Annotated in this window: 41 protein-coding genes (1 of these 41 running past the window's edge); 22 read left to right on the top strand and 19 right to left on the bottom strand. The window is 42.8% G+C overall.

What is annotated here, in order from left to right; genetic code table 11:
• From G500_RS0104170 to G500_RS0104145, 5 genes are all read left to right on the top strand, one after another.
• Positions 1–1,709, top strand: the 3' portion of a protein-coding gene (locus G500_RS0104170) for an Ig-like domain-containing protein (protein WP_086047804.1). The gene continues 1,582 nt to the left of window position 1, outside the view; the window shows 1,709 of its 3,291 coding nt (coding positions 1,583–3,291); its start codon lies off the left edge, out of view; its stop codon occupies positions 1,707–1,709.
• A gap of 351 nt (positions 1,710–2,060) precedes the next feature.
• Positions 2,061–7,697, top strand: a complete 5,637-nt coding sequence (locus G500_RS0104165) for a T9SS type B sorting domain-containing protein (protein ID WP_154657006.1) — start codon at positions 2,061–2,063, stop codon at positions 7,695–7,697.
• A 327-nt stretch (positions 7,698–8,024) separates the two neighbouring features.
• Entirely contained in the window at positions 8,025–8,405 is a 381-nt protein-coding gene (locus tag G500_RS0104155; protein WP_027001672.1) for a DUF423 domain-containing protein, read from the top strand.
• Between the two features lie 128 nt (positions 8,406–8,533).
• Positions 8,534–11,278 (top strand): class I SAM-dependent DNA methyltransferase, encoded by a 2,745-nt coding sequence (locus tag G500_RS26350; RefSeq protein WP_027001671.1) that lies wholly within the window; start codon positions 8,534–8,536, stop codon positions 11,276–11,278.
• 95 nt (positions 11,279–11,373) lie between these two features.
• The gene (locus G500_RS0104145; protein WP_027001670.1) at positions 11,374–12,093 is read left to right on the top strand and encodes a ComF family protein; all 720 of its coding nucleotides are present in this window, start codon (positions 11,374–11,376) and stop codon (positions 12,091–12,093) included.
• Positions 12,094–12,218: 125 nt separating this feature from the next.
• Here the strand turns inward: G500_RS0104145 and G500_RS0104140 are convergent, their stop codons facing one another.
• From G500_RS0104140 to G500_RS22265, 6 genes are all read right to left on the bottom strand, one after another.
• Positions 12,219–13,307: a Fic family protein gene (locus tag G500_RS0104140; protein WP_027001669.1), complete on the bottom strand. Its 1,089-nt coding sequence runs from the start codon at positions 13,305–13,307 to the stop codon at positions 12,219–12,221.
• Between the two features lie 237 nt (positions 13,308–13,544).
• Positions 13,545–14,360 (bottom strand): CRISPR-associated endoribonuclease Cas6, encoded by an 816-nt coding sequence (locus G500_RS22275; RefSeq protein ID WP_051203272.1) that lies wholly within the window; start codon positions 14,358–14,360, stop codon positions 13,545–13,547.
• Between the two features lie 276 nt (positions 14,361–14,636).
• On the bottom strand, positions 14,637–15,767 hold the full coding sequence (locus G500_RS0104130; RefSeq protein ID WP_027001668.1) for a methylmalonyl-CoA mutase family protein: 1,131 nt from the start codon (positions 15,765–15,767) through the stop codon (positions 14,637–14,639).
• A 486-nt stretch (positions 15,768–16,253) separates the two neighbouring features.
• A complete protein-coding gene (locus G500_RS0104110; RefSeq protein ID WP_027001667.1) occupies positions 16,254–17,411 on the bottom strand; it encodes a tetratricopeptide repeat protein in 1,158 nt (385 codons plus the stop codon).
• 430 nt (positions 17,412–17,841) lie between these two features.
• Positions 17,842–18,354 (bottom strand): TlpA family protein disulfide reductase, encoded by a 513-nt coding sequence (locus G500_RS22270; RefSeq protein ID WP_051203271.1) that lies wholly within the window; start codon positions 18,352–18,354, stop codon positions 17,842–17,844.
• An 830-nt stretch (positions 18,355–19,184) separates the two neighbouring features.
• Positions 19,185–20,015: a lysophospholipid acyltransferase family protein gene (locus G500_RS22265; protein ID WP_051203270.1), complete on the bottom strand. Its 831-nt coding sequence runs from the start codon at positions 20,013–20,015 to the stop codon at positions 19,185–19,187.
• A gap of 336 nt (positions 20,016–20,351) precedes the next feature.
• Between G500_RS22265 and G500_RS24800 the strand changes: the two genes are divergently transcribed.
• Positions 20,352–22,010, top strand: a complete 1,659-nt coding sequence (locus G500_RS24800) for an adenylate/guanylate cyclase domain-containing protein (RefSeq protein ID WP_051203269.1) — start codon at positions 20,352–20,354, stop codon at positions 22,008–22,010.
• Between the two features lie 140 nt (positions 22,011–22,150).
• Here G500_RS24800 and G500_RS0104070 read toward each other — a convergent pair whose 3' ends face one another.
• The 5 genes from G500_RS0104070 to G500_RS22250 all read right to left on the bottom strand — a co-directional run bounded on the left by G500_RS0104070 (position 22,151) and on the right by G500_RS22250 (position 27,205).
• Entirely contained in the window at positions 22,151–23,059 is a 909-nt protein-coding gene (locus G500_RS0104070) for a geranylgeranylglycerol-phosphate geranylgeranyltransferase (RefSeq protein ID WP_027001666.1), read from the bottom strand.
• Positions 23,060–23,410: 351 nt separating this feature from the next.
• Positions 23,411–24,253: a transglutaminase-like domain-containing protein gene (locus G500_RS0104060; RefSeq protein ID WP_086047803.1), complete on the bottom strand. Its 843-nt coding sequence runs from the start codon at positions 24,251–24,253 to the stop codon at positions 23,411–23,413.
• 96 nt (positions 24,254–24,349) lie between these two features.
• Entirely contained in the window at positions 24,350–24,913 is a 564-nt protein-coding gene (locus G500_RS22255; RefSeq protein ID WP_086047802.1) for a hypothetical protein, read from the bottom strand.
• A 131-nt stretch (positions 24,914–25,044) separates the two neighbouring features.
• Positions 25,045–26,121, bottom strand: coding sequence for a peptide chain release factor 1 (gene prfA, locus G500_RS0104045; protein WP_027001664.1), 1,077 nt, complete (start codon positions 26,119–26,121; stop codon positions 25,045–25,047).
• A 265-nt stretch (positions 26,122–26,386) separates the two neighbouring features.
• Positions 26,387–27,205, bottom strand: coding sequence for a CPBP family intramembrane glutamic endopeptidase (locus G500_RS22250; protein WP_051203268.1), 819 nt, complete (start codon positions 27,203–27,205; stop codon positions 26,387–26,389).
• A 146-nt stretch (positions 27,206–27,351) separates the two neighbouring features.
• On the opposite strand from G500_RS22250, the gene G500_RS0104030 reads away from it, so the two are divergent.
• The 6 genes from G500_RS0104030 to G500_RS0104005 all read left to right on the top strand — a co-directional run bounded on the left by G500_RS0104030 (position 27,352) and on the right by G500_RS0104005 (position 34,117).
• Entirely contained in the window at positions 27,352–27,804 is a 453-nt protein-coding gene (locus G500_RS0104030) for a hypothetical protein (protein WP_154657005.1), read from the top strand.
• Between the two features lie 37 nt (positions 27,805–27,841).
• Positions 27,842–28,846, top strand: coding sequence for an HAEPLYID family protein (locus G500_RS22245; protein ID WP_051203267.1), 1,005 nt, complete (start codon positions 27,842–27,844; stop codon positions 28,844–28,846).
• Between the two features lie 265 nt (positions 28,847–29,111).
• A complete protein-coding gene (locus G500_RS0104020) occupies positions 29,112–29,522 on the top strand; it encodes a hypothetical protein (RefSeq protein WP_027001661.1) in 411 nt (136 codons plus the stop codon).
• 291 nt (positions 29,523–29,813) lie between these two features.
• On the top strand, positions 29,814–31,190 hold the full coding sequence (locus tag G500_RS0104015) for a tetratricopeptide repeat protein (protein ID WP_154657004.1): 1,377 nt from the start codon (positions 29,814–29,816) through the stop codon (positions 31,188–31,190).
• A 31-nt stretch (positions 31,191–31,221) separates the two neighbouring features.
• Positions 31,222–32,958, top strand: coding sequence for a phospho-sugar mutase (locus G500_RS0104010; protein WP_027001659.1), 1,737 nt, complete (start codon positions 31,222–31,224; stop codon positions 32,956–32,958).
• A gap of 649 nt (positions 32,959–33,607) precedes the next feature.
• Positions 33,608–34,117 carry a hypothetical protein gene (locus G500_RS0104005; RefSeq protein WP_027001658.1) on the top strand — a complete coding sequence of 170 codons (510 nt, stop codon included), beginning with the start codon at positions 33,608–33,610 and terminating at the stop codon, positions 34,115–34,117.
• 313 nt (positions 34,118–34,430) lie between these two features.
• Here G500_RS0104005 and G500_RS0104000 read toward each other — a convergent pair whose 3' ends face one another.
• Both G500_RS0104000 and G500_RS0103995 read right to left on the bottom strand, forming a co-directional pair.
• Positions 34,431–34,946 (bottom strand): hypothetical protein, encoded by a 516-nt coding sequence (locus tag G500_RS0104000; RefSeq protein ID WP_027001657.1) that lies wholly within the window; start codon positions 34,944–34,946, stop codon positions 34,431–34,433.
• 72 nt (positions 34,947–35,018) lie between these two features.
• Positions 35,019–36,311, bottom strand: a complete 1,293-nt coding sequence (locus tag G500_RS0103995; RefSeq protein WP_027001656.1) for an adenylosuccinate synthase — start codon at positions 36,309–36,311, stop codon at positions 35,019–35,021.
• A 173-nt stretch (positions 36,312–36,484) separates the two neighbouring features.
• Between G500_RS0103995 and G500_RS22240 the strand changes: the two genes are divergently transcribed.
• The 7 genes from G500_RS22240 (at position 36,485) to rsmH (ending at position 45,869) form a co-directional block, all read left to right on the top strand.
• Complete coding sequence (locus tag G500_RS22240) at positions 36,485–37,540, top strand: glycosyltransferase family 2 protein (RefSeq protein WP_051203266.1); 1,056 nt, start codon at positions 36,485–36,487, stop codon at positions 37,538–37,540.
• 136 nt (positions 37,541–37,676) lie between these two features.
• On the top strand, positions 37,677–38,408 hold the full coding sequence (locus tag G500_RS0103980) for a hypothetical protein (RefSeq protein WP_161626074.1): 732 nt from the start codon (positions 37,677–37,679) through the stop codon (positions 38,406–38,408).
• A gap of 250 nt (positions 38,409–38,658) precedes the next feature.
• A complete protein-coding gene (locus G500_RS0103970) occupies positions 38,659–42,213 on the top strand; it encodes a two-component regulator propeller domain-containing protein (protein WP_027001653.1) in 3,555 nt (1,184 codons plus the stop codon).
• A gap of 58 nt (positions 42,214–42,271) precedes the next feature.
• Positions 42,272–43,531, top strand: coding sequence for a 3-phosphoshikimate 1-carboxyvinyltransferase (locus G500_RS0103965; RefSeq protein WP_027001652.1), 1,260 nt, complete (start codon positions 42,272–42,274; stop codon positions 43,529–43,531).
• Between the two features lie 94 nt (positions 43,532–43,625).
• Positions 43,626–44,255: a uridine kinase family protein gene (locus G500_RS0103960; protein ID WP_027001651.1), complete on the top strand. Its 630-nt coding sequence runs from the start codon at positions 43,626–43,628 to the stop codon at positions 44,253–44,255.
• Positions 44,245–44,937, top strand: a complete 693-nt coding sequence (locus G500_RS0103955) for a potassium channel family protein (RefSeq protein WP_027001650.1) — start codon at positions 44,245–44,247, stop codon at positions 44,935–44,937. Before G500_RS0103960 ends, G500_RS0103955 begins: the two co-directional genes overlap by 11 nt.
• Positions 44,938–44,954: 17 nt before the next feature.
• Positions 44,955–45,869, top strand: a complete 915-nt coding sequence (gene rsmH, locus G500_RS0103950; RefSeq protein ID WP_027001649.1) for a 16S rRNA (cytosine(1402)-N(4))-methyltransferase RsmH — start codon at positions 44,955–44,957, stop codon at positions 45,867–45,869.
• 817 nt (positions 45,870–46,686) lie between these two features.
• Here the strand turns inward: rsmH and G500_RS0103930 are convergent.
• A complete protein-coding gene (locus tag G500_RS0103930) occupies positions 46,687–46,932 on the bottom strand; it encodes a DUF350 domain-containing protein (protein ID WP_051203265.1) in 246 nt (81 codons plus the stop codon).
• A gap of 210 nt (positions 46,933–47,142) precedes the next feature.
• Here G500_RS0103930 and G500_RS0103925 point away from each other — a divergent pair, with 210 nt between their 5' ends.
• Together G500_RS0103925 and G500_RS25445 are read left to right on the top strand one after the other, a co-directional pair.
• Positions 47,143–47,649, top strand: coding sequence for a DUF1569 domain-containing protein (locus G500_RS0103925; protein WP_027001646.1), 507 nt, complete (start codon positions 47,143–47,145; stop codon positions 47,647–47,649).
• 84 nt (positions 47,650–47,733) lie between these two features.
• The gene (locus G500_RS25445; protein ID WP_154657003.1) at positions 47,734–49,437 is read left to right on the top strand and encodes a peptide-N-glycosidase F-related protein; all 1,704 of its coding nucleotides are present in this window, start codon (positions 47,734–47,736) and stop codon (positions 49,435–49,437) included.
• A gap of 115 nt (positions 49,438–49,552) precedes the next feature.
• Here G500_RS25445 and G500_RS0103915 read toward each other — a convergent pair whose 3' ends face one another.
• From G500_RS0103915 to G500_RS0103890, 5 genes are all read right to left on the bottom strand, one after another.
• The gene (locus tag G500_RS0103915; RefSeq protein WP_035756253.1) at positions 49,553–50,191 is read right to left on the bottom strand and encodes a hypothetical protein; all 639 of its coding nucleotides are present in this window, start codon (positions 50,189–50,191) and stop codon (positions 49,553–49,555) included.
• Between the two features lie 329 nt (positions 50,192–50,520).
• Positions 50,521–52,047, bottom strand: a complete 1,527-nt coding sequence (gene gltX / locus G500_RS0103910; protein WP_027001644.1) for a glutamate--tRNA ligase — start codon at positions 52,045–52,047, stop codon at positions 50,521–50,523.
• A gap of 133 nt (positions 52,048–52,180) precedes the next feature.
• Positions 52,181–52,657, bottom strand: coding sequence for a hypothetical protein (locus G500_RS0103905; RefSeq protein WP_027001643.1), 477 nt, complete (start codon positions 52,655–52,657; stop codon positions 52,181–52,183).
• A 399-nt stretch (positions 52,658–53,056) separates the two neighbouring features.
• Positions 53,057–54,976, bottom strand: a complete 1,920-nt coding sequence (locus G500_RS0103895; RefSeq protein ID WP_086047800.1) for a DUF3857 domain-containing protein — start codon at positions 54,974–54,976, stop codon at positions 53,057–53,059.
• A 100-nt stretch (positions 54,977–55,076) separates the two neighbouring features.
• Positions 55,077–57,101, bottom strand: a complete 2,025-nt coding sequence (locus G500_RS0103890) for a DUF3857 domain-containing protein (protein WP_027001641.1) — start codon at positions 57,099–57,101, stop codon at positions 55,077–55,079.
• A gap of 308 nt (positions 57,102–57,409) precedes the next feature.
• Between G500_RS0103890 and G500_RS22225 the strand changes: the two genes are divergently transcribed.
• Positions 57,410–57,671 (top strand): transposase family protein (locus G500_RS22225; protein ID WP_211220131.1); only part of this gene is annotated, 262 nt, incomplete at its 3' end.

Below are 57,671 nucleotides of genomic sequence, written 5' to 3'. Positions count from 1 at the left end.
ATCAGCCTTCGGTGCTTTCGCATAACATTTATAGAAACAATACGCTTATCGCAAATGTAGATGCGCCCAATGGTAGCTTTTTAGATTCAGGATTAGTAGCCAGTCAGCAGTATTTATATAGAGTAGAGCCACTTTGTAGTGTCCAGAGCAATGTAACGACGGCTTCGGTACGTGGTCAGACCCTACCTGCGCCAATTTTCATCGAGGGCGTGCGCGAGGTCTGTGGCAGTGGGCGTGTGCTTTTGCGTGTATCGGGCAAAACAAATTGGCAGGGCGTTTATCGTTGGTATGAAACGCAAACCGCTACTACGCCTATTTTTGAAAGTGCAGATGGCACTTTCGAAACGCCTATTCTAACAGAAAGCCGCACTTATTACGTAAGTATTTTCGAATTGGGGCTGGAAGGTATCCGTCAGCCGATTGTGGCTTTGGTTAATCCAAGCTATACGGCTCAAATTTTAAACCCTGTGGATTCTACCAATACCCTCTATGTTTGTGGCAATGCAGTGGTCTTGAATGGCGAACCGCAGGCAGGAGCAAGTTATGCTTGGCGTTTGAATGGCTTTATCTTTGGTGGAGCAAACGCGCCTGATTTCGAGGCAAGAAGCAATGGTCTTTACGAGTTTTTGGTCATAAAAGGAAATTGTGTAGTGGCTTCTACGCCTATTCGCGTGCGTTTGAATTTCGCGCCTGCTGCCTCTATCCTAACCGAAAACAATAGAACCGTTTTTTGTAATTCCACTATCCTAACGGCGGCAGCTCCTGCTGAAAATAGCAATCCGCTCTCTTACGCTTGGTTTTTGGAAGGACAACCCATTGGCACAGGGGCGAGCATTGAAGCGACTCTTTCGGGTACATATTCCTTAGAAATTACCGACCAAGTGTTGGGTTGTGTAGGAAGAACAGAACGCCGCATTACCATTATCAGGCTGCCTGAAAGTTTGACTACCGTTGCTTCTGCGTTGGAATTTTGTGAGGGCGAGCGTGTGCAGCTTGGGGTCAATGAAATAGAGGGAGCGCGTTATGCCTGGTTTTACGAAGGCAGACGCTTGCCTTTCAATACGCCTCAAATTGAGGTAACGGAAGGCGGCACTTATTTGGTGACGGTACAAGTTTCGGGTTCGCCTTGTGTGGTTGCTTCCGACCCCATCGAGCTACTGCGCTACAATGCACCGCGCTTGCGCATCTTACAGCAAGGCAATGAATTGGTAGCAGGCATCACGCCTAACCCTTTAAACGGTCAGGTAGAAAGTTGGTCTTGGGAGGTTTTGGATAGAGAGCTTGCCGAATTTATACCCGTATCAGGTTCGCAAAATGTGGAACGCCTCACGCCTGCTTTCAATGCGACTTACCGTTTGAAAGTTTTGTATGGCGAAGGTTGTGAAGCCTTTTCAAATGGACGCACCTTTGTAGCTATCACCACTTCTACCGACGAGGTGGCACAGTTGGGATTGCGTCTTTTCCCGAATCCTACTCAAGAAAAAATCGCGATTCAGGGCAATTTGAAGGAATGGGCAGCCACTTCTGCCGTAGAGGTGCGCCTCTATGATGCACAAGGTAAGTGCGTTTGGGCGGTTGAAAGGCAGATAGAAGGCGATAATTTGTCGCTCGATTTGCCTGCTTTGCCCGTAGGACTCTACAATTTAATTTTGCAGACCCCACATCAGCAAGCCCATAAAACCCTTAGCTTTAAGTTTGTGAAAGAGTAGTTTTTTCGAATTGCTTTTCAAACGCCCTAAAATAGGGTAACTTTCAGCACAATTTTCAGTACAATTTTCGAGGCATCAAAATAGGCGCAAGATAGACTTGCCCTATTTTGATGCTTTTTATTTGGTTAGAAGTGTAGGTTTCAAAATATTATAGCTTTTTTAGCTTGGTCTATAAAAAATCCTAAAACTGTTGGGGCGAGGGTTCGTCTAAAATTCTTACATTTGTCAAAGTCGTCTTGCCGCAAGATTACACATTTGTTTCATTTTCAGCCCAAAAGCTACCCAAATGCCCCAAAAAGGGCAAATTATACCCTTCCAAATTGCTACACAAATTACCTCTTGATTATCAAAATGAGAACAACAAAACCCCCACTGCCTTTTGCCTTGCCCCTTTCCATCAGAGATTGGGTAGGATTGAGTTTGCTCCTCTGTGTCTTTTTTGTTCATAACACTATCAAGGCTCAAATCAATACCTTTCCACACTATCAAAATTTTGATGCCGCCAACGGAGGCTGGACAAGCTCTCTCCCTGATACTTGGCAATGGGGCAATCCTAATAAAGTTTATTTAGACGACGACGCAACAGGGGGCGGAAATTGTTGGGTTACCTATCTGGATTTCAACTACGAAAACAACGCCTTCTGGACATTAGAAACGCCCATTATTGATTTTTCAGCCTTCCCTACGGCGGCTTCGCTGCCCATTTTGGGTTTTGACCATGCCTTTATTACGGCAGGAACGGGAAATTTGGACGGACTCTTTATAGAATATACCACAGATGGCGTTACTTGGTCGTTATTAGATGAACCTACGGCGTTACAATGGTACAATGATGCCGCCAACGACTGGTGGGACGGCACTTCTACTGCCGTTTTGGGAGCAAAATGGAATACTTCTCTCACTTCGCTGCCTGCGGCTTTGGCAGGACAGGCGACGGTGCGCTTTCGCTTCGTACTGCAAAGCAATGCTTTTACCAACAACGAAGGTTGGGCAATAGATAATTTCTCGCTCACCCAAGAACCTGATGCCGCCATTACACAGATTGTCAGTGTGGCTTCGGGCGTATATGTAGATTTGACCAATAGCGAAACCATTTCTATTACGATTCAAAATCAGGGCGGCGGTGTGCTAACAGACCCTACCGTTTCTTATACCCTTTCAGGCGTAAATCAGACCGTAACCATTACCGAAACGATTGCAGGACTTTCTCTCAATCCTTTGGAAACACATACCTACAATTTTACTGCGCCTGCCAATATGATTTTTTTGGGCGACTACCTCTTGCAAGTTAGTATAGACCCTACTGCGAATGAGCAGAATTTAAATAACAATTCCCTAACGGCAAATATTACGCACTTCAATTATGATGTAAATGCAAATTGCGACCAAACCCTCTCTTTCGCCTATTACGATTGGGACGACGGCACGCTGCAAGGCTGGGTAGCAGACCCCATACCTGCCACTGTAATCATAGGCGACGGCTGGGAAGTTGCTACGCCGCTTTTCCCAGCAACTGTTACGGCAAGTTCGCCACCTTTTGCCTTAGTAACCAACGGAGATGGCGACTTTGCACGCCTCAATAATGGCACTTCGCGCGTAACTTCGCCTACCTATGACCTTTCTACTTATACTTCTGACCCCGATTTTCGCTTTAAATTGCTTGTGGCAAGCAATAATTTTGATGTCATGTGGGTAGAATATTCTTTCGACAATGGCACCACTTGGCAGTATTTAGACCAAATTCCACTTAGCACCAACTGGTACAATCAGGCAGCCTCCACTGTCGGAAACAACCTGACAGGTGGCTTAACTGCCAATACCGACCACCCCGGCGGCGTTGTTCCGCCCCTTTCTTGGGGAGGGGGAGATGGCGGCGGCGGCTTGGGCTACCCCACATGGACGGACGTTTCGCGCCCTCTTATCGGTTTTGCAGGGCAGGCGCAGGTAAAATTGCGCTTTGTTTTCTTCTCTACCTCGACCGTAGAAGGTGCAGGTTGGGCGATTGATGATGCCGTTATCGGTTGTATGAGTGCAGACGTGCCTACTATTAATTTCACCGCTACGCCGCAGTGTGAGGGCGTATTGCTGGATTGGACTGTTACAAATGCAGCCACAGCGACGGCTTTTTCCGTCCAAAGAACGGAAGATTTGACAGGCGCGACAGGTTGGATAGAAATTGCGCACACCCCTACCAACGTGTTTAGTTTTTTAGACCTTTCGGCACAACCAGATATTACCTACCGCTACCGCATTGTTTTTGAATATGCCGATGGCATGTATGATGTTTCTACGCCGCTCAATGTTACAGTAACCAATCCGCCTCTTGATTTGGGGGCAGATGTCGTGGCTTGCGACGAGCATAATTTACAAGCCCCTGCGGGCTTTGCCATTTATGAGTGGCGAAAAGGAGCAGACTTGCTGCCCAATAATACGCGAAACCTGACCGTAACCGAAACAGGAACTTATAGTGTGCGTGTGGAAACGGCACAAGGTTGCGAACAAACCGACGAAATTTACATCGAAATCAATCCTACGCCGACTTTGGATTTGGGTGCAGATATAGAGGCTTGTATCGATGACGCGCCCATTACGCTGACTGCCCCGACGGGTTTTGCTTCTTACCAGTGGCGCAGAAATGGCTCTTTGGTGGCAGGTCAGAATGGCAATACGTTGGAGGTTTCTCAATCGGGCTTGTATCGCCTGACCATTGAATCTGACGCAGGTTGTAGCACCTTCGACGAGGTACAGGTTACAATCAATGACCCTAATGTGGATTTGGGTGCAGATGTTTTCTCCTGTGTAGATGTTACGCTTACCGTTCCTTCTACTTTTGCTACCTATACTTGGACGCTGCCCGACGGCACGACGGTAACAGATGTTAATAGCATAACTGCCACAGAATCAGGCTTGTATAGTCTAACCGTTACCACCAACGGGGGCTGTAGCTCCTCCGACGAGGTCAATATAGATATTTCACAAACCACAACAGAAATTAGTCCGAATACCGAACAAAATATCTGCCCTGGTCAAGAAATTACCTTTACCGCCACAGGAAACGCCGATACGTATAGCTTCCGCAGAAATGGCATCGAGATTGGCACAGGCACAACTCTGACTTTCGCGCCTTGGGACGACGACGAAATTTGGGTAGTCGGAACGGTTACTGCCACAGGTTGTATTGCCGTTAGTGAGAAAGTTAAAATCAATCACTATGCTGTTCCTACGGTTGATATCGGCGTAGATAGGTTTAAATGTGTAGGCGATACGGCAATTATCGTCGCGACGATGCCCGAACCTACTAATTTTATCTATGATTGGCGCAAATATGATTTTGATAATGATATTTGGGCGCAAGTAGGAAATGGCAACGATACCCTTTTTGCCTTAGATACAGGTTGGTATAAAGTTCGTTTGCAGAATGTTACAACAGGTTGCGAAGGCTTTTCTAATGCCATTTTCCTCTACGATTACGACACTTTAAAAGTGGATATTGGTAAGGATAGATATGTTTGCGACCCTTCCGATTTGCCTTTCCGCTTAGTGGCTGCCGACCTTTCGCACCCCAATAGCGTCGTCTATGAATGGTATGAAACGGGCGATAATACCATTTTGGGTACAGATTCTACCTATGATGTGCCACAAGAAGGCTTCTATTCCGTCATTGTCAAAGACCTTTTGCGCGGCTGCGAAGTGCGCGATACCGTCCGAATCCAACTCAAACCCGACCCTGATTTTGAGATTATCGGACATGATGATTTTCTTTGTGGTGAAAAAGATACTTTGTATTTGGAAGTTACCAATATTGAAAACTACCTTATCGCTTGGAACGGCGTGGGCGTAGAAACGGTAGCGGCTAATGGTTTGAGTGCGATTGTCAACCGCAGCGGCACTTATACAGTTACGGTTACGGATACTACTTTTGGTACAATTTGTAGTACAAGTAAAAGTGTAGATGTAAATGTAAAGCCTAAAATTATTTTAGACCTTGAAGATGATGAAATTGTCGCCTGTCAAACCGATACGCTTCGTTTTGATGCCTTCAATTTCACCCATGAGCCTGACTATGAATACCTTTGGCGAAATTTAGCCACAGCAGAAGTGGTATCTGATAATTCAAACGTTGAAATTGTTTTTGAAGATAGCTACACGCCCACACGCTTCGAAATTCAGGTTACCGACGCGGCAGGTTGTCAGGTGCGCGATACAATTACCGTCCGTTTCGAGCGGCAGTCGCAAGTGGAAATTTTGGAAACTTATGCCCAAGCTGCTTGTGCAGGCGAAACCATCAACCTAACAGCACAGGGCGCGGATACCTACACGTGGTCGGCTTCTTATGGCAGCATTTCAGGCACAGGCGCAAATGCAACTTTCTCTTCTGATAGTGCAGGAATATTTCAAATTATTGTCAAAGGTGGCTTCCCAACAGGTTGTCCTGAAAGCAGCGATACCGTTTCGGTCAGAATTTTAAACAATCCTACTTTAAATTTGCCTACTGAAATTGTACTTTGCGAGTCGGATAGTGTTACTTTATCTGCCTTTTTGCCTACCCATCAGCCCCGTTATCAATACGAGTGGCGTGATGCAGCAGGCAGTTTGTTGTCGGATAGCGTTGTTTATACCTTCTCTTTTGATAAATTAGCCGAACCAACTTATGAACCACAGAGCTATCAAGTGCGCGTCTTTGACGAGGTCTTGGGAGCTACTTGTGAGGCAATTTCGGAAATAACAGTGCGCTTTACCCGCCAATCGCAGGTAGAAATTGTCGCCTTAGATACGGTAACTTGTATCGGCGATAGTATCGTTTTGCAGGCACAAGGCGGCGATAGTTTCGCTTGGTATGAGCGAAATGGTTTGGTAGATAGTTTGATTTCTACTCAAAATTCTGTAACGGTAAGTCGTTCAAAAGCAGGGCTTTACCCCTACATTTTGCGCGGCACTTACGAGGGCAGCGTTTGCGATAGTACAGAAAGTATAATATGGTTGGAATTTGTTGCGCCCCCTGTGGTGAGCCTCAATCAGCCCGATACGGTCAGCATTTGCACCACCGATAGCCTGCTGCTTATTGCCAGCGGTGCGGTGCGTTATGAGTGGCTGCACGCGCCCAATCTTGCCAATGACAGCCTGACGGTCAGACCCAACGACACGACGCTTTATGTCGTAAAAGGTTACAATGAAACAGGTTGTTTTAGTTATGATAGTGTGGTAGTTTTGGTACAACCCAAAGTAGAGTTGGGCGAGCCACGCGAATATTGCGAAGGCGAGCGCGATACCTTGCGCGTATTGCGTCCGCAGGGAGCAGAATTTTTGTGGAGTACAGGTGAAAGGGGCGATAGCTTGGTTATTTTCCGAAGCGGCACTTATATCCTAACCGTAAGCATTGGCGAGTGTAGCTATCGCGATACCTTAGAAGTTCGTTATAGAAATTTACCCAGATTATCGTTAAAAGACACAACTTTGTGCTTTGAAGATAGCCTCTATGGGCAGCGCGTAAGCTATCAATATGGCGTTTCGGTGCTAAATTACGATAGCACAGCCACTTATGCCTATGTGTGGCAAGATGCAGAAGGGAATATCATCAGCACCGATTCGCTGGTCGAAATTGGGCAGGGCGGCGCGTATCAAGTCAGTGTAACCGCCACTTACGACAAGGGTTGTGCCGCACAAACGGCAATGCTTATCGAGGAAGTGTGTCCGCCGACGCTTTACATTCCCGATGCCTTCTCACCCAACGCCGATGGTTTGAATGATGAATGGAAAATCTTTGGCTCTTATTGGTCTAATATGCGAATTAGAGTCTATAACGCTTGGGGGCAATTAGTTTGGTATGCCAACTATCGCGACGACAAAGACAGCGTAAAATGGTGGGACGGCACGCACAACGGAAAACACGTTCCAACAGGCGTTTATCTCTACGAGCTGACTTTCACACCCAAAAATGCACCCAGTAGAACACTTGTTAGGTCAGGGAAAGTTTCTATTGTAAAGTAAAAGCTAAGACAAAGACAACAACAAACCCATAAAGCGAAAACTTTATGGGTTTTGTTTTTAATAAATTTTCTACCAAATGGGCAGAAGGAAAATTCTACCCTATCGAGCCGCTTTTGCCTACATAAAATAGCTTCTGCAATAGCTCTCGAATCTCACTTGTTTTTTTGCACAAGACTTGTTTTTTCTATAACTTGCTATGATTTGAAGCGCAAAGCAAAAAGCTATATTTCTGTTTCCCACTCTCGAATATAGCCACTTGTATTCAAGTTTTTTTTAATTCAAACATGTTTTTACTTTGTAACAAAAAAATATTTCATCTAAAAGACTATGAAAAAAGCAAATCGTTGGATAGCCTTAGGCGCGATTTTGGGAGCTTTGGCAGTGGCTATAGGGGCTTTTGGCGCACACGCCCTTAAAGACCTTTTGGCACAAACAGGCAGAACCGCTACTTTCGAAACGGCAAGTCGTTATCATTTCTATCACGCGCTTGCGCTCATTGGCTTGGGACTTTCGCATTTTCACTTTCAGAATCGCTACAACGAGATAGCGGGCGGTCTTTTTTTAGTAGGGATTGCGATTTTTTCAGGCTCACTCTACCTACTTTGCTTAACGGGAATTACTTGGTTAGGGGCAATTACGCCCATTGGTGGCGTAGCCCTGATTGTGGCTTGGGTTTTATGGGGGATTGGGTTTCTTTCTAAAAAATGAAGAGGAAGCCAAATTCTTCATTTGGTAGGATAGTATTTTTTATTTATTTTTGTATTGGTTGGAATCTATTGAAGTTGTCCTCACAACTGCTCTTCTTAATCCAAACCCACAACCACAAATAAAAAAAGATGCCTTTAAATTGGAACGAAATAAAAGACCGCGCCCTGAAATTTTCGAAAGAATGGGCAAGCACTTCAAATGAAGAAGCAGAGGCAAAACCTTTTTTAGATGCTTTTTTTGAAGTGTTTGGAATTTCACGCCGAAAAATTGGCACTTTCGAATACAGAGTCAAAAAATTAGACGACGGAAGTGGCTATATAGACATGCTCTGGAAGGGAACTATTTTGGTAGAAATGAAAAGTAGGGGCAAAAATCTCGACAAAGCCTTCGAACAAGCCAAAGCATATACGCACGGACTCAAAGAACACGAGCTGCCCAAATATATTTTGGTCTGCGACTTCGAGCGGTTTCGTTTGTACGATGTCGAAGAAAGTACCACAGTTGAATTTAATTTGAATAATTTAGTTAAAAATGTGCATCATTTTACCTATTTATTAGGCTATCAAAAAAAGATTTACAAAGAGCAAGACCCTGCCAACATCAAAGCTGCCGAGTCGATGGGCAAGCTACACGACCGCTTAGAGGAGATTGGCTATACAGGACATCCGTTAGAAGTGTATTTAGTGCGAATTTTATTTTTACTATTTGCCGAAGATACCAATATTTTTAATAAACAACTATTTCAAGAATATATTGAACAGCGTACTAATGTTGATGGAAGCGACCTTGCAGCCAAATTGCAGGAGCTTTTTCAGGTACTCAATACGCCCAAAGCGCAACGTTTTAAAAATATTGACGAACAACTCAACGAATTTCCGTATGTAAATGGAAAACTTTTTGAAGAAGTTTTGCCTGTAGCAAGTTTTGATAGCAAGATGCGGCAGGCACTTTTGGAGTGTTGTTATATCGATTGGAGCAAAATTTCTCCTGCTATTTTTGGCTCTATGTTTCAAAGTGTCATGAATCCGAAGGAACGCCGCAACTTGGGAGCGCATTATACCAGCGAAACAAACATTTTAAAACTTATCAAACCACTTTTTTTAGATGAACTTTGGAAAGAATTTGAAACTATAAAAGATAATAAAAATAAGCTAACTGATTTCCACAAAAAATTAAGTAGCCTAAAATTTCTCGACCCTGCCTGCGGTTGTGGCAATTTCTTGGTGGTTACTTATCGCGAATTGCGCCTATTAGAATTAGAGGTAATTCGTTTTTTGAATAAAAAAGGACAAGGTTTTTTAAATGTGAATCAGGCAGTTTGGGTAGATGTAGACCAATTTTACGGCATAGAGTACGAGGATTTTCCCGCACAAATCGCACAGGTAGCCATGTGGCTCATCGACCACCAAATGAACATGAGGGTAAGCCTCGAATTTGGACAATATTTTGTGCGCCTACCTTTACAAAAGGCGGCTAAAATTGTGCAGGCAGACGCATTAGAAACGGATTGGGAATCGATTGTTTCTAAAAAAGAACTTTCCTATCTTATCGGCAATCCTCCTTTTATTGGTTCTAAACTCATGACACAATTTCAGCGCGACCAAATCACAAAAGGATTTGAAAATAGAGTGGGCAGTGGCGTTTTGGATTATGTAACAGGTTGGTATGTAAAAGCTGCGAAATATATTCAAAAAACAACTATAAAAGTTGCCTTTGTTTCTACTAATTCTATTGTGCAGGGCGAACAAACTGCCATTCTTTGGGGCTATTTGATGAAAAAATACGGCATCAAAATTCATTTTGCGCATCGTACTTTCAAATGGAGCAATGAGGCAAAGGGAAATGCCGCCGTTTATTGTATCATTGTCGGTTTTGCGGCTTTTGATACTGAAAACAAACGCCTTTTTGACTACGAAGACATCAGAGGTGAGGCGCATGAAATTAAGGCAAAAAATATCAATCCTTATCTAATTGATGCCAAAGATATTGTAATTGAAAAAAGACGAGAACCAATTTGTGAAGTTCCTAAGATAGTTTTTGGTAATATGCCCAATGATGGGGGACATTTACTTTTTACAGACGACGAAAAAGAGGCATTTTTAAAAAAAGAACCCAGAGCCGAAAAATACATCAAACCCATGCTTTCCGCTTATGAATTTTTAAATGGAGAAAAGAGGTGGTGTCTGTGGCTTGTTGGCATTGAGCCAGATGTGCTAAAATCTATGCCCGAAGTTATGAAAAGGATAAATGCTGTAAAAGAATATAGACTAAAAAGTACAAGAGAAGCAACAAAAAAATTGGCAAAAGTGCCTGCTTTATTCGGAGAAATAAGACAACCTTCCAGCAAATATATTCTTATACCAAGAGTTAGTTCTGAAAATCGTACTTATATTCCAATGGGTTTTTTTGATGATTCAATTATTGTAAGCGATACTTGTTTATCTGTAAATAGTAGTGCTACTCTTTATCATTTTGGCATTTTACAATCCTCCATGCACATGGCGTGGGTAAAAAATGTTTGTGGCAGGCTAAAAAGCGATTTTCGTTATTCCAATGAAATTGTTTATAATAACTTTCCTTGGGCAGAAAATCCTACCGAAAAGCAAATAAAAGCCATTGAAAAAGCGGCTCAAAAGGTCTTAGATGCCCGTCAGAAGTTTCCCAATAGCAGTCTTGCCGCCCTTTACGACCCTTTGGTGATGCCGCCTGCCTTAGTGAAAGCCCATGCGGAATTAGATAAAGCCGTCGATTTGGCATACCGTCCGCAGCCCTTTACGAGCGAAGCGAATCGCATGGAGTTCTTGTTTGGACTTTATGAAAAATATACTGCCGATTTATTTACAAAAGAAAAAACCAAAAAGCGGAAAAAGTAAAAAATTGCTTGTCTTTGTCCCCTTTCTTTCTCATAAATAGACACAAAAAATCTAAAAATTATCTTGTAATCTATAAAAATCTTACTATAAAAAGTATGAAAGTGGCTCAAAAAATATGGCAAGATTTGCTTTCACTTTTCTATCCCGACCTTTGCTTGGCTTGCAAAGAGGTTTTGGTAGGGAATGAAAATTGCATTTGTACGAATTGTTTGTATGAACTGCCTAAGACCGACTACCATCGAATCCCCCAACAGAACGAGGTTTGTACTAAATTTTGGGGCAAAGTGCCGATTCATTATGGCTTGGCGTATCTCTTTTTTAGGAAAAGTACGGCGGTTCAGCAGCTTATGTTCGCGCTCAAATATCAGGGGCAGGCTGATGTGGGCTTGTTTTTGGGCGAACTTTTCGGGCGCGAACTCTACAAGGCAGGTTTTACGCAGCAGGGCGAGTATGGCACTTTCGACGCTATCCTCCCCATTCCGCTGCACCCGCGCAAGGAAGCGAAGCGCGGCTACAACCAAAGTGCTTATTTTGCACAGGGGCTTTCGGCAGGTTTGCAGGTAGCGGTGCGCGCGGATATTTTGGTTCGCAAAATCGAAACCCAGACCCAAACACAGAAAGACCGTTTGCAGCGTTTTGAAAATATGAAAAGCGTCTTTGCGATTGAAAATAGGGAAAGTATCGTGGGAAAGCACCTCCTTTTGGTCGATGATGTCATCACCACAGGCGCAACGCTCGAATCTGCCCTGCATTTGCTTTTAGAAAATGGCGCAGCCAAAGTAAGTGTAGGCGCGATTGCGGTAGCGGCACGATAGCGGAATAGATAGAATAGGTAGGTAGGGTATGTAAAGAAAAGCCGATTTTCTTTACACGTCCTGCCTGATATGTAAAGAAAAGCCGATTTTTTTTACACGTCCTTTTGAGCAGACACACAAAGCGGCTATTTTATAGGTAGATTTTCGCCCTCTTTGCCAAGAAATAAGTCAAAAAGCGGCTGATTGATGTAATAGTTGCTTTTTTCTATTTTTACTTTTCTCAATAAACCGTCTTTTGTCAAAACGTTCAGATATTTTGTAGCCGTAGGGCGTGACACACTTAAATCTTTTTCTATGAACTCTACTTTGGTATAGGGGTGCTTAAAAAGGTTGTTTAGTAAATCTTGACTATAAAATTTGTGTTTGTTTCTAATTTTATGTTTATAGTCTTGCATTAGATTTTTTATTTTTTGTATTAAAATAATAGTTTCCTGTGCAGTTTCCTCTACGCCATCGAGCATAAAAAGTATCCAATCTTCCCAATCGTTGGTGTCTCTTACTGCTTGTAGTTTCTGATAGTAAGCCTGTTTGTTTCGGATAATATAACGACTCAAATATAAAATAGGTAAATCGAGCAGGTTTTGCAAAATCAGATACAAAATATTGATAATCCGCCCTGTACGTCCGTTGCCGTCATAGAAAGGGTGAATACTCTCAAATTGAAAATGAATAATTGCCATCTTTACCAAAGGGTCAAGGTCTGAAAGTTCAGGGTCATTGATAAACTTTTCTAAGTTCGTCATTAAATTACTAATTGTATCAAAATCTTGTGGAGGCGTGTAAATTACCTCCCCTGTTTGGGCATTTTTGAGTGTCGTCCCTGCTTGCCGTCTGAAACCTGCTTTATTTTGTTCTAAAATTTCTTGAATTTGGATAATGTGATTTGCCGTTAGTAAGCCTTTTTGCTGCACAATTTCAAAACCCTTTTTGAGCGCGTTTGCATAGTTTTGTACCTCTTTGGTGGCTAATGAACTAACTAAGTTCTCGAAAATATCTGCCTTAAAAAGTTCGTCGTGTGTAGTGATGATATTTTCTACTGCCGAACTATCTTTTGCCTCTTGTAAAACAAGCGTGTTTATCAGAATTGCCTCGTTGGGAATTGTCTTGGCGATACTTTTGAGTTCTGCCAACGCCCTACCAGCCAAGGTTGTTTTCTTCAAAACAACTTTCGTTTCTACCTCAAAAGAAAAGGGTAATACTTGAATTTCGTACATTTTCTTAGCCTCAACGCTTTTCAGCAGCAAGCGTCTGTTTGTCAAATGGTTATACTTTTTAGTAGCACTATTTTTTAGTGATGAAATAGGCTAAATATTGGATTGCTATTTATTTAGCCTTCAAAAGGGCGCAGAGTGGATGTAGACTGGGCGTTTCTACTCTTTTTTTAAGCCAAAACCCTAAGTCTTTTGCAAAGAGCTTAGGGTTCGAAGTTGCTTCGTTTGTGGTCTTATCGCTTACTGCACCGAAGTTTCGATATAATCGCGATACTCAATCGTGCGTTGCGTAGGGTCGCTATGAGCTAAGTCGAGCATGCCAAACCCTTGTTGGGTAAATTCGCCCAAACCCGAAAAGAAGATAAAACGCTGCACTTCGGGCGCAGCATAGAGTACGAAGGGGAAGGTATAGCCACGCACTTCGGCTTGTTTGCCGTCGTCGGAAACGGAATAGATGCGGGCAAATTTTTTGTCTGATTGTTGAACGCGGTCTAAATAGCGGCGGTCTGGCACTACTTGGAAGCGATAAAATTCCGCAATTTGGGCAGGAGTGAAATAGCCCGAACCCTCCATGCGCGTCATCGTAGATTCGTAGAGTAGGTCGGAAAATTTGTCGGTAGTAGGCAAAATAAATTCCTTCAAATCGCGATACACATTAAAACCTGCAATTACCAACGGCGCGATACAGACAAATTTCATCATTTCGCTAAATTCAGGCATTACCTCTTCCTCTACACTTTCAGGTTCTAATTCCAACTCGCCGACCTGCCAAAGGGGTTGCGAAAAAATCTTGCGCAGTAGGTGGTTGCCCAATTCGCGCTCGATGGTAGAAAAGACAAGCGTAACACGACGTGAGCAGTAGTGTAGCCCCTTGCGGCTAATGCGCGTTTGTCCTTTTAGCCCTGAAAAATTATACAATAACTTGGTATTTTCCACAGCCCTTGCCGAAACGTAATCATCTAAGAGTGTCTCGATAAGGTCGGAAAAAAGGTATTGGTGGTAGAAAGGCAACGCGCCGCCGCGGTTGCGCAATCCAAAGATAATACGTACTCTCATTTGCTTATAGATTTAAAAATTAAGTTGCGAATAAAAAGACAAGGTTAGAACGATACAACTTCAAAAAAGCTGTAAGGTTGGGTATGCGATAAAAGTTTGTCGAGCGACTCTAAAATTAGTGTTTATGAACGGTATCGGCAAGAAGATAGGTAGTTTTTCAAATACAAATCTTTCCAACTATTTACAAAAAAACTACACGCTGTTTTGCAAACGATTCATAATCGCTATGCTTTTCCAAACTTCTACAAAAATTTGAAATTTTAAACCAAGATAACGTCAGGACTGAAATTGCGCCCATACGTCTTCACTTAGTTTTTGGGTCAGGGTTTCTACAAAGTAGCTCCCTGCTAAGGGCGCATTGACTTTGTCAAAATAGGCTTCTTCGGTTAGAATTAGCGACACATTTCGCGCCATGCGTTGCGCTAAGGCGTGTCCCGCAGGGGTAGGTGGGGCAAAGGGCAAGACTGAAAGCGAGTCGCAACCGCCCAAGATGGCAGACATGGCTTGCGTCGTGTTGCGTATCAAATTGGTGTGCGTATCCGCTTCTTGCGCCCAGAGGCGTGTGTAGGTATGGATTCGAATGGCTTTTGCCACTTCTGCCAATGGCTTCGCGCTTGTTTGAGCGGCAATAAAGGCGGCTAATTTGCGTAGGCTCATCTGAATGGCTATCGCCAAAAAGTAATTGTCTATTTGTGGCAAAGAAAAACCTACCTGTGTGAAAGAAAACGGTTCTTTTTCAAGCACTTGCAAAAGTTGCGTATATTTTTTCAGAGCCTTAGCAAGGGCTACATTCCACGCTTGCGTTTCCTCAATTTCTATCATAAAACACTGAAAATGAGGCATTTTTGCAAAAATATTGCGGCTTAGGGAACTGTCTAAATTGGCTTCTTCGCCTGCTGCCTTGCAAAAGCCTACAATTTGGGGCAATGTTTCGGCATCTTGGCTCTGGTGCAAGTAGGTGGCGTATGCTTCTAAAAAGTCTTTTTTATCCAAATTATTTTCTAAAACAAAACTAATTTGGCAATAAGGCAATAAAATATTTTCTAATAGGCTTTCAAAGAATGAAACCGAAACAGAGGGTAGTGAAATTCCGAACAAAATACCATCTGCCCCACTATTGAGTTGGGAAAGGGCTTCTTTGTTGGCTGCAACGGGGTCGCCTACTTCCAAATAGGGCAGATTCTGCCAATGGCGTGCCTTCCCTTGTTCGGGGGCGGCAGCATAGTAGGGGTTGGGGCTAAATTTTGTGGTAGTGCGGTCGTAATAGGCTTCTATTTCCACTTTCGGGACGATTTCCCAAGTTAAAAGCTCTTGATAGGAAAGATTTTTGAGTTCTTTTTCTGCAAGCGCACGCCAAGTTTTTTTGTCCGTAGGGGCAAAGTCTGAAAAAATGCCGTTTGTATCCATATCAAAATTAAAAATTCTAAGCCAAGAATGAAAAAAACGAAAGGGGGGAGTTTTCGTTTGAAAGAAGGGGGGACGTTTTATGATGCAAAGTTACGAAAGAACTTCGGGTTAAAATAGTATATCTTGACTTTTGCACCTCATTTGTTAGTTTTTGGGCAATTTTTACCAAAAAAAGAAGCAGGCAGGGCTTTTGTTTTTTTAAGAAAAGGCGATAAGTTATTGAAAATGAGTGTGTTATGGCTTTTAAAACGCATCTCGCTCGCCTGCGGCTACAAAATTTTCTTTTGAAAACAGTGTTAGATTTGGGCTTAAAAGCGTATTTTTTTGAAGTATCTTATCTTTTTTCAATCATTTCGCCCGTCAGAGGTCGGCAAGTTCATAAAAAAGGCTTCACTAAAAAGACCTCATAAAAAAGACCCTAAGTGAGTTTTTCTCTTAGGGTCTTCTTTCAAAAATAGGAATTTGTTTGTCCTACAAATTCAATTCCTACAATTTAACCTTGATTTTTTCGGAATAGTATTCCTTTTCGTCGCGCTTGGTGCGAAACTGTACGTGCAGTTCCTTGCCGTCTAAGGGACGCTCAAAGGTGCTTAGAACATCATAGACTTCCCACTTATCGGCTTTCATTTCGGCACTGTTGGAGATTTGTACTTCGGTAGCACCTGCTGCATAGAGGCGAATTTCAGCGGTTTTCTTGTCATTTTTCTTAGGACTAACCGAAGAGCCTATCGCCAAAGGCGGAATGGTGCTGTCTTGTTCTTCTAATTGGCTATAAGAGTACATTATCAAGTTGAAGACCGTAGATTGATTGGCAGTGCGGAGTTGCTCGTCGTTTTCTACCATCTTCATGTACTTCAAATAGGTATCCACTGCCTCTGTATGTCTGCCCAAAATTTGATAGACATCACCCAACGTTGCCGTAATGCTGGCAGCGGCTACGCCTTCGCCTGCGGCTTCAATCGTTTGGAGTGCCAATTCTTCGGCTTCGGTATAATTTCCCAACTTCAAACTAAGTTGAATCATCAAATTAACGCCATCTAAATGAGCAGCCGAATTAAGTCCGTCGCTTTTGATTGTACCATCAGTATAATTTTGATAGTATTCTTGCGCTTTTTCGTAGTCGTACTCACGCTCATAGTGTTCGCCTAATAAGCGCAGGTAGGGCAAATTGCCTGCCTTTGCCTTGCTCATGACCTCGTCTAAACTGCTCAATACCACTTTTTCGAAAAAGATTTCGTCGTCGTAGCGTTCGCCTTCTTGTAGGCTGATGATGTCGGCATCAAGGGGTAGAGGTTCGAAGGCAAGTGTAAAATAGCGCACGCTCATCATCTCGCACTTGATAGTGCCAAAGGGCGATTCCTTGTCGGTAGCCCCTTTGAGTGCATAGGGCTTGCCCTGATAGATGATTTTGAAGGCTTGATAGGTGTTGGGCTGGTGTAAGGTGTATTCCAAACCCTCGAAGCAGCTAAATTCGAAGCTAATATGCGTCGCTTCGGGCAGCAATTCGACGCTTTGCACCACCAAATGCTCGCTATTGGTTTTCGAAACTAAGGGATTTTGAATGGTTTTGCCTTGTGCCAAAAGCGAAAAAGGAAAAAGCAAGAGGCTGGCGAAGGTGTAGCATAGAAGAAAAGCGTATTTCATAAGTGCTTCTACTTTTGGGGATAGTGATAAAAAAGGTGTGAAACAAGTTGTATAGAAAAGATAACGAAAATGCAAATTAGGTTTGTGAGTTTCTAAGCCCTGTGCATATTTTTACTTGCAAGAACAAGACCACAAAAAAGGGCTTGCCTTCTTGTCAAAAGGGAAAGACTCCCTTTCCCTTGCCAAATTTATGCAAATTTTATCGAAAAAAGCATAAGCCTTTCGCCTTACACACTTTTTTTTGCGTAAAAAACCAACGCAAGCTCTCTCTGTTCCGTTAAAATGCGATTAAACAACTTTATCTAACAAAAAAGGTTCTGAAAAAAGTAAAAAAAGACGATTGCTTTTTCCTAAAAAAGAAAAAAGCGAGCGCGGATTTTGCCGCTTCGCTTTTCAAAAAAAAGAGGAAATTGATGAGCCTGCCTTGCCCTTATTTGACAAGTTCCAAAATTTTGCTTTGCATCACCTCCAAATCGTCGCCTTGTAGCATTACTTCGCCTTCGGGATTGATGAGCAAAAAGTAAGGAATTTCATCTACGCCATAGCCCAATACGGCGGCATTGTCCCAACCTTTTAGGTCGGTGGCGTGCAACCAATCCAACTGGTCTGTTAGGATAGCTTCGCGCCATTTTACGGCAGACTTATCTAAGGATACTGATAAAAAGGCGATATTTTTTGCCTTTATTTTTTGGTGCAACGCTACTTTTTTGGCGTTTTCGGCGCGGCTTGGCGTATCCCAAGATGCCCAAAAATCTAATAAAACCCATTTGCCTTTCAAATCGCTTAGGGCGATAGTCTTGCCTTCTTCCGAAGAGGGAAGGCGGAAATCGGGTGCGGGACTTTGATTTTTTACCTGACTAAGCTCGCTTTCTTTCCAGTGCATAAAGCCGAAAACAAGCAAGGCAATCGCCATAATAGGCAATACAATGAACGAAATTTTCATTATTTTGATGATGCTCCTCGCATCACGTTAGTAGGAAAGAGAAATAAGACAAGAAGTGAAATAAAACAAGAAGCAGGGACAGGACAATGAAAGAAGCACGAAAATATTTCGAAAATATTTTAAAATCCTATCAAAATAATAGGCTTCGTCTTTTATCAAATATTTTCAATCTTAGTTGTATTTTAAAAGGCGGAAGTTTCAATCTTGTATGTTTGGCACTGCCATAAAGCCTGCCCAAATGCCTGCCCAAATGAAAGAATAAGCCGCAAAGGTATTGTTTTTACAAACTCAAAAAAGTGAAATTTCGATTTTTTTATTACATCTGTCGTTTTTCAAAGCGATTTTGGGGTAGTAAGACACAAAAACGCCCTTTCTTTGTGTGCCTACAAAGGCGTTGTTACAACGATAAAAGCCTTAAATACACCCCACCCCAAACCCCAGTAATGTTAAGTTCTGTAAAAAAACTTGTTTTATCAAATTTGACACAAAATAAAATTTGGACTTAAACCCTAAGGGTCTTCAAGACCCTTAGGGTTTGGGGCATAGGGCAAGGCAATGCCTTGTCCCTACATTTGAACCTGATTTTTAGAATTTAACATTACTGCCCCATAGGGCGGGGCTTTTATGCGGTATCATTTTTTTGCATTTATGCAAAAAAATGATTTGGTTTTCGAACCCTCCCCTATGGGGGGAGGGCAGGGTGGGGGTTCAGTAGGTTTGCGCGAAGCACAAAACCCCGTTTTTTGACCTTCTGACTGTTGTAACAACGCCCTCTACAAAGAAAGAGCGTTTAGTTTTTCTATCCTTTTCTATTGTTTATATTTTTAGACTTAAAGCAAATCTTTTTGTGTCCCTTCTAAATGTGCCAACATTTGTTTGAATACCTGCTCTTTCAGGGCGGGCAGGTCGCTATTGCTAAGTCCTTGCGTAGAAATGGGAGGCAAAAATTCTACTTCTATCCAATTCGGTTTCAAACGCCAACTGTTTTTGGGCAGCATCTGGCGCGTATTTTTGATGACCATAGGCGCAATGGGTCTTTGTGTTTCTATTGCCAAAAGAAAAGCTCCGTCTTGAAAGCGCAGCAAAGGGTGTTCACTGTTGTTCATCGTGCCTTCGGGAAAGATAAGTACGTGAATACCCTTCTGCAATTTCTTTTTGATTTGTTGGAGGCTGTGCAAACGGCTTCGCAGGCTACTTCTATCTACTGTAATGCCAATATATTTAAAAATAAAACCAAAAACGGGCATTTTCAAAATTTCAATTTTCCCCAGCGGACGAAACTGTTTGGGTATTGCCACTGTGATAGCAGGCGAATCCATAAATGAATTGTGGTTGCCTACAAAGATGTAAGTTTCCTCTTTTTTGAGGTAAGATTTGCCACGAATTTTGAAAAAAATGCCACTCAAGGCACAGAAACCGTAACCCCAAAGGCGCATAAAGTAGAAGGCAAACACGCCACCACGCCGCTCCTCTATCGCAATCGGGATAATGATAAAGGGCAGACAAAGAAGCATAAAACTAAAAAACATCAGAAATGCCCACAGTGCGTAGATGCGCCAAATGAGTTCGGTTAGGGGGCGCGTCAGGGCAGGCGAGGGGCGGTGCTGCTCCCAATAGTGGCTCATTTCTGCTTTGAAGGCGGATACTTTTTCTTGAAACATGGCGATTATTGTTTAGTTTGAAGTTGTGTTTTAGAAAAAAGAAAAAGCACAAAAAACAAATAAGGATATTTTCTGCCAGATACTTTTCCTATTTTGTTGAACCATAAGCCTATCAGAGAAAAGAAAAACCCTGCAAAGCTACAACAAAATTCATTCTCTTATGCAATTACCCTAACGCAGAAAAGACAAAAACGATTTTTTTTGCGCCTAAAACCAAACAAATTTGTGCCTTTATGCAAAAAACTGTATCTTGTAACGCCTTCGAAGCGTTTGGTGTTTGTGCCAAAACCTTGCAGGCTTCTATGACCATAAGAACTGAATCCTACCTTAAAATATATGACCTTTTTAAAACGAATTTCACCGCAGGCGACGGCGGCTTTCTTCTTGCTTCTGTTGCTCTTTTTCCCACTTGCCTCTGATGGGCAAAAGCCCGACCGTCGTCTTGTTATCCGCAAAATTGCCGACCTAAACAAAAAGCGTTTGAAGGCTGAAAAAAATAAAGACTACGAGCAGGCAGTACGCTACTGTTGGGAAATTGCTGAAAGTTATCGCACTTTGGAGGGAAGCGGCTTAGTAGAAAGTTTTTATAGGCGTGCCATCATCAATGCCCAGCGCAAAGGGGATAAATTTTTAGAAGGGCGCAGTTACGAAAAATTGGCGGATACTTATCCTACCTTAAAATATTACAGCAAAAAAAAGGAATCCTACCAAAGTGCTTTAGACCTGTATCAACTTGCAGGCAGCAGTGAGCGCGAGGGTATCATTTTTAGAAAACAAGCCAAGATTTCACACGAAATGCGCGACTATTTCTATGCCATTGATGCGATAGAAAAGCTCTTAGCAAACGAACAAGCCTACCAACTTTCTAAAAATGAGCGCGAAAATTTCTATAAAATTCTGATAGAAGGCTATTCCAAACGCGGAGATGCCGAGCGCGTGAAATTGTATGACGGCTTATTGGAAAGTTCTTTGGCAGACCAAGAGGAGAAAAAAAATAAAAATAAGGCAAAGATAGAATCGGAAGCTCTCATCGATGAATCCCTGCTTTCGGAGCGCGAGGTAGAGATTTTGCGTGTGCAGAAACGACAATTAGTGCGCGATACGGCGTTGCAGGCATTAGCCATTCGCGTTAAAAATGATAGCATCAAACTCCAACAGGATAGCCTCGAAATTGCCGATTTGAAAAACAAAGAAAAAGATGCTTTAGCCAAAAAATATGAAGCGGAAAGGCAGACGCTCTTTTTTGTGTCGTTAAGTGTTTTGGCGGTCTTTGTCTTGGCGGTGGTTGCCTATGTCAATAAGCGCAAGTCGGCACAACGTCTGGCGCAGAAAAATATAGAAATAGAAGCCGAGCGCAAGAAATCTGATGCGCTTTTGCTCAACATTTTGCCCGAAGAAACGGCGCAAGAGTTAAAAGAAAATGGCGAAGCCAAGCCTAAAAACTATACCCAAGTTTCGGTCTTATTTACTGATTTTAAGGGCTTTACCCAAATATCGGAACAACTTTCGCCACAGGCTATCATTCAGGAATTAAACGAATGTTTTAAAGCCTTCGATGAAATTTGTCAGCAGTACAACCTCGAAAAGATTAAAACTATCGGTGATGCCTACATGTGTGCCGCAGGTGTGCCAATTCCCAATCAGACCAACGCCCTCGATGCAGTGCGGGCAGGTTTGGCAATGCAAGCCTTTATGCGCGAATGGAAAGCCAAAAAAATTGCCAACAACGAACCCATCTTCGAGCTTCGTTTGGGAATCCATACGGGGGCAGTGGTGGCAGGCGTGGTTGGAAACTATAAGTTTGCATACGACATTTGGGGCGATACCGTCAATACCGCTTCGCGTATGGAAAGCAGCGGCGAAATAGGAAAGGTCAATATTTCGGGAGCTACCTACGAATTAGTCAAAGACCATTTTATCTGCACCCATCGCGGCAAAATTGCGGCTAAAAACAAGGGCGATATAGATATGTACTTTGTGGAGGCAGAGAAATAAAGGAGTTGTAAAATGTAGGGACAAGGCATTGCCTTGTCTGAAAATAAGCACAAGAAAACCCTAAGTATCTGTAAGACACTTAGGGTTTGAGTCAGCTATAACACTCGACCTCATTGGGTCAGATTCGCGTATTTGGTGCTTTATTTTTCCAAAAAAAGCAAAAAACACGTGCCGAGCAGCATCAATATTTTTAAATAAAAACTTATTTTTTGATAGTCTTTTTTGTCCGTTGCCTTTGTAATCAAATGGATAAAACCCATACTTGCGATAAGGACAAGCAGGGAAAGTCCGTATAATAGTGCATTTTTAAACCAAAATGAAAATAAAGCCAGACTAAAATCTAAAAAAACAAGCAAAGTCAGGAGCGTTCTCTTTGTAAAATCTTCGCCATACTGTATCGGCAAAGTTTGACAATCGCCTGCCAAATCGCCTTCTATATCTTCTACATCTTTTACAATTTCGCGCAAAAGCGAAACCAAAAAAGCAAAATAGGCATACAATCCTAACCAAAGAAAAGAATGTACTTTAAAATTCAAAGTTAGTAAAAGCAGGGGCGCAGTGCTGCAAAGTGCAATTATAAGATTGCCTACCCAAGCTATTTTCTTAGCCTTTTGTGCATAGAAAAAAAGCAAAATTTCTAAGCCCAAGACCAATAAAAAAGTAGGCAGGTTCAGACAAAGAGCCAAAATAAGTGCCAGAAAATTGAAAAGCCAAGCGGCTGATACTAAGGTATTTATCCCTACTTTTTGCACTTTTAGAAAACGGTCGGGACGGTTTTTTGCGTCAATAGGTTGGTCTTTCCAATCATTGAGCCAATAGCCTGCGGCGGCTACCAAAAAAGTAATCGTAAAAAGAAGCACTAAGATTTGGAAAGGCGAAAAATGCGAATTGATGCCTTTTTGGGTGGTCAGATGCAAATAAGTTAGTCCTTCCAAAAGCAGCATCAACGCCCAATTATGGGGGCGCGAAAGGGCAAACAAAAGGGGTATTTTGGAAACGAAGCAGGGGAGGGGTTGCGCTTGCGCTAAGGGCGGCTTTGGCAATGACATCGAGGCGAGAGGCGCGGAAATGGGCGCGATTAGTTGTGTTATTGAAGGGCGAAAATAGTTTAAAAAGTTTATCTTTTAGGCTTAAAAACTTGAGAGGAGAGCAAGGCTCTCCCCACAAGGTCTTTCAACCAGCTATGAAAAAGCTCAGAAGTTCAAACTACAAAGTAGCTCTTACTTCTGACTTCAAATATACAGAAAAAAAATGATAGCATGCAAGCCTTATCCGCTTTTTTTCAAAAAAAAGTAAAAGAAATGGGGTAGAAAGCACGATTTTTTGAACCCAAAAGGGAAAAATTGCCATTTGGTTTTCTTTTGGCTCTCATTTGGCTCTGATTTTATTTTGGAACAACCCTAATTTTCTTCTTCTAAGACCTCTAAAAGGGCTTGTAATTTTTCTACGGTCTGGCTTTGTTTCTCCTCTTCAAAGGCAACGATAAGGTTTCGCAAGACGCGGCGGATAATCTGGACGTGGTCGCAGGGCAGGTGAAAGATGTCGAGCATCGGGAGTTTGAGCGTGCGGACGTATTCTTCGATGTCGCTTTTTTGAAAAATGCTTCCATAGTTGAAGGGATTGATAAAAAACTGTTGCTGTGTATCTAAATAAGTTAGGACAAAAATGTTGGGTAAATTCACACCATAAAGCGGTAATCCTATTTTTCTACCTAAAATCATATACAAGATAGAAAGACTAATGGGATTGCCTTTGCGCCTTTCTATCACCGAAAGCAGAAATGAATTTTGGGGGCTATGAAAGCTATCGATGTCGGGTTTGAAGCCTAAGGTTTCGAAAAATACGTAGTTAAGCCGCCTTAAAAGTTCTTGCATGGGCAGGGCAGGGGTAGCAGTTTGGGCAACTGTTTGGGCTAATTTATCGATATGTAAAATAAAATAGTCGTAATCTAATTCGGGTTCTACAATTTTATTCAAAATCCAGAAGGCGCGGAGCAAATCCTGCGGCTCTTGTGTGTGCCATTCTTGCAGTTCGGCAATGAGGTTATTTTTTTTGACGCGCTCGATAAAGGCTTCCAAAGTAGGGACTAAATAGGCGTAGGCAGCCTCTTTTTTTGCATTTTCTAACCAAGATACAATTCTATCACCTTCTTGTAAAAGTTCTTGTTCCACTTGTAGGCGCACTTCTTGGTCGGTATCGTCTAAAAGGAGCAGCAGGGCATTAAATTTTTGGGGATTCATCATACAAGATTGCAGTAAATAGTCAGACTAATAATTAAGGATAAGTAAATCGTAAGGCAAAGATGAAACTATCTGCGATAAAACCGAACCCAAGCGGCTTTATTTTTCAGCGTTGGGGTTGTTTTTTTTAAGAAAAGTCCCTAATAAGGTCTTGACTTTGAGGCGGCTTTCGGTTTTTTGCTCGTTGTTTAAAAGTGCGCGTTTCAACATCTGTTTTTCTACCAATACTTCCATCGGTTTGAGCAAAATAGCAATAATTCCCTTTAAAAGCAAGCCCACTAAGGTATCATTTTCTACAAACTCCTCAATTCGCGGCTCGATAAGTCCTTCGGAAAGAAAAAATAAGGCGATTCCGATAAAAATAACAAGAGTGGTCGCCTTTCTGCCAATACGCGCCTGTGTGAGCAGGTCGATGGTCTGTTGTAGGCGTTCATTTTGTTCGGTAATTTGTTCGTTGGCGCGGTTGAGTTTATTTTGCAGGCGGTCGCTTACTGAGGTAATGAGCTTACTTTCGTTCAATAACAGTTCGTAATTTTCTAAAAGTATAGCGTACTCTTCCTGTAAAGTTTTTAAATCAGGTTCTTGGTGCAATAATTTCTTGAAGTTTTTGAGTTTTTGTTGTTCTTTCTCAAAAACGTGTCCGCGTTTTAGCGAGTCGTCCATTTGGAATGGGAAGAGTAGGTGAGGGCAAAGTTGAAGGAAAGACGCAAATGCAAGGGGTAGGGTTGCCTTTCCTCCGCCGCTTGTGCCTGCCTATTTGACTTGGTAGCAGCAAGCGGCTTCGGGGCATTTTATTAGTCTGTCTTGACGCTATTTGCCATTTTTTCGGCGTTTTCGGCGATACGCAATTTTTCTATAAATTCCTCAATTTCGCCGTTCATGACCATAGGCAGATTGAAGACGCTGAAATTGATGCGGTGGTCGGTTACGCGCCCTTGTGGATAGTTGTAGGTTCTAATTTTTTCGGAACGGTCGCCACTTCTCACCAAAGATTTGCGGGCTGCGCTGGTTTCGGCTTGCTTTTTTTGCAGCTCCAAATCGTAAAGCCTCGCTTTTAGCACCTTTAAGGCGCGTTCATAGTTTTTGATTTGCGAGCGTTCTGCCTGACATTCTACCACTACGCCTGTGGGTAGGTGCGTTAGGCGAATGGCAGATTCGGTCTTATTGACGTGCTGCCCACCTGCACCAGAGGCGCGAAAGGTGTCTTTTTTGATGTCGGACATATTGAGTTCGACCTCCACATCTTCATCTTCGGGCAGAACGGCAACAGTGGCTGCCGAGGTATGCACTCTGCCCTGCGTTTCTGTATCGGGTACGCGCTGTACGCGATGTACGCCCGATTCAAATTTGAGTTTGGCATAAACTTCTTCGCCTTCGATGCTGACGATAATCTCTTTGTAGCCGCCTGCCGTCCCTTCGGTAGCCGACATGACTTCAAACTTCCACCCTATTTTTTCGGCAAAACGCTGATACATGCGATACAAGTCGCCTGCAAAGATGGCGGCTTCGTCGCCTCCCGTACCGCCGCGAATTTCGAGCAATGCGTTTTTGTCGTCGTTGGGGTCTTTGGGAATGAGTAGCGTTTTGAGTTCCTCTTCTAAGGTTTCAATTTGAGGCTCTAATTCGCTAATTTCGGCTTTGGTCAGGTCGCGAAATTCGGGGTCTTTTTCAGTTTGTAGGATAGCTTTGGCATTTTCCAAGTTGGAAAGTGCCAAATCGTAAGCGTCATACTTGACTACGATTTTTTCCAAGTCTTTGTATTCTTTGCTCAATTTGGCAAAGGCTTTCATGTCCGACATGACTTCTGGCTCTGCCAGTTCATCGCGAACCGCCTCATAGCGTTTCTTTATTTCTCGCAATTTATCTATCATAAGCTAAACTAATTCAGGCTAATAGGGTCAAGGGTAAGGACAAGGTATGCAAAAAAGAAACGCAAAGATAGGAAAAAAGGTAGAATTACGCGCTTTTTTTTGTGCCAATGCCAATCTAATATGCGGCTGTTGTCTTGATACGAACCTTTTTCAACCGCACTTTTAAATAGGGCAAGTTTGGTTTGGCTACAAAAAATTGTTAGACCCGACAATTATAAAAATGTGTTGTCTAAAATATTTAAAAATGATTTGAATAAATATAATGTTAAATTTGCCAAAAAAGACTTGATTTTTTAAGTGTCAATGCCTCTTTTCTGATTTTTCTGCGGTAGTGAATGGTGAGTATGATGCTAAGGGCAATGGTAATGCCTCTAAAAATATTGCTTGCGCCGCCTCCTAAGGCGTTAGGACTGACTTCAAAGAGTACCCAAGAAAGATTCATAAATGTATGAAAAAAAATAGGTATCCATAAATTGTACCGCCATTCTACAAAAAGCCAAGCAAACCAGCCTGCTCCCATCGCCGTAACCAGAAAAATTCCCAACAGTTCGCCCCAAGTGCTGCCCTGATAGAGGTGCGCTATGCCGAAAATGACCGCTCCTAAGAGTGCGGCAGGGATAAAACCCCATTTTGCCCTGCGAAACAAGACCCCAAAAAGAAAACTGCGAAAGAGAAATTCCTCACTTAGAGCTGCTCCTAAGGTTTTGAAAAAGAGTCCCTGCCAAGAAAATTCGCCATCGAAACGCCCTAAAACTGCCGAACTAACCAACATGGGCAGCGTACAAAAAAGTGCGAAAAAAATAGCAATTAAAAAGTTAGAAACAAAACCTTCTTCTTTGCCTTCGTTCCCCTTTGCCCTTACGCCCACTTCTACAAAAAGATTTTTAAATCCGAACAAAAAGCCCATCACAAGCAGAGGCGGAATAAACCAAAGCCCATAGACCATATAAACGCGCGACTGACCGCTGGGAATGCTAATAGCAAAAAAAGCAACTATTTCTTTCCAAAGGTAAAAAACGGTTAGAAAGGTAATAAGAACACAAAATGAAATAAGCGGGGAAGAAGGGGCAGTGTTTGGCTTCATACAAAAAGATAAAAAAATGTGGACACTTTTCAAAATTAGCCTAAAAACACGAAAAGAGCAAACTATCGCCAAATAAAATCATTCGGCTTGGTATAAAATTTGAGCAAGACGCTCGAAATAACAACAAAACGAACCTTTACAACTTTGTGAAGCGGACATCAAGGCAGCCCTTTTTTCAAGGCACACGATTATTGGCTTTCCTATTGGCACTGCATATCTTCAATTACAGCTTAGATATGCCTACTTATTCTACGTTTCAGCAAAAAAAGGTTTACAAAAAAGTACAAAAAAATAAATATATTGTAGTAGAAACTATCGGTAGCAAATACAGCACCGAAGACGAAACGGAAAGTTTGGCAGAGCTAATGATTGAGTCTTGGTGCAATGATAGCAGCATTTTTCAAGATTTTGACGAAAATGATGGCAGCGATACGGATAGTAATTTACTGAAAAAAGTAGATTTGTTTTTTAATGCTTATCATAAAAAGATACTTTTCCCCTTTTATTTTCCCTCTGTTTTATTTAATCCTGCGCCTACTCAAAAATTGGTGCGAATTTTTTTTGATACACTTGCGCCACCACCTGATTTTTTGATTTGAATAAATAACTTTTTTCAATCAAAAAATAAAAAACAAGATGGAATTTAAAAATCAAACCCTCCTCCAAAAAGGGCGTTCTAAGTTGCTGCCCTTCCTTTTCCTGCTCTTTGCTTTTTTAGGCGCAAATCGTTTGCAGGCACAAGACCCTTTTGAAACAAGCACAAATGCTACCGACAGTGTGGCGCAAGTGTTAGACAGCCTTTACATTGTAGAGGTGCAGGATTCGAAACAAAAAGATAAAGTGCTACACGCCGAGCCGCTTTACATCGACCTGATACGCGATTTAGGTGCGCGAAAGGGCGAAAGAGAGTGGAATATTGGCGGCGGCATTACCGATTTACAGCATTACGACAAGTACAGTTTTCTGGTAGAATATGAATTTGCGCCCATAGACCGTTTGGGCTTAGAAATAGAAGTCCCTCTGACGTTTTATTTTAACTCTTACAACCAAAACGGGCAAGACCTAAATGCGCCCTCTCGCCCTGCGAATCGCATAGAAGGGTTAAAATTGGCGGCGCAATGGTCTTTTTGGGTTTCCGAAAAAAATAAAACAACGCTGGCTTTGGGGTATATCAATGAGTTGGAACTCTACGATTTGCCTAAATTGTCGCTTCAAAGAAATTTTCAAGGCAATTTGTTCAACCCTTTTTTGGTAGCAGCGAAAAGGTGGGGTACAAATTTTCACACGCTTCTCTACACAGGTGGGCGTTTCGTGCGCCACTTTAAGCCCGATTCAGAGGGCAAAATTTGGAATACTGCCTTTGAAAACAATTTGAGCCTTCATTACATGATTTCGGGTACGCGCAATTTTATTGGTTTGGAAATCAACCAGTTGCGTCAGAATAAGGGTTGGCATACGGTTTTGCGTCCGCAGATGCGCGTGAGTTTGGCGGATAATTTAATGATAGGTATTGTAGGAGGAATCCCGCTAAACCGCCAGCAGGAACGCCTTAGCAGTTTTGTGCGGATTATCTATGAACCCTCTCATAGGCACGTTACGCACCTTTCTGCGGCGCGTATGAAAAGGCAAACCGCCCACTAAGTTTTTGTTTTAAAAAAGCCAAAAGACTTCAAGACTTTTAGGTTTTAAAACCCTCAAAGGGCTTTTGTCCGATAGTGAAACAAGTTTGTCCGCTATCGGACATTTTTTTTTAAAAATGGCACGCCTACAAAATTATAACTTGCTGAAAATGAGCGACTTATGTTGGCATATCGAATTTGGCAGGCGTTTGGCAATATAGCTTGTGTCTTTACGACAACAAATCTTTATCTCCAAACCTTTTCAATTTCTTAAATTCTTCTCGATTATGAAAACTTTTGTTTTAGCCCTCGCCAAGTCATTTTTCGTTGCTTTCTTTGTAATTGCTGCTACTAATAGCACTTACGCCAACTTGCCTTCTGACAAAACCACTGAAAAAGCTCGCTCTGCCGTTGCTGCCGCTGCTCCCGATGATTGGAAAACTTATGCCGAAAGTGCCGCTAAGTGTATCCGCAAAGGCGTGAATATGAAGGAAGCACACGACTGGTTAGAAAAATCTATCGCTATCCAAGCCAACCCCTACAATTTGGAAGTGCGCGGCGACTACTATGCAGCCATGAACTTACCCGAAAAAGCCATCGAAGCCTACATCGAGGCAATGAACGTAAAGCGTAGCAAAAACGGTACAGATGCCGACGTTACGGCTTTACAAGAAAAAATCATGAACATCAAGCGATAAGCAGGCTGCCCTTTGTGGCAGAAAAGATGCGCTATTTTTTGTAAATGGTTTGCGGCAAAGAAAGTCTTTATTCTTTAAAGGTTCTGTTCCTCAAAAACAAAGCCAAATAAAGTTTGCCTTTCTTTACTGATAACGGGAAGATACCCTTGCGGCAAGCACTCTGCCAAAAGGGTTCTTTTTTTTCGATTGGTCAGAAGAAGAAAAAAATGGGATTTCCTGCCTTTTTTGTAGCTTTTTTAACGAAAAATGACGTATTTTGCTTTTCTATCCTTTTGGCTAAAAAAACAAAAAATGTCCCATACTCCCTCGCTTGCGCACGAACATTATTTGGCTGCCCAAGCCGCCTTCGACGACCAAGACGCACAGCAAGCCTACCGCCTTTTACAAATTGCGTTCGAAACCGACATCGCTTACCGACCGCTCTACCAATTAGCAGCACGCCTCTTTGCCCACTCGAATTTGCCCCACTGTGCTGACCTCTTTGATGAAGCCCTCAAAGATTTCGAGAACGATACCGTCTTTTTTCGTTTGGGCTATGATTTAGTAGGGGCAGGACAGTTTCGTTTGGCTGTTCCTTTTTTAGAGCATGCCCTTGCCCTTTATCCGCGTGCCGCCACTGCCTTAGAGCTATCCTTAGCCCTAACCGCTACTTTTCAGATAGAAAAATCCTTACAAGTTTTAGAACCTTATCTGAAAACGGAAAAAAATTCATTTTGGTTTATTTATCAATATCACTATTGTAGCCTTCTTTTTGCCTTCCAAAATCAAAATCCGCTCGAAATCAGGACTTGGATAGAACACGCCAAAACCAGCGGTATTTTACAACGCTATGCCGAAAGTGAAGATGCCACCATACGCGAATACGCCCTCACCTCGTTAGAGGAGATGCTCAATCGCTTTGAAGCCGTCGCCCAGCAGGGCGCACCTGCCCCACACATTCGCGATTGGCATTTTATCCAATATGGCGCAGCGATTCTCAATTTTTTAGATGAAACGCAGCAAGAAGAAGAATTAGCCGCAGGGCGTTTTGTGCATCTTTGGGAAAGCAAAGATACCGTAGAACTAACCCTTGCCAAGCTCAAACGCTTTCTTGCCAAAATCTACCGACAAGGCGAAACGGAGGAAGATTTTTTCAAAGTGGTTATTGGGCTTTCCGATAGAAATTCTGAAATACTTGGCATGGCAATCGCTAAGATGCTTGCGCTGCCCTATCTTTCTGAAAAAGACATCGCCTTAGATACCGAATATGCCCTTGTGGTAGGGAGCGAAAGTACCTTTTTTAATAATTATCCCGAACTTTCTACCATCAAAAAAAATCAAGTGCTATTTGCCTATCACCAGAGTTGGTTTGATGAAACGACAAATCAGCCCGATATTGTAGGGCATATCAGTCAGTTTTATTCTTTCCCTTGGCAGGGTGAGGGCTATCTTTTCAACCCCGAAACGAAAAATTTGGAAGCCGCTCCCAAAGATGAGCGTCCTGCCCATCTCATTGCGCAGGAATTAGCCAAGACCAACAAAGGCTTGTGGCTACCCGATAGCTTCTACAAAAATTTGCAATTTTATCAAACACATAAAGCCTTTTTAAAGGGCGGCATGCAAGATTTGCGCCCTCTACGCCTACACTACAAAACCGATAGCCCTTTGGCAGGGAACGCGCTGATGTAGTTTTTAACCCAATGCTATTCTTTTTTTACGTATGCAAAACACCCTTTCTACCGATATTACACAGAAAATAAACGAGTGGCGCAACTTAGCTCCTGCCTTGCGCCAAGCCATAGACGCTTTGAGTGAGAGCGAAAAAATCGATGCCTTCTATCAACATTTAGAATTTGGCACAGGGGGCTTGCGCGGCGTTGTCGGCGTGGGTACAAATCGCATGAACCGCTACACCGTAGGGGCAGCCACACAGGGTTTGGCAAATTATTTGAAAAAATCCTTTCCTTTGCAGCCCATTTCTGTCGCGATTGCCTACGATAATCGCCATTCTTCTAAGGACTTTGCCCAACTGGTGGCAGATATTTTTTCGGCAAATGGTATCAAAGTTTTTCTCTTTTCAGAATTGCGCCCTACTCCGCTGCTCTCTTTTGCGATTCGTTATTTGGGTTGTCAGAGTGGAGTTGTCTTGACGGCTTCGCACAATCCGCCCGAATACAATGGCTACAAAGCCTATTGGCAAGATGGCGGACAGGTTGTAGAGCCGCACGATGTCAATATTATGGCGGAAGTGGAGGCGATTCAGCGCGATTATGGTCAGATTTTATTTGAAGGCAAGCCCGATTTGATAGAAATTCTTAGCGCAGGTAGAGTAGAAAATGCCTATCTTGATGCAATGGCAGCTCTTTTTCCGATAGAAACGGCAGGCGAAAAGCACCCCCTTTCTATCGTGTATTCCTCCCTGCATGGCACAGGAATTACCCTTGTTCCCCAAATTTTGGAAAGGGCAGGTTTTGAAAACGTCCATATCGTAGAGGCGCAGGCTATCCCCGACGGCGACTTCCCTACCGTCAAATCGCCAAATCCCGAAGAAGGCGAAGCCCTCACGATGGCATTGGAAAAGGCGCAAGCTCTACAAGCCGACTTGGTGCTGGCAAATGACCCCGATGCCGACCGCGTGGGTATTGCGGTGCGAAATGCAGCCCAAGAGCTTGTTCTGCTCAATGGCAACCAAACAGGGGCTTTGCTAACTTATTATTGGCTCAAAAAAAGCAAAAAATTAAACCAACTCCCCCCTAACGCCTTAGTTATCAAGACTATCGTAACTTCCGACTTGATTGAGCGCATTGCCACTGCCGAAGGGGTAGAGTGCTTAGAAACGCTCACAGGATTCAAACATATTGCGGCTCTGATTCGTAATTTAGAAAAAGAGAAACAGTTTGTCATCGGGGGTGAGGAAAGTTATGGCTACCTGATTGGCGATAAAGTGCGCGATAAAGACGGCGTAATGGCTTGTGCTGCCATTGCACTAATGGCGGCAGACCTGCAAAAAGAGGGGCGCAGCCTTTGGGATTTGCTTTTAGAAATCTATCAAAAGCAGGGTTTCTTTTTGGAAAGTTTGCTTTCTATCACCAAAAAAGGAAAAGAAGGAAACGAGGCTATCAAAAAAATGATGGCAGATTTTAGAAAAACACCGCCAAGCACCTTAGCAGGTGCGAAGGTAGTAGAGATTCGCGATTTTCAGACCCAAAAAACGCAACGCCTTACGGCAAGCGGCGAAAAAGTGGAGCAGCCTCTCATAGGTTTTCCCCTTTCTGATGTCTTACAGCTCATTACCGAAACAGGCGACAAGGTTTCGATGCGCCCTTCGGGTACAGAGCCTAAAATCAAATTTTATTTTAGTGCCGTCTTGCCTCTTTCAAAAAAGGAAGACTACGCTAAGGTAGAAGCCGATTTAAAGGCGCGTTTAGAAGGCATGAAAAAGGAGTTAGTTGGGTAGAAAAAGTCGTTGTTGCAGTGTGGTCAGAAAGTCAAAAAAGGGGGGGCAAACCTACTAAACCCCTACCCCAGTGATTTTAAACTCTAAAAATCAAATGCGAATGTAGGGACAAGGCATTGCCTTGTCTGTCGTGAGATTGAAATAAAAAAGGGACTCATGCCAAATTTTATTTCGTTTCTAATTTCACAAGACGAGTTCTTTCACAGAACTTAACATTACTGCGCTACAAAGGAGTTTCGCATTGCTTTCAAAAACGTGCGAAGCTGGAGCTTCGCGCTACCATGTAGTGATGTTAAACTCTAAAAATCAAATGCAAATGTAGGGACAAGGCACTGCCTTGTCTGTCGTGAGATTGAAATAAAAAAGGGACTCATGCCAAATTTTATTTCGTTTCTAATTTCACAAGACGAGTTCTTTCACAGAACTTAACATTACTGCGCTACAAAGGAGTTTCGCATTGCTTTCAAAAACGTGCGAAGCTGGAGCTTCGCGCTACCATGTAGTGATGTTAAACTCTAAAAATCAAATGCAAATGTAGGGACAAGGCACTGCCTTGTCTGTCGTGAGATTGAAATAAAAAAGAGTTTTCAGACCTAAAAAAAGCGTTCAGCCCAAACTTTATTTCGTTTCTAACAAAAATTGAAAAATCATGAAAAAAAATCTGAAAAAAATTATCAAAACAGGCACAAGCCTTTTTTCGTGGGCAGCTTTTTTCTGCCTAAGCACCAGTCTTTTTTTGGTGGCGTGTAATAAAGAGGACAATGCTGATGAAGATTTCGACATCGTCTTTCCCTGCACCTCGCCTGCCACTGAAATTAGCTCTGCCAATGTAGATTTGCTTGGCTCTTGGGAATGGGTCAATACCATCACCGAAAGCAGAAATGGCGATGATGTGGTAGAAAATCCACAAAACACCTTTGAAAATCGCTTCCTCGACTTCAAAATCGGCAATGTAGTCGAAAAAAGGGTCGATAATGCAACCCTACAAACGCTGCGTTATGAAATTACGAAAAATACCGAAGTGGAGCTACTCATCACGTTTTACGACCAAAACAATGCCTTATTGGAATCATACTTCCTACAAGTTTGTGAAAAAACGTTGGTCTTGATAAATGCACAAAGCAGTGTAGGTTCGGTGCAGACTTATCGCAAAAAATAAAAAGGAAGGCAAAAAATAAAAATCTACAGGCAAGACGTGCCAAATCCGTGTTAGCTGTGCTTGGAATAAGTTTCCTGAACCCCCACCCTGCCCCAGTAATGTTAAATTCTAAAAATCAGATTCAAATGTAGGGACAAGGCATTGCCTTGTCCGAAGTGAGATTGAAATAAAAAAGGGCTTTCAGACCCAAAAATAGGGTTCAGTCCAAATTTTATTTCGTATCAAATTTGATAAAACAAGGCTTTTTACAGAACTTAACATTACTGGGGTTTGGGGTGCATTTTCGGGTGCAGCTAACACGGATTTTTTATTTCTACTTAATTTCTATCATTTCAGCAATTTCTTTTTTCGTTCCGATAAAAAGATAGAAAAACAAGCCTATCCAAAAAAGAAGAAGGGCAAAGATGCCAAAGAGCCAATTTTGCGTTTCTACCGAAAAGGCAGCATCGTTGAGGGTAATGATATGAAGAACGGCTAAAATAAGAATCAAATTCAAAAAAATGCCAATTCCTTTTGTCCAACCTTCGAGGTATTCGGTCATGCGCTGCCGCGTGTATGAATTTTGCGCCCAAAAGGAAGCGGCAGGCAGTGGCAAAAAGGGCGGACGTAGGCGTGGGAGCAGGTTGCTAAGTAGTAAAGTCAGAATATTTGAGGTTAGGATTGCGCCCAAACCTGCATAAAAGAAATTCGACTTTTCAAGGGCATAGGGCAGGGCTTCGGGCGATTCCTTGAAAACGAAAATAGGCGTATCATAAGACACATAACAGTAGAGCAATGTAGCCATAAAAGCTACCATAGAAAATATCCAGAAGTATTTTACGATTTTCATTTTTTTGGGAATTTTCAAACCCTAAGTTTCTTCAAATGATTGAGCAAGAGGCTTAGGGTTTTGGGGTGAGTCTTAAACCGTTTCGGCGAGTTTTTGGCGCAATAGGGTATCGGTTCTTTTTGCACCATAGGAAACTAAGGTTATCGGCGTTTGCGTCGCCTCCTCAATAAAGCGAATATAGGCTTGTAAGGTTTTTGGCAAATCGTCGAAATGTTGAATTTTATCGGCGTGTAGCTCGCCCCAACCTTCAAAAGTTTGGTATTGAGGGCTTACAGGCGTTTGCACCAAATCGTAAGGAACTTCCTGCGTCTTTGTGCCGTCGGGCAGTTGGTAATGGGTGCAAATTTTGATTTGCTCGAAGCCCGAAAGTACGTCGGCTTTCATCATGAGCAGTTGTGTAACGCCATTGAGTTGGATAGCATAGAGCAAGGCAGGTAGGTCGAGCCACCCACAACGGCGTTTTCTGCCTGTGGTTGCGCCAAATTCTTGCCCTTTTTCTCTGATGGCTTCGCCTACTTCGTCGTCTAATTCCGTTGGGAAAGGACCGCTTCCCACGCGCGTGCAGTAGGCTTTGAAGATACCAAAGACTTCCTCGATGTGGCGCGGTGCTACGCCCAAGCCTGAACACGCGCCCGAAGCCGTTGTATTAGAGCTGGTTACGAAGGGGTAGGAGCCAAAATCTATATCAAGTAGCGTTCCTTGTGCGCCTTCGGCTAAGATTCGCTTTTTGTTTTTTTGTGCTTCAAAGAGCAAATATTCGCTATCTACCAACTGAAAGGTCTTTAAAAAATCGAGTGCCTCAAAGAAAGCCTGCTCCTCACTTTCCAAACTGCTAAGGTCGTGCTGATAAAATTCGGTCAGGATTTTGAGGTGCTGTGCCTTTTTTTCTTGGTATAATTGCTTGAAGTTGGGCAATAAAATATCGCCTATGCGAAGTCCGTTTCTGCCGATTTTATCCTGATAGGTCGGGCTGATACCTTTTAGGGTAGAGCCGATTTTCTGCACGCCTTTTGCCGTTTCTTGGGCAGCGTCTAAAAGGCGGTGTGTGGGCAGAATCAGATGCGCTTTCTTAGAGAAATAGAGATTTTGGCGTACCTCGATGCCTTGTGCCAATAGTTTTTCTATCTCTTTTTTCATTACAATAGGGTCGATGATAACGCCATTGCCGATAACATTTTGCGTCTGGGGGCGGAAAATGCCTGAAGGAATTTGGTGCAAAACGTGCTTGACTGCGTCAAAGACTAAGGTATGCCCTGCATTGGGACCGCCTTGAAAGCGTGCCACTACTTCATATTGTGGAGCTAAGAAATCTACGACTTTGCCTTTGCCTTCGTCGCCCCATTGCAAGCCTAAGAGAATATCCATTTTAAAGTTTGTTTTTTTTATCAGTTTGCGGTGCTATTTTTTCAAAACACGACCAAAGGTAAGGCTTTTTGGGCATAGTCGAAAATGTAGGGCAATAATCTTGGAGGCAAAAAATTAAGATTTGTTTTTTTTGTGAAAAAGCGCGTCTTTTGTCTTTTCAATCTCATTTCTCTATGGCTTTCTATCCAAAAATCACTGTCGTTACGCCTTCTTTCAATCAGGGAAAATTTTTAGAAGAAACGATACTTTCTGTTCTTAACCAAAATTATCCCAACTTGGAGTATATCGTTATCGACGGAGGCAGTCGCGACAATTCTGTGGAGATTATTCAAAAATATGCCGAAAAAATTGCCTATTGGGAAAGCAAGCCCGATAAGGGGCAGACGCAGGCACTCAATAAGGGCTTTGCGCGTGCCAGCGGCGAAATCCTAACTTGGATTTGTAGCGACGATTTGCTCGAACCCGAAGCACTTTTCAAAGCCGCTCATTATTTCAACCAAAATGCGAACATTTCCCTTATCCATGGCAGCACAAAGTTGATTCAAGAAGGCAAGCCTTCGCGCCTAAGTGCGGGTTTTGCACCAAATTTGGCACTCGATTATTTTTCGCATCTGCCCTTTCCGCAGCCGTCTTCTTTTTTCAAAAGGCAGATTTTGGTAGAAACAGGGCTTTTAGATGAAAGGCTGCATTACACAATGGATTACGAACTTTGCATCAGAATTGCGCTCAATTATCAAATTTTGCCCGTTTCCGACCTCTTTTCTTGCTATCGCCTACACGAGGATAGCAAAACGGTGAGTGAGCAGGCGCGTTTTCTGCCCGAAAGGTTGTTAAATTTTTCAAAATTGATGCAAACCTTTGCACACTATTTCAACTATCAAGAAGGCATAGACTTGCTCACACAGGCAGGCGTATATACAAGGCGCAAGGCAGAAGATGACGGAAGTGCGAGCGAATTTTTCCCTATTTTAGACCCCGAAGCTGCCGCCAAAAAGTTCGACAAAATACAAAATAAAGCCATTCTTATCAATTTTTTAAATAACATTTTGCTTATTTATTTCAATGAAAAAAACTTACAGAAAGTAGAGCAAATAGGAAAAGTCTTGTCTGACTTTGCCCCTGAAAGTTTGCTTTCCTACCAAAATCTGATGCGCTACCAGACGGCGCAATACCAGAATCGCTCTTGGGTAGGGAAGGTACAATGGAAAATTGAAAAATTATTGAAATAGAAGCCTTTTCTATAAAAACAAATTTTTCACCCATTCTCAAACTTAAAAAAAGCCCGCATAAAGTTGGCAGATAACAAAAAATATTGTATTTTTGGCTTTCTATCTCACTATCCTATCACCAACAAAAAATACGCGCTTGGAAAACTTTTCAAACCCAAACTTTGGACACATAGACCAATTTTATCCCCAATTAGCGACTTCTTTGGTGCGCGGCTTGGTACAAAAAATGGCGGAATCGCCTGATTTTGAGAACACTAACGCCTCCAACTTGCCTGCTTATTTTACCAAGCCCTTGATAGATTTGACCCCACAAGAGATGCAGGAAATTGTTTCCTTTGGGGTAGAACGCAGGTTTGAAGACCTGCTTCTTTTGCAAAAACGCGAACTTTCGGAGGTAGAAGACAAGATATTTTCTGTTATGCGTGGCATACAGCCCGATAATCTTTTTGATGTAGGGGGGATAGAAAATAGCCTACTTTGGCAACTTGCGCATGAATTTCGCTTTTTGCCTATTTTTTCGCTTGCCGCAGATAAAAGCTATACGCCGCTTCTTTTGGCGATGCACCAAGGCGGTATGGGCAATCTTTCTACTAAAAATTTTGACAATCTCGAAACGGTTTTGGGGCAGTTTGCCAATAATCATTTCGACGTAGCTCTTTGTAGTGAATACCTCTACAAGGCAGAAAATTGGAAGAGCATAGCCACACACCTCTGCCGCATGGTCAAGCGTTTTGTTATTTTTGTGTTCCCTAAAAAAGACCCGCGATTCGAGGAAAAGGCACTACGCGAATTTCTCAAAAGCCAAGACATCTTCCAAATCCGCCTCGAACAGACAGAGGATTATTTTGTCTTTATTGGGCGAAAATAAAGGTGACAGGCAAAGTTCTTTTGCGTCTTTGTAGAAAAAATAGCGGCAGTTACTTATTTTCTCTTTCCGACGATTTTGAAAAAAAACTCGATAAAACCTATTTTTTTATCGTTCAAGATTTGCAGTGCAAGGGCTTTTTACTATCTTTGAACCGACTCCTGCTTTTTCTGTCCTTTGTGCTTTTTTGCTTTTTGGTCTTCCACCAAAAAATTTACCTCTTTTCCTATAAGCAGCCTAATTCAAATAGGTTATGAAACAATTTAGACCTCTTAAAAATAACTATCCTGACTTTTCTAAAAGAAAAAAAAATACATTTTTTACCTTGTTTTCGCCCTACGCGCTTGCTACCTTTTCGAGGCTTTCTCCAAAGGCATTCGAAGGGCAGGCGAAGGGTGTGTATGGGGGTAGGCAAAAGGTAGGATTTTTCGCGCTTTTCTTTGTCGCTTTTCTGTTTTGTACGCCTTTGGTGGCACAATCGGTGCGCTACACCAGTTTGAGCGCAGCCGACGGACTTTCGCAAAATACCATTACCGCTATTTTTCAGGATAGCAAGGGTTTTTTGTGGATAGGAACGCCCGACGGTTTGGATAGGTATGATGGCTATAACTTTTTGGAATACAAGCACTTAGCCAATGATTCTACTACCCTTGTCGATAACCGCGTTACGGCGATTGCAGAAGACGATTTTAGTAATCTTTGGATTGCGACGGAAGGCGGATTGAGCAAATTGATACGAAAGAGCAATCAGTTTGTGCATTATGCTTTTCAAAATACAGGCGATTTGCCACATCGTCAGATACAAACGCTTTTCAAAGACAAGAAAGGAAACCTTTGGGTAGGAAGCAAGCAGGGATTGAGCCAACTTATTTTCGACAAACAAACAGGGGCAGAAAGTTGGATACATTTTTCGGCACAAAATCAAAAGTTTGCCCTGCTTTCGGAAAAAAGTATCACCGCCCTGACGCAAGATGAGCGTGGCGATATTTGGATAGGAACAGACTCGACAGGGCTTTTCCAACTCTCTTTTTTGGGCAACCAGACCGAAGTAAAGGCAATAGCGGTAAAAGAAGGCGGCTTGCAATCTGCCCTCATTCAGGCTCTCGCTGCCGACAAACAAGGCAATCTTTGGATAGGCACAGCGCAAGGTTTGCAGCGGCACAACCTTGAAAAAGGGACTTGGACGCTATACACGCACGACCCTGCTAAGAGTAGTTCGTTAAACGAAAATCAGGTAGTGGGGCTTTTGCTCGACAAAGACCAAAATCTTTGGATAGGCACAGCTACCGAAGGATTGGCTTTTTTGAGTGCCAAAGAAATCAATACAAACCCGACACAGCCCACTTTTATACGCTACACCAAAGATATTTACGACCTGCAAAGTTTGAGCGACAATACCGCCATTCGCGCTTTGTGTCAAGATTATACAGGCGTGATTTGGATTGGAACGGGGCAGGGAGGCTTAAACAAATACGACCCCAAGCGCATCAAATTTCGACACTATCAAGCCATTACAGACATCAGACAAAACGGACTGACCGACAACAAAGTAACGGCATTTTTGAAAGATAACGAAGAAAGATTATGGATTGCGACAAAAAGCGGAGGACTTAATCGCTTCGACCCCAAGATAGGAAACGGTTGGTGGACTACCTACACGCGCTATTTTAGCAAACTGCCCAGCGATAATGTTACAGGCGTGGTACAAGACCGTTATGGTACAATTTGGCTTTCTACACGCGATGGCGGCGCAGCCCGTTTTTCGTATAGCGGCGGTGCGCTCAATGTCGTGGTCTATAAGCGAAAATACAGGGGAGAAGACAATATCGGGCTGCCCTCAAACGAAATTTCTACACTCTTTTTAGACAAGACGGGTGAGGTTTGGCTGCTTACCTATCAGGGCGACTTATGCAAATACAATCGTTCTGCCAATGATTTCGAAGTCAAGATAGAAGGCGAGGCTTTTAAGAACGACATTCCTTTTGCCGCCTACCCCAATCCGCAGGGCAAACTTTGGATAGGCACGCCCAAAGGCTTTTTCCTATACGACCCCCTAAGCGAAAAAATTGTGCAGGATTATCGCGCCAAACACAACGCCATTATCAATTCCTTTCATCAGCAACAAGATACGCTTTGGATAGGAAGCAGCAAGGGACTGATGATTTTGCATCTCAAAAATGATTCTATCGCCTATGTTACGCGCAAAAATGGTTTGCCTACTGATATGATTTATTCGGCTTTGGTGGGAAAGGACGGCAAAGTATGGATGAGTACCAATAGAGGCGTGGCGTGCTATAATCCCAAAAATCCTACGAAAATTAAAAGTTATGACAAGGCAAATGGATTGCAAGGCGACGAATTTAACGCAGGTGCTTACTACATCAGTGCAGAAGGCGAAATTTTCTTCGGTGGCGATAACGGTTACAACGCCTTTTTTCCAGAAGAAGTAACCGAAGACCCTATCGCACCCAAAATTATCATCACCGACATTGAGGTTTTTACCAAAAATGTGCCTTTTTACGACCCCACTACCAAGATAGACCAGCCACTTTTGAGCTATGTAACCGAAGCCGACACCCTTTGGCTCGACTATGAAAAAAATGCCTTTTCTCTCGAATTTTCAGCCCTTCATTTTGCCGACCCGAAGAAAAATCTCTATGCCTATAAAATGGAAGGCTTAGATGAGGATTGGCAGTATGTCAATGCAGGGCGCAGGTTTGTCAATTATCCAAATTTGCCTTACGGCGATTTTGTTTTTAGAATTAAAGCCGCTAATGCAGATGGCACGTGGAATGAGGAGGGCATTGCGCTGGTCATTAAAGTTGTGCCGCCTATTTGGAATAGACTTTGGTTTCAAATTTCCTTAGGGCTTCTGGTGGTAGGGATTGTTTCGGCAGGCGTTTGGGCAAAGTTTAGAGCCGAAAAGAAACAACGTGCCTACTTAGAAAGTGAAGTAGAGCGGCAGACAAAAGAAATTAAGCGCAAGAACCAAACAATGCTCGATAGCATCAGAAGTGCCGAAAATATCCAAACGGCAATTTTGGTAGAAGAGCGCGAAATTAAAGCACACCTTTTGGATAGTTTTGTCCTTTTCCTACCCAAAGACATCGTTTCGGGCGATTTCTATTGGTTTAAACAGGCAGGCGACTCGGTCTATGTAGGCGTGGTAGATTGCACAGGACATGGCGTGCCGGGTGCTTTTATGTCTTTGATTGGATATGCAAGCCTCAATGAGATTTTTGCACAAAATCCAAATCTAAGTCCTGCCGAAATGCTCGATGAGCTAAACCTGCGTATCCAAACCTTATTAAGACCCAAAAACGATACAACAAGACAAGCCGACGGCATGGACGTGTGTCTTTGTAAGATTAGCTACCAAGAGCGAAAAGTTATTTTTGCAGGTGCAAAACGCCCCTTGTATAGGCTTTCGGTAGAAGGGCATTTAGACGAAATCAAGGGCGACAAAAAGTCTATCGGCGATAGAAAAGAGATTCATTTTACCAATCACGAGCTTGTCTTAGGAAAGGGCGAATCTATTTACCTAACCACAGATGGCTATGCCGACCAACAAAACAGCGAAGGCAGAAAGTTTGGTAGCAACTTTCTAAAAGCCGAGCTGGAAAAATGGGGACACCTAACAGCGCAGGCACAAAAAGAGCGGCTTATCGAAACCATTTTACAACACCGCCTGCTCCTCAAAGAAAGGGATTGGCTACCCGAATGGCGCACAAAACCCCTGACGGCGATACCCGAACAAGCCTTTATCGAGCAACGCGACGATATTTCGATGGTCGGCGTGAAGTTTTGATGCTTTCTTTATTCTTTTTTGTCAATTTGTTTCAGTTTCTTTTCAGCTTCGTTTCAGCATGGCAGTTGTAGATTTAGATGAAAATATCCTTTTTTTGCACCAGCGCGACCCTTATTTAAGAGAGCTTGCGCCTCTGCTGCCTGCTTCTAAAAGTGAGAGCAACCGCGCCCTCATTATAGGGGCTTTGTGTGAAAAAACAACAGGTCAGAAATGCCAACTTTACAACCTTTCGGCGGCGAAGGATACGCAGGTTTTGCAGCAACTCTTGGCAAGTGAGCAAGAGTGTTTAGATGCAGGTGAGGCAGGCACTACTTTTCGCTTCCTAACGGCATACGCTGCCGCTTTGCAGCGTCCTACCTTGCTTACGGGCAGCACACGCATGCAGGAGCGTCCGATTGCCCCCTTAGTGGAGGCATTACAACATCTGGGCGCAACGATTACTTACGAAAACAAGTTGGGCTTTCCGCCTTTGCGCTTATCGGGCTTTACAACTCCCAAAAAGGAAAACGCCAAAATCAAGATAGCAGGCAATGTGAGCAGCCAATTTATTTCGGCTCTTTTGCTCATTGCCCCTGTGCTGCCCTTTGGGTTGCAGATAGAATTAGTGCCGCCCATTACCTCTGTTCCTTATATACAGATGACGCTGGATTTGATGAAACATTTTGGCATCTTGTGGTCGTGGCATCACAATCGCATCATCGTGCCGCATCAGGTCTATCGTCCTGCCTTGTATCGAGTAGAGTCAGATTGGTCGGCGGCGAGTTATTGGTATGCGTTTTTGGCGTTGTCCGAGCAGGGCGAGATTTTTTTGGCAGGTTTGAAAGAAAAATCTTTGCAGGGCGATATTCGCATTGTGCGCTTGATGCGCCATTTGGGGGTGCGCACAGTTTTTGAAAGAGAGGGCGTGCGTCTTTTCAAATCGCGCCATGTGAAAAGTAGTGTAGAATTTGATTTTACAGACTGCCCCGATTTGGCACAAACCGTCGCTGTGGTCTGTGCTGCCAAAGGAATTAGAGCCAAATTGAAGGGTTTGCACACGCTGCGCCACAAAGAAACTGACCGCCTGCAAGCCGTTTGTACCGAATTGCGGAAGATGGGTGCAGATTGTCAGATTGTAGGAAATTCGTGGGTACTCAATCCTGCGCGTCTGTTTCGCCCCTACGACCCTATCTCGACCTACCAAGACCACCGCATGGCTATGGCTTTCGCGCCCCTTAGTTTGCTTTTTCCTATCCAAATAGAAAAACCCGAAGTAGTGCGCAAATCCTACCCTCATTTTTGGCAGGAATTGGAAAAGGCACAGTGGCTTTTGGGCTAAATTCTAATAAAACTAAACAAAACGCTACAAAACGCTTCGCTCTTTTCGCCTTTATGAGTTTCAACTACAATTTTTGTTTATCTTTGCAGACGTTATGCAAAAGCCCTACTTAGTTGGAATTACGGGAGGAAGCGGTAGCGGAAAGACCTACTTTCTCCATCAGCTCATGCACCAAATTGGCGAGGAAAACGTCTGTTTGGTGTCGCAGGACAATTACTACCGTCCGCGCGAGGAACAACCTCTTGATGAGCAAGGCATTCGCAATTTCGATATGCCACAATCTATCGATGAAATGCAGTATGCCGCCGATTTGCTCGCACTTTGCGAAGGCAAGACGGTGGTAAAGGAGGAATATACCTTCAACAATCCGAATGTGGAGGCGCGTTTGCTTGTCTTCGAGCCGCGCCCGATTATCATTGTGGAGGGCTTGTTTGTGTTTTATTTCAAAGAGATTGCACAGCATTTAGACCTCAAACTCTTTGTCGATGCCAAAGCACCCGTCAAGATACGCCGCCGCATCATACGCGACAATAAAGAGCGTGGCTATGATTTGGAAGACGTTTTATACCGTTATGAAAATCACGTCATGCCCGCCTATGAGCGTTATGTAGAGCCTTTTCGCTATGCGGCAGATTTGGTAGTGCCTAACAATCTACATTGCGACATCGCCTTAGAAGTTATTACCCATCACCTCAAAACTAAAATCCTGACCTATGCCCGATAAGTTTGCCGTTATTGGATTGGGACACTTTGGCTATGCCGTAGCGCGTAACTTGGCGCGTAAAGGGGCAGAAGTATTAGCCATAGACCGCGATATCGAGCGCGTAGAAATGGTCAAAGACGATGTCGCCTATGCCGTAGCCTTAGATGCTACCGACGCACGCGCATTGGCGGCACAGAACGTAACCGACATGGACGCAGTCTTGGTGGCGATAGGGGAAAACATCGAGGGCTTATTGCTCACCACTGTACAGTTGTTGGAATTGGGGGTCAAGCGCATTATTGCACGTGCCATGTCCGACCAACAAAGACTTATCTTGGATAAGTTGGGGGTCAAAGAAGTGCTTTCCCCCGAAGACGAAGTAGGCAAATTGGTAGCAGAAATGCTCCTCAATCCGAACATGAAAGCCTTTTTGCCGCTGCCCGATAATTATTCTATCAGCGAAATTGGTGCGCCGCGAAGGGTCATCAATAAAACCATCGAGCAGGTGCGTTTTACCGAAGGGTACGACTTAGACCTTATCGCCATTAAGCGCAGGTATGAAGAATTTGTGGGCGGCAAACGCTCTTTTATCGAGCATCTGCTCACGCGCTCCGACCTCAATACTGCCATCGAAGCCTCTGACGTACTCATTGTGTTGGGCAAAGTAGAAAATGTCGAGCGTTTTGTAGAACTTAACCGTTAATTTTTTCCTATTCCAACATGACGCAAAGTTCCTATCACCTGCCTGTCTTGCTTTCAGAATGTCTAACTCACCTCATAACAGACCCCAACGGCGTTTATGTAGATGTAACCTTTGGCGGCGGCGGACATAGCAAGGCGATTTTAGAAAAATTAGGCGAAAAAGGAACGCTCCTCGCCTTCGACCAAGACCAAGACGCTGCCCAGCAAGCGGCTCAAATTCAAGACCCGCGCTTTATTTTTGTCAAGGCAAATTTTAGGTATCTAAAACGCTACTTGCGCCTGCACAAAATTGAGAAAGTAACAGGCATTTTAGCAGACTTAGGCATCTCCTCGCATCAAATTGATACCGCAGAACGAGGCTTTTCTACCCGTTTCGAGGGGCGTTTGGATATGCGTATGGATAACGATTTGGAAAAAGATGCTATTGAGGTTTTAAATAAATATTCCGAAACAGAGTTGCATCAAATTTTGGGAAAATATGGCGAAGTTAAGAACGCAAAGACCTTAGCCGCTGCCTTAGTGAGTGCGCGTATCAATAAGCCCCTTGTAGAAAGCGAAGATTTGAAAAAGGTACTCCAAAAATATGCGCCCAAAGGAAAGGAATTTAAGTATTTCGCCCAAGTGTATCAAGCCATTCGAATCGAGGTAAATGAGGAAATGCAAGTATTAGAAGAATTTTTAAATCAAGTGCCGCAGGTATTAGCTCCCAAAGGGCGTTTAGTTGTGATGGCATATCATTCCTTAGAAGATAGAATGGTGAAAAATTTTATCCAACAAGGAAAGACTTTTGGGCAAGCCGATAAGGATTTTTATGGAAATATCGCGTTGCCACTAAAAAATTTGATAAAAAAGCCCATTGTAGCAAACGAAGAAGAGGTTGCACAGAATCCGCGTGCGCGTAGTGCCAAATTGCGCGTAGCAGAATTGTCTTAAATGCCGCATTTCTAATTTTGTACAAAAAAGAAAAAACCAACAGCATAAAATAGCCCTTCATAGGATAAATTTTTAGTTTTTATCCTATGAAAACAGTTGTTAGGTTCTAAAAAATAGAGGCAAATGGAGGGACAAGGTAATGCCTTGTCCGCAGCGAGATTGAAATAAAATTTTGTTTTTATACCCAAAATAAGGTTTTTCAAAATTTTATTTTGTTTAAAATGGCGTTGTTACAACGGTCAAAAGGTCAAAAAACAGGGTTTTGTGCTTCGCTCAAAACTGCTGAACCCCCACCCTGCCCTCCCCCCATAGGGGAGGGTTCTAAAACCAAATCATTTTTTTTGCATTTATGCAAAAAAAATGATTCCGAATCAAAGCCCCGCCCTATGGGGCAGTGATGTTAAATTCTAAAAATCAAATGCAAATGTAGGGACAAGGCATTGCCTTGTCCGCAGCGAGATTGAAATAAAAAAGGATTTTCAAACCCAAAAATAGGGTTCAGTCCAAATTTTATTTTGTTTCTAATTTGACCAAACAAGTTTTTTTACAGAACTTAACATCACTGTACCTGCCCTCCCCCCATTATGGGAGGGTTCTAAAACCAAATCATTTTTTTTGCATTTATGCAAAAAAAATGATTCCGAATCAAAGCCCCGCCCTATGGGGGCGGGGTTTGGGGTGGGGTGCATTTAAGACTTTTATCGTTGCAACAACGCCTTTAAAATTTGAAAAGACAAGACTTTTCGCAGAACTTAACAGGGCTGCCCAGGAAAGGGGGCTATTGTTTGTTACTTTTTGTCTATGTTGGGAAATGTTTTTAGCTTGCGCTAATTACCTGTGCAATGATAATGCAGACTCCCAGCACCAACGAACCGACGACAATCGCTAAGGCGATATTGTTTTCCTTTGCAATCTGTTCGGACATCTTGCCGGGCGTTATCCAATCAATGACTTTGAAGGCGAGCAATGCCATTGCCAAGCCAATAAAAGAATAGAGCAGCGAATCGGCAACGCCTTGTAAAAGTGAGGGCGTAGCTAATAGAATGGCGTTGAAGTCTAACATAGGGTTACGAAATTTGAGTGTCAAAAATAAAGACTAAGACCAATAAAAAAGCGTCAAATACAGCACTAAGATAACACAAAGGACAAAAATAGCAAAAATAACGCAGCTTTTTTAGGCTTTTCGCCAAATAATCCTAAATTACGACCGTTTTGCGGCAGCAAACCATTTCGCACACTCTTTTTCAACCTTTCAAATAACGACTGAAACGATATGACTCCGTTTTCACCTGATACAGATTTTTTAAATCCAGAAAGAATTGCGACATATCGCCTCTTCCTGACGCGCACCATTCCCGAAGCCACCAAACGGCTTATCGCCTTCAAAAAGCCTGCTTGGGGCAAGATGACTGCCCAGCACATGATTGAGCATCTCCAAACGGCAGTCGTCGCCTCTACTATCATCAAGCGCAGCGAGCCGATTGCGCCCAACGCAGGACAATTACAGGCGCGAAAGGTCTTGCTTTATAGCGAGGAGCGCATGGCACGCAACCTGCAAAATCCCATCTTCCAGTATGGCTTGCCCCCTTATAGCAATGCTTCGCTTGACGAGGCGAAAGCCAAACTTTTGCAAAGCCTCACGCGCTTTTTCGAAATCTATGACGGGCAGCCGCAAGCCTATTCCTACAACCCTTTTTTGGGCGACCTTTCCGTTCCCGAACTTATCGCCTTTCACTACAAACACATCAAGCATCATTACGAACAGTTTGAATTAGTTTGATAGTGTTTGAATGGCTTATTTTATTGTGGCTATAAAAACAAAAATCCTACTTCCCTTTTAAATCATAAAATTAAAGCACAAAAAATGAAAAAAAATCTTTCCTTTTGGACTATCCTTTGGCAAGGGATAGCAATTTTGGCTCTCTTCGTTTTCTTGGCGGCATGTAGCAAAGAAGACGAAAAAAGCAGCGCAAAGATAGACTTTTCCGCGCCTACTTTGGATTTGGGTACGGTCTTCGAAAACGAAATTTCTGCACCTAAGTCTTTGAATTTTAAGGCATTAGGTTTTTCGGAATCGCTTGTGGTGCAAAGCAGTGCAGGCTTCGAAATTTCCCTTGATGGGCAAAATTATGTTTCCCAACTTACCTTTGCAAGTGCTGATTTGGCTACCGAAAAGCTCATTTGGGTTCGTTTTGATGCCACAAATAAGGCAGTAGGGTTGGTAGAAAATGAATTGCTTTTTACTGGAAGCAGTTTAGAAAACGAACTAAAAGTTGAGCTAAAAATAGAAATCGTAACAGATAGCCGCCCAGCGGTTCTTTTTGACAAAACCGAATTAAAGGGTTTTAGAGCAGAAGCAGGCAGCCATTCTCGCCTCCAAACTTTCGAGGTTTCGGGTAGGAATTTGACGCAAAACGTTACGCTTAATAGCGGTTTGGATTTTATGCTTTCTTTGGATAATGAAAGTTTTTTACAAAGAATTACCATTTCTGCACAAGAACTCAATCAAAATCCGAAGACGGTTTTTGTACGATTTTCACCCAACGCGCAATCGAGCGGGCTTCTAAGTCAAGATATTGTAGCCCATTCGGAAGGGGCTTTGGGCGCACGCCTGACCGCAGAGGGCGAAGTTGTCGCGACAACAACTTACAACTACAAAACTTTCGAGCGCGAACATTTGGCTTTTGGGGACGGGCTTTCACATCGCATCACGAAACGCTTTAATTTGAAAAATGATATAGAAAACGTTTCTAAAATCAATATGTACGTGCGTCTGGATTGCCCTTCGCGCGGTTGTAACGAATGGGACGTATATGCTAATATTTTGGTGCGCGACCCTGAAAGCAACCAACTTTATGAAATGGGACGCTACATTACGCCCTATGGCGTGGATAACCGAAAATTAGAGCGTGGCTTTTTGATAGACGTAACTGATTTTAAATCTATTTTAAAAGGCGAAGTAGAATTGCAGGCATTTATCGAGGTTTGGGGTAGTGATGGTTGGCTTTTGAGTGTAGAATTTGACTACATCGAGGGACTGCCTGATTATGCCTATTCTGCCATTCGTCCGCTTTTTCAGTACAACGAACACACGCAGCAAGTCCCTTATGGTTCTGATGCGTCTGCTTTTGATTTGACCAAAAGGGTCAGGATTCCGCAAAATGCGCAAAAGACCTATTTCCGAACCCTTATCACAGGCTGGGGACACGCCACGCCTATGGACAACGGCAGACCTTGTGCAGAATGGTGCTTCCGCACTCACCAAGTCAAAATCGATGGTGCGCCTTTGTTTTCGCATCAGCTCAATGCCATCGGCTGTGCCAACAACCCTGTGCGCCCCCAAAATGGAAATTGGCGACCTGATAGAGCAGGCTGGTGTCCGGGCATGGAAGTGCCGATTCGCCTCGATGAGTTTGCCCAAAGCCGCGCGGGGCAGGAATTTAGCTATGAATACAGTTTCCAAAATTGGCGCAATGACGGCAACAACGGCGGAGCGTTTTATGCCATCTCTGCTTTCGTTGTGGTCAAGAGCGATACACCCATCGAGCCGCCTACGGTGATGGAATAGGGGGAGTAGGTTACAAGTTAAAAAAAACAAAAAAACAAATTTTCCCACAAAAAAACCTTGCTGCACAAACAGCAAGGTTTTTTATTTTTTTGTAAAGCTAAAAACCAAAAAGGGGTTATGCCAACTCTTGGAAAGCGAACATCGAAGAACCTTTGATGCCCCAAGCTTTCACGTCGTTGTTGTGAATTTTTACTAATACGTCCTCTGCATAATAAACCTCTGTGAATTTGTCAGAAAGGTCTTTTTGGAAGTATTTTTTGAAGCGTTTTTGGATACGGTCAATCAAATCGCCGTCATCTTCAAATTTGTTGGTTACGCGCTTCCACTCGATATAAGTTTCGCCGCGATAAGAAATTTCTTTGATAAAGGCATCACGCTCTACTTTGATAGCAAAGTTGGCTGCCACAGCAATTCCATCTTCGTAATAAACACCTTCAGCGTCTAAATGTCTGCCATAAGCAGGGTGGCAGTCCATGCAACTCACTAAAAGCGGCTGACGCGTAGGCGTGTGTTCAGGTAAGATGCTCAAATCTGCCTTAGGCGCGAATTTAGGAGCTTCATGTGCCAAGCCATACACGAAAGTATCAAACATATACGTTTCGGTGTAGCCTGCAAAGTTGAGATGAAAATCTAAAAGGGCTTGAGAAAAGGGGACATTGTGTTTTTCGAATAGCGCACGAATGCGTTTTTCGTCTGAAATGAATGCTGCACGCTCTTGGGCAGCTAAGAATTTAGTGGCTCTTGTACTTAGCATATTTTTTTTGAATTGAGGTTGAAGCGCAAATATAAATGATTTTGCGGTAGCATGCAAAAATATTTTCGCTTTTTGTAAAGATACAATTTTTAGAATGTTTTTTGAATGGTCGTTAGCTTTACAGAAGTTAGGATTATATAATCAGCATAAAGTAGTTTTATCTTTGTACTAAAAAATAAAAATACTTTGGCATTGGGGTTGTTACAACTTTGTAGGGACAAGGCAATGCCTTGTCCTGAATTTGATTGCAATAAAGCAATTTTTCAAAATAGAACCATTTTTGGAACTATCTTGACAAAACTTAATGCTGTGTGGCGTACCTTTTAGAGCTAAACGGCAAGTTTTTCCAACGCCTTTTCCAAGCGTTGGCAGGCTTCCTCTTTGCCCAAAATTTCGAGTACCTGCATCAGGTCGGGTCCTGCTCCTAAGCCTGTTAGGGCAAGGCGCAAGGGCAACATGACCTTTCCTAAGCCAATATTGGCTGCTTTGAGTTTTTCCTGTAAAAAGGCTTTGAGCGGTTCGGCTTTCCACTCTACCGCTTCCGTTTTGAGGGCAGATAAGAAAGTTTCCAAGCCTTTTTGAGCGTCTGCGTTCCATTTTTTGGCAACCAAATCAGGGTCGTAGCCTTCGGGTGCAAAGAAGAAAAACTGCCCATCTTCCCAAAAGTCGTTCATAAAGACAGCACGCTCTTTCAGTAGGGCTGCAATCGGTTCGAGGGTAGCAAGCGAGGCTTCTTTGCCTACCTGTGCGAGTTTGCTTTGTAGGAAGGCGGCAATTTCGGAATCGGGTTTATGGCGTAGGTACTGCTGATTAAACCATTTTGCCTTTTCGAAGTCGAAACGCGCCCCTGCTTTATTTACCTTGCCAATATCAAAATGCTCGATAAGCTCTGCCATCGAGTAAATTTCTTGATTCGTACCACTATTCCAACCCAAAAGGGCTAAGAAATTGACCACCGCTTCGGGCAAAAAGCCCCATTCTTTAAACCCTGCAAAAAATTCGCTTTCCCCTTTCCAATCCAAAGGAAAAACAGGCATATTGAAGGCTGCGCCGTCGCGCTTGCTCAATTTGCCATTGCCATCGGGTTTGAGAATCAGAGGCAGGTGCGCAAATTCGGGCATTTCCTTTTCCCAACCCAAAAAGCGGTAAAGCAAGACGTGAGTAGGGGCAGAGGGCAGCCATTCTTCGCCGCGAATGACGTGTGTAATTTGCATCAAATAATCATCTACGATATTTGCCAAGTGGTAGGTCGGCATGCCGTCTGATTTTAGTAGCACTTTGTCGTCCAAAGTGTCGGTACTAACCGAAACCCAATCGCGAATCATATCCTTGAAGCGCACTTCTTCTCTGCGTGGCATCTTGATTCTGATGACATAGTCTTCGCCTTGTTCCAAACGGCGTTTTACTTCGTCGGCAGGCAGCGTGATTGAATTTTTCATCTGCATGCGCGTAATGCTATTGTACTGCGGCGAGGCTACCCCTGCACTTTTGAGGCGTAGGCGCATGGCTTCCAGTTCGTTGGCGGTATCGAAGGCGTAGTAAGCGTGTCCCGATTCTACAAGTTGTAGGGCGTACTGTGCGTACATGGCTTTGCGCTCCGATTGGCGATAGGGTGCAAAAGCTCCCCCCTGCATAGGGCTTTCGACAGGATTGATGCCACACCATGCCAATGCGTCCATGATGTATTGCTCTGCGCCTGCTACAAAGCGCGTTTGGTCGGTATCTTCTATGCGAATGATAAAATCGCCCTTGTGCTGCTGGGCAAAGAGATAGTTAAAAAGTGCAGTGCGGACACCGCCAATATGCAAAGCTCCCGTAGGGCTGGGTGCAAAACGAACTCGTACTTTTCGGCTCATGCGCGTTTGTTGCGAATATTTTAGTGGAGATAGCTTTTTATTAGACCTGCAAAGGTAGCATTTTTCCGACAATATAAAAAAGGAAGTTGCGTTTCTTCTCTTTCTTTTTTGATTAGTGATTTGATTTGATTTGCTATTCGAGAGCCTCTATCTGGGTAGGATTTTTTAAATGAACTTGAAGATTGTTTTGTTTGTAAATTAAAACTTTGCCAAAGACGCGAATCCGCTTTCCCTCCAAACGCTTTAAGTCAGACCCTTCGAAAGCCTCCCAAAAATCTGAAAAAACTACCAATGCAAACTCCTGATTTGGGTAAGAACGGTTAATATTTAAAAAAACTGCCTTTTCTGTATCTCTTATCTGTGCTACAAAAAGATTTTCTATCCAAACTTCTTTGCCTATATAATCTTGTACTTGGGAAAGTTCAATGTGTGGCACATCTTCCTCCAAAGGCACAAAGGCAGTGAAGCCCGAAAGCAGTAGCCAAAAACAAAAAAAGACCCCGAAAGGTAGCCGCCGCAAGGCAGGCAGGTAGGCGAGGAAAGGAAAGGTAGATTTTCTTTCCCCAAGAGGCAGCAGGTGGCGTTTGTAGTGTTTTGTATAGGCTTTCATGGGCTAAAACTTGTTTGTTATTTTAATGTATTATTTTTGCGTTTCAATCACCTTTCTTTTTTCAAAGGTATGAAAAAGAAGCCACTTATCCAAATTTTTCGCTCTTAATTTTTTGTCCTTAGTTTTTCGCTCTTGATTTTTATATTTAGTTTTTTTAAATAAAAAACACTTCATTTCAACCTAATTTGGGACAAGGCACAGTGATGTTAAATTCTAAAAATTAAGTTCGAAGGTAGGGATAAGGCATTGCCTTGTCCGAAGTGAGATTGAAATAAAAAAGGATTTTCAAACCCAAAAATAGGCTTCAGCCCAAATTATATTTCGTTTCTAATTTGACAAAACAAGGTTTTTCGCAGAATTTAACATTGCTGGGACAAGACATTGCCCCGTCCCTATAAATTAAGGCTTAAAAAGCACAATTTGGGCTGCGTCCATTTGCTTTGCTTTTCTAAAAAGTTCGCTTAAATCGGTATAGTGGGCAGGGTCAAAAGTACCTTCATAGTACATAAACTTGCGTTTATATAAAATCGTATTTTCACCTTTTTCAAAAGAAATAGCATACTTTCCCATCTTGTTTTCATAGGAAAAATCTTTGGGCAGGTTTTCTATTTGGTAGCCTTCGGGTAGGTGAATCAAGACGCTATCAGTTTCGGTCTTCCCGCTCTCGATTTTTACCTGCTGACTTCTCGTTTCTGTGGCAGGCAAGGTAAATTCTTGTTTAGAGATAAAATTAGGTTGAAAAAAAAGGCGATTTCCTGTCTTACTTGCCAAATGTAATACCTGTATCGTACCACTTTCATAACTAATTGGCAAATCGTTTTTCTTTCGCCACATCTTTGCTGCTATGATTTCGAAGGTAGGAAACTGCCAATTCCTACTAAGCCAAGCCTGCTGCTCTGCCTGTGGTTTTTGTGTATAAAAGGCGCGATTCTCTTCGCTTAGGCAGTGGTATTGATTTTCCAAATTCACTTTTGCACTTCCATCAGCCTGCAAAAAGACCTCTAATTTGCGCTGCTGCTTGTTTTTTTCGTAGCCATAGCTTGGGGTTTGTACCAATTCGCCCCCTTCGGGTTTGATAAGTAGGGCTTGTCTATTGCTGGTAAAATCGCTCAAATAGCCCATTGCCTCTTGCTGACTTGTACATTCGAGCCAAACGGTGTCTTTTTGGGTAGAAAGTGGCACACAAAGAATAACGTGATTGAAGGTATTATTAGGAAAATCTTGTTCTAATTTTCGTGGATTTTCACCGCTTTCTATTAAAGCATAATAAGCCTCTATATTTGCCGCTTTTAAAAGGGCTTGTGTGTAATTGGTGAGTGCTTTGCAGTCGCCATAGCCTTTTTCATCTACAAAATGGGCGGCAAAGGGCTGCCACCCCCCAATGCCAAGTTGGATACTCACATAGCGCGTGCGCGATTGCATGTACTCGTAAATGAGGCGGATTTTTTCTTTTTCATCAGTTTCTTTTTGCACTAAATTTTTTATCTTTTCTATGGTGCTTTCAGGAAGTTGATTGCGCCCTTTGAGCAGTTCGGTCTGCCATTTTCCAAAGTTCTGCCAAGTGCTTAAATCTGCCTGATAGCCCTCTATTTCAAATTTGAGAAAGGTAATGCGCACCTGTGGGAGCAGACTATGTGGCGAAAAAGGCTCTGGTTCGAAGGCGGCTATCTGTTTGGCTTCCCAAGTGTAGTATTTTTTTTGTTCAACGGTCTTGATGTTTGCACCTGTTTGAAGGGAATATTCACGATAGCGAATCGGGAAATCTTCGGGCGTAATGAGCCTATAAGTAGCTTTCACGACAGGATAGCGCGGCGAAGATTGAAAATACCAATTTCTACTATGTAATAAGTTTTTAACCTCTTTTTCTACCTCAAAAACAATCGTATAAGGATAAGTAGCGGCAGCAAGACGGTAGCGTTTGAGGCGCGTATCGGCATGGAGGGTTACGCCGTCGCGATAGCTTTCGTCTATGATGTCTGATTTTTTTAATTCTTTTATCTTTTTTCCGTTTTTATCATAAAGGCTGCCTTCAATTTTTTTGATAAAAGTAAATTTATTATCATAAAATTCCACTCTTTCTGAAAATCTTTCCTCCCCTTCGGCATTGAAAATGGTGCAGATAAAACGCGAGCGAGCCAAAGCCGATTGAGCCGAAAGTACCTCAAATTCGCCCTCATCAAGGCGCACAACGGCATCATAACCGCTCTGCCAATCTTGTGGAAGGTGCTGAACGCCAAGATTCTGACCCCAAAGCGAAAAAGAGGCGAAAGGCAACAAAAACAGAAAGGGAAGACAAAGATTGCGTATTATTTTTTTCATAAAGAGAATCAAAACTTAAAGTATAGAAAGGAAAAGAAAACAGAGCAAAGTTTTAGAGCTAATTAAAAAATTAGCCCTAAAAATAGCTTATCTATGTTTTTTATATTTTTTTCAAGATGATTTTTTCTTCCTGTTTTGCTATCACTTTGGCAATCAGGTCGCGCAAGAGTGCGTATTCGTCACTTTGAAAAAGTATTTTATTGATTTGATAATTACAAACAATCTGGATTTTACCTTCCTGTGGCGTAACGACGAAAGAAAATACTGCCGAATTTTGAGGTAAGGCAATTTTTTCATTTTCAGGCAGAGCCTCTACCGCATATCCTTTGGGTATTTCCAAATTGACGACATAAGATTCTTGTGTTGGGTAGGCAAAATCTACGGGGTATTTTCGGGCAGGTGCAACAAAAGGATTTTTTTCAAATACTTTATCAATAAAAGGCGAAATATAAATCATATCGCCGCCCCCTACTTGTTCGTTGTGCAGAGCCGTAACTTTGAGCAGGAGGGGTTTTTCTATCTCGGCTGCCTGCGAAATCTCAAAATTCGAGAGGGTCAGATTTTTTTCCGCTGGTTTCCAAATTTGCGCCATATAGTCGGTTTCATCTTTGCTTTTGGCAAAAGCCTCACGCTGTTGAGAAGCACTGTAATCGGTGAGCAAATAGCTAAGGTCTGCCTTCAACTGCCCTTCGGGAGTAATTTGGAGCGTACTCATGGCGGTAAATTTATTTTTTCGCGCCGCCTGCAAGTCCACTTTTTCCACCTTTTTGCGGTCTTTTAGCACATAACCCACCGTATTGAGGCAGGGATACGACACCAGACCCAAGGGCAGGGTCTTGTCGATGGCATCTACCCAAATGGTTTCGCCCTCGCCTATTTCTATTTGTGCAATGACGTGATTGAGCTTCGAAAGCGAAGGGGCTTGTTCGCGCAAACGCCCATGTGAGCGCGTACTCAAAATGACAGGATAGGCATTGATATCGACGGCACGACAAAGTGCAATCAAAAGCAGATTTAAATCTGCACTATTTCCTTCTTTATTTTGTAAAGTTTGCTTGATATTTTTAGAAGCCAATAGTTTGTATTCACCATTCCACTTGATAGGAGCTAAGATTTCGAGCAGCGCGGCTACTTTGCTTCTATTATCTTTTGCCTCACCAATTTTTTGGAGCGCAATTTCCTTGACCTCGCCTTTTCTATTCAATTCTTCGCCGAAACGGGGTTCGTCGAATAAGCGATTGCCAATATTTTCCCATGAGGTCGACATTTGGCGCATAGGCTGATTATTAAATTGCACCGAATAGAGTTCAAATTCTACGCGGGTAATATAGTCGCGAGCCGTTGTCATGAAGCGTTCCATCTTAAAGGCAGGCATATTTTTGGCAGCCAAATGCTGTATTACCTGCAAATAATTTACCTGTTCGGAAGAGGCAGCACCCGCGCCTATTGCGGTAGCTTGTCTTTGTATCCCCGTCAGGTTGAGGGTCTTATTCTGCGTGCTACGCTCGCTTTTGAAAAGCTGCTCATAGCCTGTAAAATGAATTTGATAATTATAGTATTCTGGAAAATGAACGATACATTCGCTAAAAAGTGTCGGAATTTCGTCTTGGAAGTTCCAAGCGGGGAGTTCGTAGAGAAAATCAGACTGAAGGGTATATTCGTACTCTATGATGGCACCTGCTTTTACGTTTTCGAGCGTAAATTTTTTGCGTGTCCAGTTGTCGTTGATGGCTTCTTCAAAGATATTTTCTTTGCCCATTTTAGTCGTTACCACTTTCCCATTTTCTAAATGGTAGGTAGAAGCCCGCAAACCTGTAACAATTTCTTTCCCTTCGTTGCTCTTAGGGTTGTATAAATCTACCGTTACGTTGGCATAGCTCAAAGCCTCTGTGGTGTTGATTTTGATGCGTTTATGACGCTCCTGCCGCACCACAAAGGTATTTTTGCTACTCGAATATTCGACGTAGGTCTTGCCCACATCAAATAAAACAATTCCTTCCGCTTCGGGATTTTCAGGTGAGCTAAGGGCAAACTCCTCCTTTGCAACTTTGCCAAATTTGGCAGTTTCTTGTGCTTGTATAGGTAGCCATAAGAGCAGAGAACAAAAAACGTACAAAAAGCGCATGAGATAAAAACAGTTTGAGGTGAATAGATGAAAATGAAAGAAAGGCAGTACCAATTTAGTTTATTCTAAATAAAGGTTATTGCAATTTCATTCTTAGGGCAAAGATACAAACCTTTCTTTTCCAAAGAAGAAAATGGTGAAAAATTACATAGAAAAACATAAAAAAGCAGCCTCTTTTTTAGATGCAAAAAAGTAGCACTTTCCACAGATTGGCAGCCCATAAAGATTTAATTTTTTTTAAAAACGCGCCCTTTTGCATAGGGCTTCCGCACCAAAATCGTTATCTTTGTGTAAAATTACGTGATGATATGGAAATTAGTTCTTATTTCGAGACAATAGCAGATTTTCGTGTGCAAGGTCGTTGCCTGCATGCGTTGGACGACATTTTGGCTTTAGTCCTTTTGGGGATTTTAGCGGATAATGATGATTTTGTAGAAATCGTTGATTTTGGTCAAGACAATTTAGCGGCTTTGCGAGCAGATTTTGGATTAAAATTAGCCAATGGGATTCCTTCGGTGGATACCTTAGAAAGAGTCTTTAAACATCTGAATATCAATAGCTTACAATCGT

Source organism: Hugenholtzia roseola DSM 9546, from assembly GCF_000422585.1.
GTDB classification, from domain to species: Bacteria; Bacteroidota; Bacteroidia; order Cytophagales; family Bernardetiaceae; genus Hugenholtzia; species Hugenholtzia roseola.
Note: the sequence above shows the minus strand (reverse complement) of the source record. Positions and strands in the feature narration are given on the sequence as shown.

What these genes read in the sequence shown, in the direction of transcription:
- G500_RS0104165 (WP_154657006.1), top strand. Translation starts at nt 2,061, where the DNA reads ATGAGAACAACAAAACCCCCACTGCCTTTTGCCTTGCCCCTTTCCATC.
- G500_RS0104155 (WP_027001672.1), top strand. Translation starts at nt 8,025, where the DNA reads ATGAAAAAAGCAAATCGTTGGATAGCCTTAGGCGCGATTTTGGGAGCT.
- G500_RS26350 (WP_027001671.1), top strand. Translation starts at nt 8,534, where the DNA reads ATGCCTTTAAATTGGAACGAAATAAAAGACCGCGCCCTGAAATTTTCG.
- G500_RS0104145 (WP_027001670.1), top strand. Translation starts at nt 11,374, where the DNA reads ATGAAAGTGGCTCAAAAAATATGGCAAGATTTGCTTTCACTTTTCTAT.
- G500_RS0104140 (WP_027001669.1), bottom strand. Translation starts at nt 13,307, where the DNA reads ATGTACGAAATTCAAGTATTACCCTTTTCTTTTGAGGTAGAAACGAAA.
- G500_RS22275 (WP_051203272.1), bottom strand. Translation starts at nt 14,360, where the DNA reads ATGAGAGTACGTATTATCTTTGGATTGCGCAACCGCGGCGGCGCGTTG.
- G500_RS0104130 (WP_027001668.1), bottom strand. Translation starts at nt 15,767, where the DNA reads ATGGATACAAACGGCATTTTTTCAGACTTTGCCCCTACGGACAAAAAA.
- G500_RS0104110 (WP_027001667.1), bottom strand. Translation starts at nt 17,411, where the DNA reads ATGAAATACGCTTTTCTTCTATGCTACACCTTCGCCAGCCTCTTGCTT.
- G500_RS22270 (WP_051203271.1), bottom strand. Translation starts at nt 18,354, where the DNA reads ATGAAAATTTCGTTCATTGTATTGCCTATTATGGCGATTGCCTTGCTT.
- G500_RS22265 (WP_051203270.1), bottom strand. Translation starts at nt 20,015, where the DNA reads ATGTTTCAAGAAAAAGTATCCGCCTTCAAAGCAGAAATGAGCCACTAT.
- G500_RS24800 (WP_051203269.1), top strand. Translation starts at nt 20,352, where the DNA reads ATGACCTTTTTAAAACGAATTTCACCGCAGGCGACGGCGGCTTTCTTC.
- G500_RS0104070 (WP_027001666.1), bottom strand. Translation starts at nt 23,059, where the DNA reads ATGTCATTGCCAAAGCCGCCCTTAGCGCAAGCGCAACCCCTCCCCTGC.
- G500_RS0104060 (WP_086047803.1), bottom strand. Translation starts at nt 24,253, where the DNA reads ATGATGAATCCCCAAAAATTTAATGCCCTGCTGCTCCTTTTAGACGAT.
- G500_RS22255 (WP_086047802.1), bottom strand. Translation starts at nt 24,913, where the DNA reads ATGGACGACTCGCTAAAACGCGGACACGTTTTTGAGAAAGAACAACAA.
- prfA (WP_027001664.1), bottom strand. Translation starts at nt 26,121, where the DNA reads ATGATAGATAAATTGCGAGAAATAAAGAAACGCTATGAGGCGGTTCGC.
- G500_RS22250 (WP_051203268.1), bottom strand. Translation starts at nt 27,205, where the DNA reads ATGAAGCCAAACACTGCCCCTTCTTCCCCGCTTATTTCATTTTGTGTT.
- G500_RS22245 (WP_051203267.1), top strand. Translation starts at nt 27,842, where the DNA reads ATGGAATTTAAAAATCAAACCCTCCTCCAAAAAGGGCGTTCTAAGTTG.
- G500_RS0104020 (WP_027001661.1), top strand. Translation starts at nt 29,112, where the DNA reads ATGAAAACTTTTGTTTTAGCCCTCGCCAAGTCATTTTTCGTTGCTTTC.
- G500_RS0104015 (WP_154657004.1), top strand. Translation starts at nt 29,814, where the DNA reads ATGTCCCATACTCCCTCGCTTGCGCACGAACATTATTTGGCTGCCCAA.
- G500_RS0104010 (WP_027001659.1), top strand. Translation starts at nt 31,222, where the DNA reads ATGCAAAACACCCTTTCTACCGATATTACACAGAAAATAAACGAGTGG.
- G500_RS0104005 (WP_027001658.1), top strand. Translation starts at nt 33,608, where the DNA reads ATGAAAAAAAATCTGAAAAAAATTATCAAAACAGGCACAAGCCTTTTT.
- G500_RS0104000 (WP_027001657.1), bottom strand. Translation starts at nt 34,946, where the DNA reads ATGAAAATCGTAAAATACTTCTGGATATTTTCTATGGTAGCTTTTATG.
- G500_RS0103995 (WP_027001656.1), bottom strand. Translation starts at nt 36,311, where the DNA reads ATGGATATTCTCTTAGGCTTGCAATGGGGCGACGAAGGCAAAGGCAAA.
- G500_RS22240 (WP_051203266.1), top strand. Translation starts at nt 36,485, where the DNA reads ATGGCTTTCTATCCAAAAATCACTGTCGTTACGCCTTCTTTCAATCAG.
- G500_RS0103970 (WP_027001653.1), top strand. Translation starts at nt 38,659, where the DNA reads ATGAAACAATTTAGACCTCTTAAAAATAACTATCCTGACTTTTCTAAA.
- G500_RS0103965 (WP_027001652.1), top strand. Translation starts at nt 42,272, where the DNA reads ATGGCAGTTGTAGATTTAGATGAAAATATCCTTTTTTTGCACCAGCGC.
- G500_RS0103960 (WP_027001651.1), top strand. Translation starts at nt 43,626, where the DNA reads ATGCAAAAGCCCTACTTAGTTGGAATTACGGGAGGAAGCGGTAGCGGA.
- G500_RS0103955 (WP_027001650.1), top strand. Translation starts at nt 44,245, where the DNA reads ATGCCCGATAAGTTTGCCGTTATTGGATTGGGACACTTTGGCTATGCC.
- rsmH (WP_027001649.1), top strand. Translation starts at nt 44,955, where the DNA reads ATGACGCAAAGTTCCTATCACCTGCCTGTCTTGCTTTCAGAATGTCTA.
- G500_RS0103930 (WP_051203265.1), bottom strand. Translation starts at nt 46,932, where the DNA reads ATGTTAGACTTCAACGCCATTCTATTAGCTACGCCCTCACTTTTACAA.
- G500_RS0103925 (WP_027001646.1), top strand. Translation starts at nt 47,143, where the DNA reads ATGACTCCGTTTTCACCTGATACAGATTTTTTAAATCCAGAAAGAATT.
- G500_RS25445 (WP_154657003.1), top strand. Translation starts at nt 47,734, where the DNA reads ATGAAAAAAAATCTTTCCTTTTGGACTATCCTTTGGCAAGGGATAGCA.
- G500_RS0103915 (WP_035756253.1), bottom strand. Translation starts at nt 50,191, where the DNA reads ATGCTAAGTACAAGAGCCACTAAATTCTTAGCTGCCCAAGAGCGTGCA.
- gltX (WP_027001644.1), bottom strand. Translation starts at nt 52,047, where the DNA reads ATGAGCCGAAAAGTACGAGTTCGTTTTGCACCCAGCCCTACGGGAGCT.
- G500_RS0103905 (WP_027001643.1), bottom strand. Translation starts at nt 52,657, where the DNA reads ATGAAAGCCTATACAAAACACTACAAACGCCACCTGCTGCCTCTTGGG.
- G500_RS0103895 (WP_086047800.1), bottom strand. Translation starts at nt 54,976, where the DNA reads ATGAAAAAAATAATACGCAATCTTTGTCTTCCCTTTCTGTTTTTGTTG.
- G500_RS0103890 (WP_027001641.1), bottom strand. Translation starts at nt 57,101, where the DNA reads ATGCGCTTTTTGTACGTTTTTTGTTCTCTGCTCTTATGGCTACCTATA.